The organism is Promicromonospora iranensis (assembly GCF_028994805.1).
GTDB lineage: Bacteria > Actinomycetota > Actinomycetes > Actinomycetales > Cellulomonadaceae > Promicromonospora > Promicromonospora iranensis.
On record NZ_JAJQQP010000015.1, the window covers coordinates 110,370 to 166,963 of the forward strand.

Genomic DNA, 56,594 nt, shown 5'->3' on the forward strand with positions numbered 1-56,594 from the left:
GACCCTGCGCGCCGTCGCCGCCGAGCTGGGCGCGACCACCGGACTGCTGACGCACTACTTCCCCACCAAGCAGGCTCTGGTGGCGTACGCCCTCGACCTGCTCGAGGAGCGCACCCTCTCGCGGCCCCGTCGGCAGTCGGGCGGCGGTCTGGCCGCCCTCAGGGACGCCATTCTGGACATCCTGCCGCTGACGTCCGAGGCCAGGGACAGCAACCGCATCTGGGTCTCGTCCTGGGACAACGCCCTCGCGGACCCGGCCCTCAGCGCCGACTACGCCCGCAAGTACGCCGAGGGACGGGACCGCATGCTCCAGCGGGTGATCGCCGCCCAGGAGGCGGGCGAGCTGCCACCTGGCGAGCCGACCGACCTCGCGGCCGGGGCGCAGGCGTTCGCTCTCGGACTCGTGGTCCAGGCCCTGTTCGACCCGGCGGCGTTCCCGCCTGGGCGGCAGACCGAGCTCCTGGACAACTACCTGGCCGGGCTGGCCGCCGGCCCATGCCCCATCTCCAGTCCCGACCCGCACGCCTGACCGGCATAGTGCTCGTGGTTATCGGTTTCCTGATCGGGATCCTCGCACTGACAGGCGGACTGACGTAGGAGCGCACCGCGAGCATGAGCCGCCTGCTCGCCACGACTCGCGCGAATCACCCCGCCTCATCCCCGGTTCACAGCCGCTCACCAGGTAGGGCGGATCCCTCCGACTTTAGAGCGTCCAGCAACGGCCTGTCCGGAGCAGCCCACGGACGGGGACGAGCTCGTCGGCGACGTGATCGAGCTCGACGTCCGACCCCGGCCCGAGTTCGCCGCCGGTCACATCGCCCGTACCCACTCGATCCCGATCGAACAGCTCGCCGAGAGCCTGAGGGCGCCCAACTCCCCATCGACTCGGCCGCGCATGTACTCCCGTGGGAGCACGCGTCACCTCCTGTGGGAGTACGCGGCGACCGGCGCCCGCCGTCATCGTGGTGGACACCAACCACTCATCGGAGGTCTCGTGTCCCGACATTCACATTCCACAGTTGTCGAGCGGCACTCTGCGGGAGCGATGTCATCCAACGCTGACGACGCAGCAGCCATGCTCGCCGGCGCCGTCAAGCACGACGGCTGGGACGAATCAGCCGTCGGCGCGCCCGACGCCGTCACCATCGCGTTCCCAGCGGGGAAGTTCACGGCCGTGGTGGGCCGTGTCAGACACCCCATCCACTCGACCTCATGACGCTCCTCTCGACCGCCACGCCGGCCCAGCGCGACTTGAAGCGGATTGCGAACCCGGGCGGGTACTTGCGGACCACGGTCGACAATCTTTAGTTCACTGCGCAACGCAATTGAAGGAGCACATACAGGCATGAAACCGATCGAACAAGACCCGCGGCGACCGCTGCTCGGGCGCCGCGGGTTCTTCGCTGGCGCGGCTGGGCTCGTCGCCGGCGCTGGACTGTCCGCGGCGGCACTCACGGGACGTGACGGCGGCAATGATGACCGGGGAACCTCGCCCACCAAGGAAGACATCGCGCTTCGCGACCAGGATCTGAAGTTCATCGGCACGGAGGAGACCTTCTCGACTCCCGAGCTGATGAAGCTGAACTCCATCAACCAGGATCACATCGACTTCCTTACGGAGATCGGTCTTGCGGATCTGGGCGATCGTCGTATCGGCGATATGAACGAGGGGGGACTCAATGTTCAGATCCTCTCCGCGCATACGCCGTCCGCGCAAAATGTCCCCGGGCAGAAGGGGATCGACCTCGCCCATCGTCTCAACCGGCAGCTTGTGGACGGGCCGATGGCCAGCTATCCCGGCCGCTTCCAGGCCTTCGCCACCTTGCCCTTGCAGAGCCCGGAGGCGGCGGCGGACGAACTGGAACGCTCGGTCCGAGAAGACGGCTTCTTAGGTGCACTGACCAACGGGCACATCACGAAGAAGTATCTCGATCATCCCGAGTTCGAGCCCGTTCTGGCGCGTGCCCAAGATCTCGATGTTCCGATCTACCTGCATCCCGGATACCCAAGTGACGAGGTTTTCGCGACCTACTACAGCACGACACGGTCGGAATACACGAGAGAGTTTCAGGACTACATCTTCAGCGGGTCTGGCTATGGCTGGCACCAGGAGGTGCTGACCCAGTGCGTCCGGATGATCACGTACGGGGTCTTCGACAGGTTCCCCAGGCTGAAGATCATCATCGGCCACATGGGTGAAGGTCTTCCGTTCTACTACGAGCGGATCGCCAACGACATGGGCGAGCCGACCGAAAACTCGCTCAAGAAGCCCTTTGAGCAGTACTTCCAGGACAACTTTTGGTTCACGACCAGCGCGTTCTTCCAGGATGAGCTGCTCCATCTCTTGCTGAAGTACATCAGTGTGGATCGAGTGATGTTCGCGACCGACTATCCCTTCGCAGGCATCAAAGAAGGGACCGACTGGTTCCGAGCAGTCGATCTTCCGCGTGAGGACAAGGAAAAGATCGCGTTCCGCAATGCCGAGAAACTGTTCGGCATAAAGGTCTGACGCATCGGCGCCGCACCGAGGTATCCCGCTGACCGAGTAGACCCTCGAACGCGCCGCCACCCGATGACGGGCATGTGCCCCAAGTCACGGTCGCAAGATCGAACCTTTGCCGGGCAGCGCGCCTCGGGACGGATGTGAACACCTCTACGACGGATCCGACCGAGCTCGCTGTGGGCCGCCTTTGCGATCAGCCGGTTCGGCACGGACGACGCGCACCTGACCGCGATGCTGGCCCAGACCCGGAGCAGAAGGAGTACCCCATGCCTCAGAAGGCGCCCGCCGCTGTCCGCGGCGCGTTCAGTTTCCTCGGCCGCGCCGCACCCGGTCCTGCCGCTGCCCTCGCCGCGCGTGCGTTCCTGCGCGTCGGCCGGCCCGCGCCGGTCCGCGTAGCCGACCGACCGACGCACGAGGAGGCACGTCGCGGCCACCTGTCGCACGAGAGCGTAGACGTCGCCACATACACCTGGGGCGATCCGCATGCCCCGGCTGCCTTGCTCGTGCACGGCTGGCAGAGCCGCGCGTCCGCCTTCGGGAGCCTCGTGTCCGCTCTCACCGACGCTGGTCTCCGCGCCGTCGCCTACGACGCGCCCGCTCACGGCGACTCCGGTGGGTACACCCGCACGGCGCTCGACGACGTCGCCATCGTCCGCCGCCTGACCGATGTCGAGGCCGAACCGTGGGCCGGCGTCGTCGGCCATTCCCTCGGCAGCCTCGCGGCAGGCGTTGCCGTCCGCGAGGGTGTACCCACCCAACGGCTGGCCGGGATCGCGAGCATCGCGTCGTTCCGTTTCACCGAGGACGTGTTCGTCGGGGCCATCGGGCTGCCGTGGTCACTGCGTGATCGGTTCTCGCAGGCAGTGGCGCACCAGCTCCGGGACAACCCGGAGGTCACGCCCGAGGTTGCCGACCGGTTCGACCTCGTGAAGCATCCGCTCCCGAAGCACGTCAGGACGCTCTGGCTGCACGACGACGGCGACCAGCAGATCCCGCAGACCCAGAGCAAGCTGTTGCTCGGGGCGCACCCGCACAGCGGTGAGCTCGTCACCACCACCGGTCTGGGGCACAACAGGATCCTGGGCGACACCGCGGCCCACACCCATGTCGTCGACCACCTCACGTAGGCCGAATCGTCGGCCACCCAGATCGACGGTTCGGTCGAGCGTGTACTCCCGTGCGAGTACACGTCGCCTCCCGTGGGTGGACGCGGCGGCCGGGCAGCCGCCGTCATCGTGGTGGACACCAGCCACTCATCGGAGGTCTCGTGTCCCTACATCCAGATTCCACAGTCGTCGATCGGCAGTCCGGGAGCGCGCTGTCATCCAATGCTGATGACGCTGCGGCCATGCTCGTCGGCGCAGTCAAGCGATACGGTTCCGGCGAGTCGGCCGTCGTCGCGCTCGACGACGTCACCATCGCGTTCCCGGCAGGGAAGTTCACGGCCGTGATGGGCCCGTCGGGTTCGGGAAAGTCGACGATGATGCACTGCGCCGCCGGGCTGGATCGACTGACGTCGGGCCGCGCGTTCGTCGGCAGCACCGATCTGTCGACCCTCGCCGACCGCGAACTGACGAGGCTGCGCCGAGAACGGATCGGGTTCGTGTTCCAGACGTTCAATCTCATCGCGACGCTCACGGCCGAGGAGAACATCTGCCTGCCGTTGACGTTGTCGGGCCGCCGGCCGAGTGATGGAGCGCTCGATCAGGTCGTGTCGCTGCTGCGTCTCGGTGATCGCCTGCATCATCGGCCGGCGGAGCTCTCCGGCGGCCAGCAACAGCGCGTCGCCGTCGCCCGGGCGCTCGCCGCCCGGCCGCAGGTGGTGTTCGCCGACGAGCCCACCGGCAACCTCGACACCCGGTCCGGACAAGAGATCCTCGGCTACCTGCGATCAGCGGTCGACGAGCATCAGCAGTCGATCGTCATGGTCACGCACGATCCCAACGCCGCTGCGTGGGCGGACCACGTCGTGTTCGTCGTGGACGGCAGAGTGCACGACGTGATGGATCGCCCGACGGCCGATGCGGTGCTCGACGTGGTGAAGGGCCTGGGGCGATGAGGCAGATGGTGCGCAGCGCGGTCCGGAGCCTGTTCGCGAGCCGGGGTCGGTTCCTGCTCACGGGCACGGCGATCGCATTGTCGGTGGCGTTCCTCACCGCGACACTGGTGCTGTCCGACTCGATGCGCGGCCGAGCCGCCAGTGATATCGCCGAAGCGCTGGCCGGAACGAACGCCGTGGTGCAGGGCGTCGAGCTCGGCGAGCCCGGCGGAGGACCGGGAGACCCTGCCAGGACGGTTCAGCGATCACTGGATCCCGACATCACCGAGCGCGTGGTTGCGGTCGATGGCGTCGACGAGGCCGTCTCGCAATGGGTCGGCTTCGCCAAACTGGTCGTCAATGGATCGTCGGTCGGAACCGGCACGGCGAGCGACGTCGGTCGCAACTGGATCGCCGACCCGGCGCTCAATCCGTTCCGGCTCGCGAGCGGGCAACCACCGACCGAGGTCGGAGAGATCCTGATCGATCGATCACTCGCCGACGACGCAGGCCTGGCTCCCGGTGACGTCGTACAGGTCCTGACCACGACGGGTATGCACGACGCGACCGTCACCGGTATCGCGACGTTCGCATCGGCGGACGCGGCACCGCTGCAGCGAACGGTGCTGTTCCCCGACGCAGCGGTGTCCACCTGGCTCGACACCGCGGCGCCGACCGAGGTGCTCGTCGACGTCGCGCAGGGTGCCGACCGCACCGAGGTGCTCAGCCGGCTGTCGGCGCTGTCCGATGCCGAGGTCGTCGCCGGACCCGACTACATCCGGACGATGCAGGACGCCGCGACGTCACCGCTGCAGTTCCTGAACGTGTTCCTCCTGGCCTTCGCCGTCGTCGCGATCCTGATCGGCGTGACGATCATCTTCAACACGTTCACGCTCACCGTCGCCCGCCGCCGGCGGGAGTCGGGACTGCTGCGTGCGGTCGGTGCGGAACGACGCCAGGTGCTCGGCGCAGTGGTGATCGAGGCGGCGTTCGTCGGAATGATCGCCACGCTCGCCGGCCTCGTCTGCGGAGTCGCTGGAGTGGGCGTGCTGCGCTGGGTCGTCGGACTGACCGGGGTCAGCCTGCTCACCGGGCCGTCGATCGTGACCCCGGTCTCGATCGCGATCGCCGCGACCGTCGGCATCGGCGCAACGATCCTCTCGGCGTGGATCCCGGCTCGCCGCGCGGCGGCGACACCACCGATCGAGGCGCTGCGCGAGAGCGCGGCGGAACCCCGGGCCGTGAGCCGAGCGCGGACTGCGAGCGGACTCGTGCTCGCCACGGCGGCGATCGCTGGAGGAGCCGTGGCTGTGGTGAGCTCGAACCCCGTGTGGCTCGCGCTCGCTGCTGCCATCGTCCCGGCGCTCGTGCTGTGCGGCCCGGCGATCGTGACCGCCGCGGCGCGGTGGAGCGCACCGGTGGCCCGCCGCACCGCCGGTGTGTCTGGCACGATCGCAGCGGGCAACCTGGCTGCGAGCCCACGTCGATCGGCATCGACGGCGCTCGCGCTCATGCTCGGCACCGCGATGGTGACGATGTTCGCGATCTTCGCGAGCTCTCTGACGAGCGGGGTCGGAACCGACGTCCGCGAGGGACTGGAAGCGGACCTGGTGGTCACGTCGGCGACCCCCGACGTCTCGACGATCGACCCAGCCCTGGCCGGCCGGATCGCAGCGCTGCCCGACGTCGACGCGGTCACCGCGCTGTCGGCCGCCGAAGGGATCGTGGCGGGGAAGGCCGAGGCGATCGGCGGCATCGACCCGACGGCTCTGCCCACCATGTTCGACCTCGACCCGATCGCCGGCGACCTCGCCGATCTGAGCTCGGGCGGCGTGGCCGTGGTCGGTGACGACCCGGCGCGGCTTGGCGGAACCCTGGAGATCGAGTTCGAACGATCGACCATCGAAGCGCCGATCGTTGCCGTGGTCGCAAGGAGCACCGGCGGTTTCGAAGCCCCGCTCTACTTCGTCGACGCGGCGACACTCGACGCCTCGGTCGGTCGTCAGCTCGATGCGCAGGTGTTCGTCGACCTCGCCGACGGAGCGGCGGCGGACGCAGAGCAAGACGTGAGTGCCCTGGTCCGAGATGCGCCTGGGGCGTTCCTGGCGACCCAGGAAGAACACGTCGCCAGCAGGGGGAGCGAGATCGCTGCGTTCGGGAACTTCATCGACGGGATGCTCATCCTGGCGAGCTTGATCGCGCTTCTTGGAGTCGCCAACACCACGGCGCTCGCGATCAATGAACGCACCGGAGAGATCGGGCTGCTGCGAGCGGTCGGGGCGTCTCGGCGGGCGCTGCGTCGCATCGTGCGGCTCGAGGTGGCACTCCTGTCGTTCGTGGCAGCATCGATCGGTATCGCCGTCGCAGCCGGTTTCGGCTGGGCGATGATCGATGTCACCGGAGGCGCGGAGATCCCGTCCGTCGTCATACCTTGGCCCCGCCTGGCAGTGACGCTCGTCGTTGCGGTCGCAGCGGGCGTGGCCGCTGCAGCGTGGCCCGCGTTCCGGGTCTCCCGGGTGCCTGTGCTCGAACTGGTGAGCAGGGACCGCTGATGCGCAGGTCTCTGCACCTGGGCCGCGGCGTCCCACGACCGGTCCTGGTGCAGAAACCTCCCGTCGGAGTACGCGCCCGCCATCGGCCTCGACGACGATGGTCCCGTGACACACACCCATCCCCGCACCTCTCGCGCCGATCTCGTAGCGATCGTCGCCGCACTGGCGGTGTCGATCGGCATGCTGGTCACCGATCCGGACGTCGTGGCCGGACGGCAGCTCCCGGGCATCGCGATCGCGGCCGTCGCCGCAGTGCTGTTCGTCGTCGCCGGCCGGTTCGGTCGGGCCACCGTCGTGGCGATCGGTGTGCTGGACGTCGTCACCTTCGCATCGACCTCCAGCCCGCTCGCGCTGCGGCCGCTGCTCGCCGTGGCGCTGTTCCGTCTCGTGCGCCGGAGCGACGACCGCTCTGTGGTCTGGTTCGGGTCGTTCATCGCGATCGTCGTCGCCGGCTTCGGGGCGCAGATGGATGGTGAGCAGTTCTGGTTCGAATGGGCCACCGACGCAGCCGTTCTCCTGCTCCCGATCGCCGCCGCCGACGCCCGTCGCTCTAACCTGCGGCGTCGAGCCGACGCTGTGGAACGCCAGGTCGCCGAGCGGCTCCAGGCGGAACGCCTTCGCATCGCGTACGACCTGCACGACATCGTCGCCCATTCGCTGTCGGCGATCACCGTCCAGTCCGGCATCGCCGCCCACGGGTTCGAGCGCGATCCCGCCGCTGCTCACACCGCGCTCGTCGAGATCAACGACGCAGGCAGACGATCACTCGACGAGCTGAGATCCCTCCTCGGGCTTCTCCGGTCCGACGAGTCGGTCCCGCTTCGCCCGGTATCGGCGGCCACCACCACCCTCAGCGACGTCGTCGTCGCCGCCAGGCACTCGAGGAAGGTCGAGGTGGTCGAGGACGGTCACTATCCCGCGGGCGTGGCGGAGAGCACCGTGGTGACGGTGCACCGCATCGTGCACGAATGCCTGGTCAACGTCGCCCGCCACGCCGGCGACGTCCCCGCGGTCGTCCGGCTCCGGCACACGGACGGCGGCGTGCACGTCACCGTGTCGAACGACGCCCCGGCCACCGCACGCGTGACGGCGCCGGGCACCGGCATCGGTCTGGTCGCGATCCGCGAGCGAGCGGAGCTCCTCGGTGGCACCGTCCACGCCGAACCCACCGACGACGGCGGGTTCACGGTGCGCGCATTCGTGCCCTACCAGCTACCCGACGGGTGGGAAGCATGACCGCTCGGCTCGACGCGCCTGCCATGGCGAGGCGCGACATCCGCGTGCTGCTCGTCGACGACCAGGAGTGGGTACGTCGCGGGTTCGCAGCACTGCTCGCCAACGAACCCGGCATCGAGGTCGTCGGTGAGGCCGGCGACGGCGCGCAGGCCATCGCCGAGACCTGGCGAACACGCCCCGACGTCGTGCTGATGGACATCCGCATGCCTCGCATGGACGGGCTCGACGCGACGCGAGCGATCTGCCGCGACGAACGGCTCAGTGCTACCAAGGTGCTCGTACTCACCACCTTCGCGCTCGATGAGTACGTCTACGAGGCGCTCAGAGTCGGTGCATCCGGTTTCCTGCTCAAGGACACCCCGCCGCGACTCCTGCTCGAGGCGATCGCTGCCGCCGACGACGGTGAAGTCCTCATCTCACCGGCGATGACCAAGCGGTTGGTCGCCGACCTCGTTCGCCGACCGATCAGCCGTCCGGGAGACTCGGGTCCCCTCGATGTCCTGAGCGAGCGGGAACGCGAAGTGCTCGCCGAGGTAGCACGTGGCAAGACCAACTCCGAGATCGGCGAGTCGCTCTACATGTCGCCGCTCACGGCGAAGACGCACGTCAGTCGCATCCTCGGCAAGCTGAACGCGCGCGACCGCGCCCAGCTCGTGATCATCGGATACGAGACCGGACTCGTCAGCCCCGGCGAGTGACCATCGCGAGCGTCGTGGCGGTCGACACTGTCGATGTCGGCGCCGGGATCGGCCACCCACCCTGACAGCTCAGCGCTACCTGTCCCCGGAGCTTGTCTCACTCGCCGTGCCGGCCCGGGGCAGGAGGCTGATCGCGGTCTCGGCGTCGCCTTCCCCCGTGGGGCCGCCAGCCGCTGGAGCGGCATCGACCTCACCCGTGCGCCGTCCCGGACGAGGATCGCCATGCGGACTGCCCACGTCTGTCTTGGCTGGGCCGTGACGGTCCTCACCCTTGCTCCTCGGCGGGCTCCTTGCTAGGTTTGTTATTGTTCAATCACTAACCTAGGAGCGACCATGAACGCCAACCCGGCCCGCGAGCTCACCCCCGCACAGCACGCCCTGGCAGAGCACCTGCGGCTGGTGTCCTCCGGCCAGATCGACGAGTGGATCGAGCTGTACGCCGCGGACGGCACGGTCGAGTTCCCCTTCGCTCCCGCCGGTGTGTCTACCCGGGTGCAGGGACGCGAGGCGCTGATCGCCCACATGCGCGGTTTCCCGCAGACCTTCGATGTGAAGTTCGTCGACGTGAAGTTCATCGAGACGACCGACCCCCGCACCGCGGTCGCCGAATACCGCTCGGAGGGAAGCGTCCTCAGCACCGGCAAGCCGTATGAGCAGACGGTCATCACGGTGATCCGCCTCGACGAGGCGGGCCTGGTCGAGCGGTTCGTCGACTACTGGAACCCTCTTGTGGTCATCGAGGCCATGACCCCCGACCAGGCGGCCAGTGGCCAAGACGTGTCGTGGCCCGCAGGGCGCTGATCCCGATTCGACAGGGTGAGAGGGGGCAAGACGGGTCGCCCACCCGTCTTGCCCCCTCGAACCCCGTCTCACCCCGCAATGAAAGACTGGCAGACATGCCCGCCCCCGGTTCTAGCGTGAAAAGCGATCAACGCCGTCGAGTCGTGCTGGACGCTGCCGTGGCCTGTTTCGCGCGCAAGGGTTACTACGGCACGACAACCAGTGAGATCGCCGAACGGGCCGGAATCTCTCAGCCCTACATCTACCGCCTCTTCGCCAGTAAGGAGGCGCTGTTCGCCGGTGCCGTCCGCCACGTGTCCGAGCTGCTCTCGGATGCTCTGACCGGAGCCGGCGCCGGCACCGATGAGGCCGGGCCGCCCCGGCAGGCGGAGGGGGTGATGCGTGCGATCCGGTCCGCCTACAGCACCCTGATCCAGGACCGGGACGTCATGCGGTTCCTCATGCAGGCCAGTTGCGCAGCTGATGAGCCGCTCGTGGCCGAGGCGGTGCGCACGTGCTATGCCCGGCAGGTCGAACTCGTCAGTGAGCTTCTGAACCACGACGACGCTGCGGTCCGGCACTGGTTCGGCGCCGGCATGCTCGAGAATGTCACGCTGACCCTCGGCCTGGCCGACGTCGACGAGCCCTGGGCACGGACCCTCAGCGGGCAACGGTCTCGATCGGACAGCGGTAACTTCGCTCACCAGGTTTCGCCCTAGGGCCTGTTTGGGATTGGGTCAGCGTCGGCTGACCCAATCCAGGACGTCGTCGGCGATGGTGTTCGGTGCGGCGGCGGTGGTCTTGGCGACCGAGAAGAACCAGTCGGCCTCGTCGACGGGCGGATGGACGACGATGAAGGTGTTGTCGCTGTCGTTCAGGTCGTCGATCAGACCGATCAGATCGGCGCGGGTCGGGTTCGGCAGGCGGGTGCCGGCGCCAGGCTACGAATCGTGCCGGACTCGGTCCCCCAGGCGGCCGCCGCGGTGCTCGAAACGGACCCACAGGTGCGCGAAGCCACCCTCAGGTTGCGCTCGGAGCGCGGCGCAGTCGTCCTGGTCGGTCACGTACGCGTCGCGCCACGCGCGGACCTGTCTGCCCTCGGGTCGCTTATCGACGAGACCGCTCACCAAGTCGGGCAAGTCCTGGGGCGAACCGTCACCGGACAGATCCGTCTGGCGGTAGCTCGTCGCGGGAGCGCCGAACGCATTGTCCGATGCCCCAGATCAGCAGTCAGGATGCTGGCGCACGTGGATCGCAGCTGCCAACTGCACGGTGGGTGGCGCATCTCGCTTCGTACTCGCACGGTCGCAGTCCTCCGTCATTGTCGGCGGGAGCTCGGCACAGCATTAGCTCGCCCCTGAGGGAAGGCCTCGCGAAGGACGCGCCTGTCGCCCCTGGGGCTCTCCCACGGCGAGTGCTTGGCCGATCGTAAGCCCGCCAGTCACGAGCCCGACGACGGTCACCGGCGCAACGGCGAAGCCCTTGCCCGGTTACTGATCGGGGCGGACGAACGCGCTCGGGCCGTCCTCGTCGACGCTCAGGGGCATGAGGAGTCCATTGGTCTCGATTCCGAGCTTCACCGGAGGCGTCTGCTGCGGTGCAGCATCATGGCGACAAGTCCGCAGCTCGCAGCGACCACGGCGAACGGCAGGGCTGCCGCGACGTCGAACAGGGCCGTGAACATGATCGGCCCCACCAACTCCGCAACGACGAACGAGTACTGGAAGACAGCGAGATATCTCCCTCGCGCCCCCCGCCCGAGCTCATCCACCAGCGCCGCGGACGACGGAGCGTGCAAGATCTCTGCGGTGCTCAGGAGAGCGACGCCGATCACGAGCACCACTGCGGCCGCGGTCAAGGGCAAAGTCACTGCGACAGCGACAGCAGCAAAAGCGCCGCACCACAGAAGCGCCGCGCGCTTCAAGAGCCGCACCTTCGAGAAGCGGGACGCAAGGCCGGCACCGCGCGACGACAGCACGGCGACGAGCAGCGCGTTGACCACCAGAAGCGCAGCGGTCAACCAGCCTGGCCCCTCCAGTCCCGTACGAACGACGGTGGGCAACGAAAGGCCGAAGAAGAGGGTCGACAGCGCGAGCACGCTGTTCAGCGCGAGGAACCGCAGGAACTCGCGGTCGCGGAGGATCGACACGTAGGTCCGTGTCTCTTCTCCGGTGAAACGGCCCGCTCGGGGACGCACCTTCACGACAGCGAGAATCAGGACCGCCGCGACGGCGGTGCACCCCGATGCCGCCCACGCGAGCGCCAGATAAGCACTCTCGACCTGGACCGAGATCACGACTCCGGTGACGAGCCCGCCCACGACGACTCCTACGGTCCGGACCGCGTTGAGGCGACCGAACCATTGCTCCATCGACAGGCCGGCCCCGGACTCCGCGTAGTCCGCGAGGAAGGTGAAGACCGACGACCAGAAGAGGCGCACGCCAACGGCCATCACCGATGACGCCAGCAAGACTTCGACCGGCTCACGGGCGACGACGAAGCCGGCGTACGCGACAGCCTGGATGCCCAGGCCGACAACGACGACAGGATGCGCGGTCCAGCGGTCGACCAGTGCCCCGGTCGCGATCGGTAGCGGAAGGCCGATCAGGACGCTCACGCTCATGATCGCACCCAGCACGGGGAGCGGGATGTCGGTCAGGACGGTGAAGTACACCAGCGACAGTGGCAGGAACAGGCCACCGGACAGTGAGGCGAGAGACAGAGACAGGGTGAGGCAGGCGTCAAGGCGCCCAGGTGCATGCTGAGGCACGGGGATTCACTTTCGATGGGAAACAGGCATGACTGAGACCCCGGCGAGCACCTGGCTCGACGGGTACTTCAGTTCTGTCTGACGTCCATAGGCGCCGACGGTAGCCCCAACCGATCGCGGGGGCCACACCTTTTCCACGATCGAATTCGCAGGTCAGCACCTGCTTCGGCGCAAGCCCTGTCAGACGCGGCCGTCACTCTTGGGCCCCGTCGACGGGCCGCCACTGACCGGCTCTGCACTGCGCTCTCGTGCGCGTCCTGACGGTGCGGGTGCACCTGGCCGGTACCAGAGGACCAATACCAGGGGGCACAGCATGGACGAGCAGGAGCCGCACAGCGCGGACCAGGACCTGACGCCAGCGCCAACGTAAGACCTGTCCGAGATCGCTGGCATGGCCACCGACGAGGGCACCGCGCGTATCGTCCTGGCCCCGGGTTGCGAGCCCAGCGACGAGCTCGCACCCCAGCTCGTGGTCACGCACGGCGACGTGTACCTGGTGCAGCAGATCTCCGACGGCGCACTACAAGGAGAGACCTCGCGGTTGGCCCGCTGGCGCCAGGACGTCACCGGTCGTCTGGGCCTTGCCGAAGTCAGCCGGGTCCTGCTGCGGACCCAGCAGCTCGGGCTCGGAACACTGGTACCGGGTGAGCACGGCTGGCCCACCCTCGCTGGAAACCCGGCAGCCCACCCGCTGGTGTTTGTGGACGCGTGGCGACTCGTCGTACCTGAATAGACACTCGCCGCGGGTGGCGGTGATCGGGGCACGTGTCCCCACGGACTGCGGCCGGGACGTCGCCCGCGCCCTGGCGATCGACCTCGCCGACCGGGGCGTCACTATCCTCGGGTCCGGCTGGCCGGGCATCGACGCACAGCCGTCCTGGGTGCAGCCGTGGCCGGTGGGCCGGCAACCGCAGTGCTACGTGCAGGGCTGGCCCGCCCCTACCCCAGCAGCAATGCCAACCTGTTCCGGGCAACTGTCTCCAACGGAGGTGTCCGGGCTCACCTATCCACGAGGCGATGAAGGACGCCGGCGCGCCCACTGGCGTGCCGGCGTCCTTCATGAGGGCCCCGCTGGGTTCGACCTGCCTCTGGTGCTCACCTGACGCCGCACGCTCGACGTCTGACCGACTTCGTGCGGCCCGTCACCCAGAGGCGAAGTACGCCCACGCCCGCAGGTCCGCTCTGGCGGTCTCGACCTGTTGGAGAATCGGTGCGAACTCTTCGTCGTCGAAATCCACGACTGACTCGAGATAGTCCGTACGCACCCGTTCAGCTTCTGCGATCCGCCACAGAATCTCCAGAAGCTGTCGCTGCTCGCCCGCCGACCGCTTCTCGGCTTGTGCGATCTGACGCAGAGCGTCTCTGTCCTCCCCGAGAAGGCGACTCCGAAGGACCTCCGGGGCAGTGAACTCCTCGATCTGCTGGACAGACTGCCGCGTCCTTCGGTCGCAGTAGATCGCGAGCGCCACAGTGGGAGCCAGGTAGGCCAATGTGGCACCCAACGGTGGTATCAAGCCGGCATCAGTACTCCCGCCAGAGAGCTCGCTGGCGGAGAACGCCACCGAGAGGAACACAACCGGCGACGCGCCCACGAGCGCATTCGCAAGGCGGGACCACCGATATCTGACACGAGCTGTCCGCTCGATCTCGTTGAAACCGGTCCGGATTCGCTCGACGACGAGCAGGTCTTGCCTCGGGTCGACGATGAATACGAATCGGTGGAGAGCAGCCCTGAGATCGCCCTCCATTTTCAGGATGCCCGGCTTCGCCATCACCCACGCCAGCGCAAGGAACCGTCCCGGGCGCGGAGCCCGCCACACATGCTGCACAGCCAGACCCTATCGGCCGGGGCGTCCAAGACTTGCCGTGATTCATCCGGAAAGTACTTGCAGGCGATGACGGCTGTGCCACGTTCAGCGCGTCGGGTCCCCGGCGCTGTCCGCGCCTCGCTCGGACCGTCACCGCCCTGTCACGACGAACTTCGTGATGGCCAGAACCTCCCGACGGCGCTCGAACTCCCCAGGCTCCTCGCGGTGGAGCCGTGTCAATTACCACGACGGCGGGCACTTCGCTGACCGGCCGACTTCCACGGCCTTCCTCATCCGTCCGTGCGATGTTCGATCGAGCTCGGCCCTTCCGGTGCCCTGTCCGCGAGCTCGTCGGCCTTGTCCAGGCGCGCGAGCCAGAACTCCCGGACGAGTCGGATGCTGGGCTTGGCGGCAAAGAAGAGCGAACCGATCAGGAAGCAGAACGTAGCCGCCACTTTCGTCTGCTCGGAGAAGAACAGGATGCTGCCGATGACGAAGAGCATTGCCGCGAGGAAGTCAGCGGTCGTATGCAGCACCTCGAACATGGCATAGCGGCGGGCTTGCTGCGACGTAACCTGACGGGCCCGAGGATCGAAAATTCGCACTACATCTCCCAGCTTGATCAGTTGTGCCCAGTCGTCCAGTCGTCCAGTCGTCCGGAGCGCGGTGAGCCAGCCGGAACCGTGCCAGGTGGTCTCCCGCCGTCCGGCTGGCCCCTCGGCGTGGTCCGATCCGACGCACGCACTCCCTGTCGGTGTCATGCGGAACCTTCAGCATGGAAGCAGCGGTGTCCGGTCGCACCGCGGGCTGTACCTAGGTGCGAGCCGCCGCGCGGCGATGCAGCATCGAAGGGCACCCGCAGTCCGCGCAGGAGGAGGCACCGATGGCAACGGCACCCAGCGCCCCGCCCGTAGAGCCTGGATCGTCGGCGGCGACCGCAACTGCGCCGGTGAGTTAGCGCGCGCCGCGAGCAGCGCGGCTCCCCGTGAACAGATCAGGGAGGACACCTGTGTCGATGAACGAGAAGGACGAGGACGCCACAAAGGACCGTGGAGAGGGCCGGTCGCACGACTCCGGGATGTATCTGCGGTTCGCTGCGATGCTCCTGACCGCAATGGTGGTCATGTACTTCGTCATGTTCGTGGGCTCCTGGGAATGGAGCCACGTACGTTTCAGCCAGAGCCGCGTCTTCATGGCACTGACCATGGGCGGCGCGATGGGCCTGGTGATGCTCGCGTGGATGCTCAATATGTACAAGAGCGCCAAGGCCAATGTCGCGGTGGTAGTGGCCAGCGTGCTGCTTCTGGGGGGCGGGGCGTTCCTGGACCGCAGCCAGGTCACGGTGGACGACTCCGCATTCATGAGCGCGATGATCCCGCACCACTCGCTCGCCATCACCCGCTCGGAGCGCGCACAGATCCAAGACGTCCGGGTCTGCGAGCTCGCCGTGGAGATCAGCGAGGCCCAGCGCCGCGAGATCCGCGAGATGGACTGGCTGATCGACGACATCGCCCGCAACGGGATCGCGGCCACGCCCGCCGAGGCGCAGTCCCGGCAGGTCCCGAGCTTCCAGGAGCCAGCCCAGCGGCAGTGCCCCGCGGGCTGACCGAGTCGATCGGCAACAAGGTTCCGATTCACTGACCGACGAGGGGGACGGCGCATGACGTTCGAGGAATGGGTCGGAGCGGTCGGTAGAGCGGTAGACGCCGCGGGCGTCGTGGCGGTTGTCCTGGGCGCCGTGGTGGCCACCGTGTTCGCCGTCACCCGGCTGGCGCGCAGACAAGGTGAGGTCTACGGGCGGTACCGGCGGTTTCTCGGCAGATCCATTCTGCTCGGGCTCGAACTGTTGGTCGCCGCGGACATCATCCGCACCGTGGCAGTGGCCCCGACGCTCGAGAGTGTCGGGGTCCTCGCCGGCATCGTCCTCATCCGCACCTTCCTCAGCTGGTCTCTCGAGCTGGAGATCACCGGCCGGTGGCCCTGGCAGAAGGAAGGCACACGACCGAGTGCATCCGGCAGCGGCAGTCCGGCCCAGTAGCACGCTGATACCCATCGGCCGGCGTGTGCAGGACCGACACAGGACCGGGGCGCGGCCGGGGTCGTCGTGGAAGCACAGGAGCCGGTTCCCTGGTGCGGCGGCGTGATGGTCAGGATCACGCCACCGCACCACGACGCTAGGGCAGCTACCGTTCACTCGCACGCACCCAGTGCGTTCCCGATATGTACTCGAACGCATGCGCGATCTGACCAAGATGCGCGTGCACGACCGCGCGGCCACGTTCATCGTGCACGCCGCGGGCGATTTCAGGACCGGGGCCGGCATGAGTGATGGTGACGGGCTCCTCGTAGACCAGTCCAAGCCCGCGAGGCGATGAACGACGCCATCGTGCCCACGGGCGAGCCTCGGTCCTCCCTGACGGCCCGGCAGGGTTTGATCTGCCCCTGACCTAGCCTTACCGATGATCATGACGGCGCTGGCGGCACCCGCCATCGTCGGCCTCCTCACCGCGCCAGTCACGGTGGCTCCCCGCCGGAGCTGCGGTGCTGCTCCTGGGCCTGACGGCAGTAGCCGTCGTCCGCCGTCGCGAGGACAAGGCTGACAGCGATCCGGCACCTGGGCGCCGCTCGTGCCCAGGTGCCGGAGATCCTCGGCGCCGGTTCAGCTGCCGGATCAGCTTCCGGCGGTCACCTTGCCCTCGTCGGCGGCGTCATGTTCGCGTACTCCTCGATCCGGTCGATGAGACCGTCTTTGAAACCGAAGTACATCGCCACGGGCAGCTCGGTGCCGGACCCGTCGGGCATGTTGATGTGCAGCACGTGCTGCTGGAGCACCTCGTCGGGCTTCTGGAACTGTCGGGTGATCTCGTACCGCAACGCCACGACACCCCCGCCGCTCGACATCTGCTCGAGCTGCTCGAGGTTCTCCTCGATCGTCTGCTCGCCCTTGCCGTCGTTGTGCCAGACGGTGGCCGTGTCCGCGCACATCGCACGCATGCTCGCGAAGTCGAACTTCTCCAGGTGCCGCAGGTACTGGACCGCCTTCTCCGTCAGCTCGGGTTCCATGATTCCGTCCTGTCCTTTCTTGTCGGGCTCTGTCACCGTGCTCCCGTTCCTCTCGTCGAGAACGAGTGCACGTTCTCCGGCGTCGACGACGACCGGAAGATGGTTCGCTTCAAGCGGGATCGGGCACGGAAACGCCGTGGAGAACACGTGGTGGGGCAGGATCACCTGGTTGAAGTCGACCCGGAGGGTGCTGCCCTCGTCCGGGGGCAGGATCAGCCACCGACCGATCTCGGGTGTGTCGGTGCCGCTGCTGGGATCGGTGAAGACCGCCAGCCGCAGGCCGGGGACGGATTCCAGCACCACCAGGGTGTGCTCCTGGCCGCCGAGCTCGACGACCAGGTCGCCCGGGGCGGAGACCATCTCCTTGCTCCGCGGGCTGGTCAGTCGCCCCACTTCGACGGTACGGCCGGGCACCGACCGGTACTCGGCCTCGACGACCCAGCTCGGATCGTAGGGATAGCTCGCGATCTCGCGCAGCCCCGTGAGAACCGGTGCCGAAGGGTCCCAGACGACCATCCCGTAGGTTCCGCCCCGTCCCTGGACGAAACACACCCGCCCGTCAGCGAGCTCCACCTGGCTGCCGGACTCCACTTCCACCGCACCGGTCACCGGTCGCCCGCCGATCGACACGCCGTCCGCGGCGGTGACGGTGAGGGTCAGGACCCCCGATGCACTCACTTCCCAGCGACCCGGCAGCCCCGGCACCCCCGGTTCGGGATGCGAGACCATGGCCAGCTGGACGGTGCCCGCCTTGCCGCCCGGGCCGGCGACCTCCTCCCAACGGTTGTTCCGCCAGGTCGCGTACTCGACCGGCACACCCGGGTGGCCAGAGTCCTCAGCAGACATAGATCCTCCTGTTCCTGTTGACGCCCGGACCGAGCGCCCTCCAGGTGGCCACACTGGGACGGCGGCGCAGAACCTGGCAAACATTGTTGCCGTTCTGGCAAACTGGCCGCCATGAGCAACGAGAAGGGCGAGGGCCTCGACGCCGTCGGACCCCGGCTGCGCAACCTTCGCCACGAACGTGAGACCACGCTGGCCGAGCTGTCGGCCGCTACCGGCATCTCCATCAGCACACTGTCCCGGCTGGAGTCCGGCTCCCGGCGACCGACGCTGGAACAGCTGCTGCCTCTGGCCAGAGCGCACGGCGTCACGCTCGACGAGCTGGTCGACGCCCCCGCCACCGGCGACCCACGTGTCCACCTGCGCCCCATCCACTGCAAGGGAGGGCAGACGGTCCTGCCGTTGACCCGGCGCCCCGGCGGCATCCAGGCCTACAAGTTCATCCTTCCCGGAAGCCGCGGCTCGGATCAGCCCACTCCCAAGACCCACGAGGGGTACGAGTGGGCCTACGTCCTCAACGGGCAGCTACGACTCGTGCTCGGGGACCACGACCTGGTCCTCGCGCCCGGCGAAGCCGCCGAGTTCGACACCCGCACGCCCCACTGGTTCGGCGCCGCGACCAGCCAGCCCGTGGAATACCTCTGCCTCATCGGACGGCAGGGCGAGCGCGCACACATCCGCGCCCGCACCGCGCCCAGGAAATGAACGAGCCCGCCGTCCGGGCCACCACAGCCGTCGTCCCGTGACGCTTGCCGACGTGGCAAAGACGTTTGGTGTTCTCCCACGCGGCGAGCCAGTCTCGTGCCTCGACCCGGTGTGTCCGCCAAACCGGGTCAAGACCTGACGCGCGTTGTCCGTACTTGCCAGTGGGGGCGTTCTCCGTACGGTGGAGCCAGGTCCCGAGTCCAGGCCACGGCCCGCAGGCGCGTGGTGGAGACCATCGATTGGCACCGGAGGACCTACGGGTGACTGCGGCGTCGAGCGACGGCACCTGCAGCGCCTTGGTGGTCCTACGGATCTGGGCCCATGTGCCGCGCTGTGCCCACCCGCCGGTCCGCCACCCGCAGCACCGCCGACCCACGAGAGGACAACCGGATGCCCGAACTTGAGCGCCACCACCAGTTGGCAGGCAGCCGCCCGACGATGGAGGACGCACGCGTCACGGTGGTCGTCGTCAGCCGCAACCGCCGCGAGGAGCTGCTTCGCAGCCTCGGCCATCACCGGTCCCCCGTGGTCCTGGTCGACAACGGATCGACCGACGGGACTCCCGACGCGGTCCGGCGCACCCACCCTCACGTGGAGGTGGTCGAGCTGGGCCAGAACCGCGCGGCGGCCGGACGAACAACCGGTGCATTGCGCGCCCGCACCCCGTTCGTCGCCTTCGCCGACGACGACTCGTGGTGGGCGCCCGGGGCCCTCCGCGCGACGGCGGACGCGCTTGAGGCCGCGCCGCGCGTCGCCCTCGCGAACGTGGACACGTTCGTGGGAGACGAGGAGCTCCCCGACCCTTTCTCCGCCGTGCTCTCCGCGTCCCCGCTGCCACATCGGCAAGGCATGCTGCCCGGCCCGCGCATCCTCGGGTTCATGGCGTGCGCCGCGATGGTGCGTCGGTCCGCCTTCCTCGCGGCGGGCGGGTTCGACGACGTCATCCGGTTCCCCGGCGAGGAGGAACGCCTGGCGTGGGACCTCACCGCCCGCGGCTGGGCGCTGGTGTACCTGGCCGGCCCCGCCGTCCACCACCACCCGTCTCGGCAGCGCGGCGCCCCCGAGCGGCGTGAGCGAGGCCTGGCGCGGTCACGGGTGCTCACCGCGGCGATGCGGCTGCCGTGGAACGCCGTGGCCGAGCGCGTCACGGCGGAGTTACGGGCGGGAGCTCCAGGGCGCCTCGGCGTGCTCGACGCCGTCGCCCGGCTGCCGCAGGCCCTCCGGCACCGGCGGCTGCTCCCGCCTGAGGTGCTGGCTGACATCGAGATGCTCGACCGCGTGACCACCGATGGCGTGAGGGAGCCGACGGTCCCCTGACCAGCAGGAGCCACCGCCCGTTCCCAGCTTGCCCCGTCGTCCCCGGAGGATCCCCATGGCTCGGCAACCCGACGCCCGCATCGGCGTCGTCGTCATCACCCACAACCGGCGCGACGAGGTACTGGGCGCACTCGCCCGGCTCCGCGAGCTGCCCGAGCAGCCTCGCGTCATCGTCGTCGACAACGCCTCCCACGACGGGACCGCGGACGCCATCCGCTCCCAGCACCCGTGGGCAGAGCTCGTCGCCAGCCCCACGAACCTCGGTGCCGTCGGCCGCAACGTCGGCGTCGACCGTCTCGACACGCCCTACGTCGCGTTCTGCGACGACGACACCTGGTGGGAGCCCGGCTCCCTGCGGGAGGCGGCCAACGTGCTTGAGGCGCACCCGCGCGTCGCCGTGCTGACCGGGCGCATCATCGTGGAGCCACACGGACAGGAAGACCCGATCGTCACCGAGCTACGCCAGTCGCCAGTACCCACAGCGGCAGACCTGCCCGGCCCCGCGCTGGGAAGCTTCCTCGCCGGCGCCTCCGTGGTCCGCCGGGACGCATTTCGCGCCATCGGAGGGTTCCACCCCCGGCTCTGGCTCGGCGGCGAGGAGGAACTACTCGCCACCGACCTCGCCACGGCCGGCTGGGAGCTGTGCTTCCTCGAGGCCATCGCCATCCACCACCACCCGTCCAAGGCCCGGGACCCGCACCGCCGACGCCGGGACGGCATCCGCAACACGCTGTGGTTCATCTGGCTGCGGCGTCCCCTACCCGCCGCACTGCGCCGGACACGGGACGTCCTGCGATCCCTGCCCCGCGACCGCGTCTCCGCGGCCGGCCTCTGGCACGCGCTCCGCGGCGCACCATGGGTCCTGCAGGAACGAACGCCGCTGCCCCCGCACGCCGAGGCGAGACTCCTCGCGCTCGAGGAGGCCCAGCAGTCGTCTACGGCCCGCAACTATGTCAGCTGAGCCCGCGACCCACCGTACGCAGGGAAGACACGTCCTAGCCGGCCGGCAACGGTGAGCTCACCGCGCAGCGGGCCGTACGCCTGGGGGCGGAAGCCCATGGTCACCTCGAGGCGATCGGTGTCTTCAGCGGCGAGCTCCAGCACGAGCCCGCCCGCCGCGAGCCTCTGCTCCATCGGCCCCCCTCAGCTGGCCTGCCTCCGCGCTTGCCAGTGGGCGCGTTGTTCTTACGGTGGAAGAGGGTCCAGAAAGAGGCCGACGCCCACGTCGAGGAGACATCGTGCGCGAGGACGAGGCCACGGCGCGGTTCCTTGAACAGAAATTGCCGAGCACGATCAGCGCGGTACCGGCGGCCGCTAATTAGCACGGGAGGCAACATGGCTGATTCCAAGAGCAAGACCACGACGGACCATGACGAGATCCGCTCCTGGGTGGAGCAGAACGACGGTACGCCGGCGAGCGTGCGCGGCACGGACGACGGCGGCGAGGCCGGTGTGCTGCGCATTGACTTCCCAGGTGGCGCGGGCGAGGACCAGCTCGAACCGATCAGTTGGGAGACCTGGTTCCAAAAGTTCGACGACGCCGGGTTGGCGTTCCTGTACCAGGCAGAGCGCTCGGGCGGTGGCGGCAGCACCTTCTTCAAGCTCGTGCGCAGATGAATTTGTAGGCTCTTGAAGGAACCGGCTCCCGTCCGACGCACACCAGGTCGACAACTATCTGGTCGGCTACGCCACCCGGCCACGGGCAGCAGAGTCCAGCTGTCAGATCCCGCACCACTCGCTCGCCATCACCCGCTCCGAGCGTGCGCATCCGCGAGCTGACCGAGGCGACCGGCAACAAGGTTCCGATTCGCTGACCGACGAGGGAGCGGCGCATGACGTTTGAGGAATGGGTCGGAGCGGTCGGTAGGGCGGTAGACGCCGCGGGCGTCGTGGCAGTTGTCCTGGGCGCCGTGATGGCCACCGTGTTCGCCGTCACCCGGCTGGCGCGCAGACAAGGTGAGGTCTACGGGCGGTACCGGCGGTTTCTCGGCAGATCCATTCTGCTCGGGCTCGAACTGTTGGTCGCCGCGGACATCATCCGCACCGTGGCAGTGGCCCCGACGCTCGAGAGTGTCGGGGTCCTCGCCGGCATCGTCCTGATCCGCACCTTCCTCAGCTGGTCTCTCGAGCTGGAGATCACCGGCCGGTGGCCCTGGCAGAAGGAAGGTGCACGACCGAGTGCATCCGGCAGCGGCAGTCCGGCCCGGTAGCACTCGTGGCACTGATCACCAACGGACCTGTCACCGCGCTCGTCGCCGGGGCAGGAATCGCGCTCATCGGGCAGTGACCGCACTCATTGCACCCAGCGGTCGTTCTACGGACGAGAGCACGACGGAACCGAGACCGCGATGTCTCCGGTATGGAGCAGATCGCCTCGCCGTCGCCGGTCCGGCGGAGCCACCGGTAGCCGTACCCTGCGAGGGGGGACCCGACCATCGGCCTTCACGGCCGCGTGGTCCTGGTCAGCCGGCAGGAGGAATGCACCGCGGCCTCACTCCTCGGGATGGGCGTGGTCGCCTGTCCTCGGGTTCAAGGACTCCGGGTCGGCGTCCGCATCAGGCTCGTCACCGACGGTCTGCGTGGCAGCGGTGTCGCCCATGCCCGCGGCCGCTCCCGTGCGCGGGTTGAGCTGGTCCGGGTCCGCGTCGGGGTCCTCAGCAGGGTCGTATCCAGGCTGATCGGTCATCGTCGTCTCCTGTCCGGTGAACGTGGTCGGTACTGGACCACTGACCTCCTCTGCACCGTGCCACGGGACCGGGCCGCTCGCATGCACGCGCAACGGACCTGGCAGAGGGCCGGTGGGCCACGTGTTACCGCAGCGCAACAGCTGCGTCTACGGGCTTCTCACCACACCGATGCACGCAGCCCCTGTGCGCCATCACCACCTCGCCCGGGCCGCGGGCAGCCTGATCGCCGTTTTGGGTGCGAGTGACCGGCACCCCTCCTACCGTGATCGTACCTAGGCCGCAGACGTGAGGAGCCAAGATTGCGCTCGACCCGCGAGGTACTGGAAGACCATCTGGAATGCCGGCGTGCTCTCGACCTGGAGAGTGACCTGCGCCGGAACTATGCGCACGAGGTGGTGCTGCTCTCGTGGGGTGAGGGCGTCCACCGCGGCCACGGCGGGGTGCGGCTTCTTGCGGATGTGCTTCGGACCTACCTGCCCGAGGGCAAGTACCGGTACGACGACCTGATCGTGGGCGACGCCTATGGGCTGCTGCGCTGGTCGGGAACCGGGCCTGACGGCGAAGAGCTGCGGGGCGTCGACTCGTTCGTCGTCGGCCAAGGTCAGATCACTGCACAGACGATCAGCTACGTCACCGACTGAGAGCCGGCGTCCGGCGGCGTGCTCCTCGGCGACGGAGAGCTAGACCCGCACTTCTAGTCCCGGGTCCACTGCTCGCTCGGGCAGCGCCACCCGCCCGGAACCTCACCGGGCAGCCTCGCCCTTGGCCGTACGCGAGGTCGGTGAGATCGTGCTTCGTCCGGGCGCACGAGCTCCCGGCAGCTCGTCGAGGTGAAGAACGCGTCGTGGTCCGCGCCGCGGCGCCGCTCACGTAGCGGGTCACGTCACGCCGCGAAGTCCGGCGGCCCCACCACGACCGGATCGCTGGTCAGCCGGCGCCGCACCTCGCGGCCCCTCCAGCGCAGCACCACCGTCCGGCCTTCGACCGCCTCCGGCGCCAGGGAACGGGGCCGCACCACGGCCCGCACGAGGTCGCCGTCGGCCCAGTCGAGGTCCACGACGAGACCTGGCCGCGCGACCAGACCGTGGGCGGAGCCCGACGCGAGCTCGGTCGGCAGGGCCGGGAGGAGCTCGACGTACCCACGGTGGCTCTGCAGCAGGCACTCGGCGAGCGCCGCCGCGTACCCGAGGTTGCCGTCGATCTGGAACGGCGGGTGCGCCGCGAACAGGTTGCGGTACAGGCCACCGGCCCACTGCCCGCGCACGCCGGTCGCGTCGCGGAACACGAGGTCGAGCAGGTCGGAGACGCGGTCGGGGCGGTGCAGGCGCGCCCAGAGCGCGACCTTCCACGCCAGCGACCAGCCGGACGAGTCGTCGCCGCGCCGCTCCAGGGACGCGGCCATCGCGGCCTCCTCGGTCGCCGTCAGCGCCTCGTCACCGGGGAAGAGGGGGTAGAGGTGGCTCACGTGCCGGTGGTGGGGATCGCTCTCGGGCTCCTCCTGGCCCCACTCCTGGACCCTGCCGTCCGTCGCCACCAGGACGCCGGGCAGGTTCGGGAGCACGACGGCGGCACGGCCGGCGAGATCGGCCGCGTCCGCGCCGACCCGCGGCGCGAGCTCGACGACGGAGCGCAGCACGTCGCGCACCAGGGCCCGGTCCATGGCGCTCGACCAGCTCACGGCGACGGCGCGGCCCTGCGCGTCGACGAACGTGTTCTCCGGGGAGGTGGACGGTGCGGTGCCCCACGAACCGTCCGGCAGGCGCACGAGCCACGAGAGGGCGAACTCCGCGGCGTCGCGCAGCACCGGCCACACGACGTCGCGCACGTGGTCGTCGTCGACCGAGCCGAAGCGGACGCGCTCGACCAGGTGCCGGACGAGCCACAGGCCACCCATCGGCCAGAACGCCCAGGCCGGGTCGCCGTGGCCCGCACCGACGGACGAGGCGAAGGCCCAGGCGTCGCTGTTGTGGTGCGCCGCCCAGCCCTCGGCGCCCAGCCGGCGCGCGGTGGCCCGGCCGCTGGACGCGAGCGCCACCACCAGGTCCTCCAGCGGCTGGACCGTCTCGGGCAGCCCGAGCACCTCGGCGGGCCAGTAGTTCATCTCGGTGTTGATGTTGAGCGTGTAGCTGGAGCTCCAGGGCGGTTGCATGTCGAGGTTCCACAGGCCCTGCAGGGTCGCGGGCAGCCGGCAGCCCCGCGAGGACGACATGAGCAGGTAGCGGGCGTGGTCCAGCAGGGCGCCGGCCAGTCCGGGGTCGGCCTCCAGGACCCGCCCCGGGGCGGTGCGCGCGCTGGCGAGGCGCTCCTCGAGCGTCCGAGCCGGTTCCCGGCCGCCGACGTCGCCCCGGTCGCCGACGTCGCCCCGGCCGTCCCGGGCGTCCGGGCCAGGTTCTCCCACCTTGACGCCGCACCGGTCGAACAGGCCCGTGTGCTCGGCCTCGTGCCGGCGCAGCACTTCCGCGGGGTCCTCGGCGAGCACCCGCCCGACCCGGGTGCGGGCCCGGTCGGCCAGCTCCCCGGCCGCACCGCGGGGCGCGGAGCCCGGCCCGTCGTACGTCGTCTCGACGGCGAGCGCGAGCACCCACCGGTCGCCGTGCCGGCGCCAGCCGACGACGACGCACGCCTCGACCGCGCCGGGGCCCCAGGTCGCGGCGGGGAAGTCGGGCTCGTGACCGGGCGCGACGTCGGAGGGCGCGCGGAGCCAGACCTCGATCCCCTCCGGGCGGAGCTCCCGGTGCAGCTCGTGCAGCGGCGAGGTGAGGCGCACCTCGACCGGCTCCGGCGACGCGCGGTCGACCACGTGCAGCAGCACGTCGTCGACGGCGGAGACCACCGTGCGCGCCCGCCCTCCCATCCGGCTCCCGGCGTGGGTCCAGGTGTGGGTCCCGGTGCGCAGGTCGAGCGAGCGGCGGCCCGGACCGCCGTCGGGTGACACGACCTCCAGCGTGCCGAGGGGCAGGAACGCCTGGGCGTACGGCGCCTGGAGCGCCTGCAGCGGCTCGGTGGCCTCGTGCCCGCGCCCCGACGTCGCCGCGTCGCGCGCTCGGGCCAGGAGCTGCCGCGCTTCCCGGTCGGTGCCGCCGGGTGACTCCGCGTCGCCGTCGGGCGGTCCGGACCACACGCCCTCGTGGTTGAGGTCGATGCGCGCCGCCGAGCCGCCCCAGCACATCGCGCCCAGCCGTCCGTTGCCGAGCGGCAGCGCGTGCAGCCACTCCGCCGCCGGACCCGGGTATTCGAGTGTCGTCATCGCGTCGTCACCCACGCACGCTGCCCGCGCTCAGGCCGGCGCGCCAGAAGCGCTGCAGAGCCAGGAACACGATGGCGATCGGGACCACCGAGACCAGTGACCCCACCACGGTGAGGATCTGCAGGCTCGGGATGGTGATGGACGCCTGGTTCCACCCGGTCAGGCCCACCGTCAGCGGCATGAGCTCAGCGTCCGTGAGCACGAGGAGGGGCAGCAGGTAGTTGTTCCAGCTGCCGAGGAACGCGAACAGCAGGATCGTCACCAACCCGCTCGACATCAGCCGCAGGCCGATGCCGGCAAAGGTCCGGAACTCCCCCGACCCGTCCAGGCGGGCGGCCTCGAGCAGCTCGGTCGGGATGGCGTTCTGCGCGAAGATCCAGGCCAGCAGTACGCCGAACGGGTACGACAGGCCGGGCAGCAGGAGACCCCAGTACGTGTTGTTGAGGCCGAGGTTCACCAGCAGCACGTAGGTCGGCTGGGCGAGGACCGTGCCCGGAACGAGCAGGCTGCCCAGGACGATCCCGATCAGCAGCGCACGACCACGGAACCGGTAGACGGCGAGCGCGTACCCGGTCGCCGCGCACAGCAGCGTGGTCAGGACCGACCCGATCACCGAGTAGACGACCGAGTTCAGTGCCCAGCGCCAGAAGATCCCGCCGTCGTACGTCGACAGGTCGCGTACGTTCTCCCACAGGTGCCAGTCGGCCAGGGCGAACCCTGGCGTGCTGAACAGATCCGACGCGGACTTGGTCGAGGCGATGACGAGCCACAGGACCGGCGCCAGGAAGTACAGCGAGGCGAGAGCGACGACGGCGGTGGCGGCGACCATCCACCCGCGACTGACGCGCTCGCCGCCGGACACGACCGTCCGGGAGACCCGGCGCGACCGCACCGGCGGCGTCGTACCGGCAGGAGGGCGGTCCTGCAGCGCCGCGGTCATCGTGCGCCTCCTCGCGAGGACGAGTTGGTGAACCGGACGAGCACCAGGGACACCACGAGCGTCACCAGGCCGAGGATCACGGCCATGGCGGAGCCGAGATGGGGGTCGCGTCCGAGCGTCGAGACGGCGTAGATGGCCATGTTGGGCGTCCAGTCGCTGGAGATGTTGGGGGTGATGGACTGCAGGACCTGCGGCTCGTTGAAGAGCTGCAGCGTGCCGATCACCGTCGACAGGGTCGTGAGGAGCACCGCCGGCGCGATCATGGGCAGCTTGAGGTTCAGTGCGATCCGCAGCTCCCCCGCGCCGTCCAGCCGGGCGGCCTCGAAGGTGTCCCGCGGGAGCGACTGCAGCGCGGAGAAGAGGATGATCATGTTGATCCCGGCGTTCGACCAGATGCTGACGTTGGCCACGGACCACAGCACCGTCCCGGGGGCGAGCAGGTCGGCGTCGATGCCGATCGCCCGCAGGCCCTGCACGAGCGGGCTGACCGACGGCTGATAGAAGAAGCCCCACAGGAGCGCCGCGATGACACCGGGCACCGCGTAGGGCAGGAACACCGCGAACTGGAAGAAGCGGCGGGCACGGACCAGCGCGGAGTCGAACAGGAGCGCCATCACCGCGGCGATCACCATCATCACGGGCACCTGGACCAGCCCGTAGAGCGCGACCCGCCCGAAGCTGACCAGGAAGTCGGCGTCGGCGAGAGCGCGCGTGTAGTTGCGCAGGCCGACGAACACCGTCTCCGCACCGCCGAAGCCCAGCCCCGAGCTCTGGCTGGAGTACAGGCCGTTGACGAGCGCGATCACGATCGGCGCCAGCATGAACGTCAGGAAGACCAGGACGAACGGAGTGACGAACGCGTAGGGAATCCACCGTCCGCCGCCGAGCACACGGCGGCGGACGGCGGACGGCGGTGTCTGTACAGCCATCAGGTCACTCGTTCACGGTGAGGCCGCGCGCCTCGAGGTCGTCCACGGTGGCGGCCTGGGCGTTGTCCAGTGCCTCGGCGAAGGTCTGCGACCCACCGACCACCTCGGCGAACTCGTCCAGCACCGCGGTCTGCGCCGTGCCCCAGTTGGGCCCCTCGGTCCACGTCGCAGGGGTGTTGCCGGCCGACTCGATGAACACCTCGTTGATGGCCTGGCCGCCGAAGAACTCCTGCTCCTCCACCAGCGCCGGCGAGTCCAGCCCGTTGACCGTCGACGGGAACAGGCCGCCCTCGGTGATGAGCGCCTCCTGGGTCTCGTCCGAGCCGTTCAGCCAGGACGCGAACTCCGCGGCCGCCGCCGCGCTCTCTGCGCCGTCGAGCACGACCACGGCCGCTCCGCCGGAGTCGCCCTGGTTGTCCGAGCCCGCGTTCGTCGGCATGGCTGCCACACGCCACCGGCCGGACGTGTCAGCGGCGTTCTCGGCCAGCGCCGTGGGGAACCAGGCGGCGTAGCTGATGGTGGCGATGTCACCGGCGTTCACGCGGGCCCAGTACTCCGGCGTCCACATGAGCTCGGTGGTCACGAGGCCCTCGTCGAGCAGCGTCTGCCACCGTTCGGCGACCAGCATGCTGGCCTCGTCGTTGACCCCGACGGTCCACGCGTCGCCGTCGATGCCGTACCAGCTGCCCTCGGCCTGCTGGACCTCCTGCACCCACTGGCCGATCTCCCCCGGCGAGAGGTTCGCGATGTAGACGTCGGGGTCCGCGGCCTGGAGGGCGCGCGCCGCCTCGAGGTACTCGTCCCAGGTCGTGGGGACGGGGATGCCGTGCTCCTCCAGGATGTCGGTGCGGTACATCATCCCGCTCGGCCCGATCCCCTGCGGGACCCCGTACACCCGGCCGTCGAACGACACCGACGCCCAGGACTGCGCCGTGTAGTTGGACTCGTGCTCGGCGACGTGCTCGGTGATGTCCTGCACGCGTCCGTTGATCACGTAGTCCGGCAGGTCGTGCGTGCTGAGCTGGACGAGGTCGGGCCCGGTGCCGGCGTCGACCGCCGCTTCGACCTTCTGCCCGTCGTCTCCAGTCATCCGATGAAAGGACACCTGAATGTCGGGATTCTCCGTGTTCCAGGTCTCCACCAGATCCTCCAGGCCCGGCACCCAGCCCCAGAAGTCGATCTCGACCGGCCCCTCAGCCGGCGCACCGCCTGCCGCCGTCTCGCCACCGCCCCCGGAGCTGCAGGCCGTGAGGCCCGCAATGGCAACAAACCCGGTGGTGAGGAGCGCGGTCCACCGCCGCACACGGTGTCTCGAGAGCACCTTTGCATCCACAAGATCGTCCTTCCGTCGGGGTGGCCCTCGTCGGCCATCGTCCGGAGTTTGTCGCACCGCGCAACATACTGTCAATACAAAGGTAGGATGACTGCTCTGATTCGCCCGCTGGCTCACGCCACCGGCACGGCGCTCAGACGAGGTGCCGGACAGCCGTGATGGCGGCGCCCCAGGCATAGTCCGTGAACGCGAACGGGTGGACGTCGACGGGCGGGGCGATCGCCGAAGGGTCGAGCATCCGGCCCAGTGCCTCGTCGAGCTCGGCACGTGCGTACTCACCGACGATCCTCGCCTCGCCCGTGACGATCACCTTGTCCGGGTCGACCAGGTTGACGAGGTTGGCGACCAGCACACCCAGTGCCGTGCCGGCGGCCCGCAGCGCCTCGTCCGCCGCAGTCTCGCCCGCCCGCGCCGCAGCGACCACGTCGTCGAAGGTGGCGGCCCCGGCGTTGGCGAGCATCGCCGGGACGGTGACGTAGGCGGAGGCACACCCCACGTGGCCCCGGTAGCAGCGCGGACCGTCGCCGGTCACGATCAGGTGGCTCACCTTGCCCGTGCGGCCGTGCGCCCCCCGCACGAGCCGACCGTCGACGACGAGGCCCGCGCCGATACCGGCACCGACCCCGAACACGGCCAGCGACCCGGTCCCCCGCCCGGCACCGAACCAGTAGTGGGCGACGGTGAGCGCCTGCACGTCGTTGCTGATCGCCGTGGGCAGGCCGGTGGCGGCCACCACGGCCGCCTCCAGCGGTACCCGGTCCCAGCCGAGGAAGTCGGACCCGATCACCCAGGCCGACCGGTCCACGACCTGGACGTCGCCGGCCAGGCACACACCCACCGCCGACACCCGGGGGAACGCCGCACGGGCGCGCTCGACCGCCGCTGCCATCGTGGCGACCACGTCATCGATCTCGCGCGACCCGAGCGGGACCTCCTCGGTGGTGAGCACCCGGGCCTGCAGATCGGTCACGGCCACATACAGGGCCGCGCCCGTGAGCTTCATCCCGACGAAGTGCGCGCCGTCGGACCGCAGCGCGACGACGTCGGAGGGTCGGCCGGGCCCGCTGGCCACGGCCGGACCGGCCTCCTCGAGCAGGCCGGCCGCGGTGAGGTCGCGGGTCAGGCGCGAGAGCGTCGCACGCGACAGCCCGGTACGGCGGGTGAGCTGGGAGCGCGACCTCGGACCGTTGACGAGGACGTCGAGCAGGACCGTGCGCTGCGCCGACGTCAGTGGCGGCCAGGCCCACGGGGTACGCGACTCGATCATGCCGTGAGCCTAGGGCCGCCCGCGGGGCACGAGCAGTCCGGCCGGGACGCGGGCGTCGTGGAGCGTCAGCTGCGCCGGATCAGGTCCAGCCGGGTCAGACGCCGACCCTGCACCGCGGCGACGACCAGGTCGAGCCCGTCGACAGGGACGGTGTCCCCGACCTCGGCGATCCGACCCAGGCGGCTGACGACGTAGCCCGCCACGGTCTCGTACGGACCGTCGGCCAGCGCGACCCCGGTCTGCTCGGCGAACTCTTCGATGGTGATGCCGGCTTCCACGGACCTGGTCCCGTCGGCGGACAGCGGTTGCGCGACCTCGAGCATGTCGTGCTCGTCGCGGATGTCACCGACCATCTCCTCCACGAGGTCCTCGAGCGTGACGATCCCGTAGGTGCCGCCGTACTCGTCGACCACCACGGCCAGGTGGCGCCGTTCCCGGCGCATCTGTGACAGCGCAGGGATCAGGTGCGTGGTGGTCGGCAGGTAGAGCATGGTGCGCGTCAGCTCGCGCACCGGCGTGGTGCCCGAGACCCCGAACAGGTCCCGGACGTGCAGGACGCCGATCACGTCGTCGAAGTCCGTGCCGGTGACCGGGTAGCGCGAGTACGGGCTGGCCTGGACGAGCTCGAGCACCTCGGACACCGGCAGGTCGCCGTCGACGAAGGTCACCTCGCCGCGGGGGCGCATCACCTCGCTGACCGACCGGTCGGCGGCATCGAAGACGTCGCGCAAGATGCGGCGCTCCTCCTCGGGCAGCCCTTCGTGGGCCACCACGACGTCCCGCAGCTCGTCCTCGGACATCTCCTCGGAAGTGGCCCGCGGGTCTCCGCCGAGCAGGCGCACCACCGCGTTGGTGGACACCGACAGCAGCCACACCACCGGGCGCATCAAGGTCGCGAACCGGTCCAGCGGAGGCCCGACGGCCAGCGCGACGCTCTGGGAGCGCTGGAGCGCGAACCGCTTGGGGACCAGCTCACCGAGCACGAGCGAGAGGTAGGCGATGACCAGCGTCAGCATGATCAGCGAGAGGGTCTGCGCGATGTCGTCGGGCATCCCGGTGGCCGCGAGGACGGGTGCGAAGTCCGGGGCCAGCGTCGACGCACCGTAGGCCGCGGAGAAGAACCCCGCGACCGTCACGCCGATCTGGACGGCGGCGAGGAACCGGTTGGGGTCCCTGGCGACCGCGGCCACCCGGGCGCCGCGCCCGCCCCTGGCCTCCAGGCGGCTGATCTGGCTCCCGCGCAGCGAGACCAGGGCGAGCTCCGTGCCGGCGAAGACGCCACCGATCAGGATGAACAGCAGCACGAGCGCGATGTTGACCCACGTGTCCTGGTCCATCAGACGCCCACCTCCCACATCCGGATCGGGCGGTGGGCGCGGGGACTGTGTGCGTCATCCATGGCGACGAGTACATGATCCGAGGACTCGTGTGTCAAGCCGGGCCCCGCCGGCCGACGGCCGGCCCACCTCGATCGACCGTGCCGCGACGCTATAACGGATTGAAGCGCTTGCATCCGTGATAAGAACGGTGAACTCGGAGCGCACGAGACCGGACACGCCCGCTACCCGCGCAGCCCCGCACCGATCGACTGAGGACCGTCCCAGCTCCAGTACGGCATCGGCAGGTCTGCCGGGACGGCATCGGGCGTCTGGTGGTCGCGGTTCACGTGCTCCGTCGCCCACACGAACCAGTCGGTGAGGGCGGCACGCAGCCGTTCGTCGTCGGGCAGCCCTGCCTCGTCCATCGCCAGGACGAAGCAGCCGACGGCACGCGCGTCCATCTCGTCGTGCGGCCCGTTCCCGGAGTGGGCCCGGACGACACCCGTGTGGTCGCCCATGGGCGACCCTCCCCCGGTGTACGCGGGCGGGCCGTCCGCGAGCGCCATGACGGCGGGCATCCCGCCCATCGCGTCGTAGATGGTCCGGCTTCCGCCTGCCTCATCCGTCATGGGTTCACGCTACTGCCACGGACGGCGACGACATCACCCCCACGGACGGCGGTCGGCGGACCAGGCCTGTCGTTCCTCGCTGCGCGGGTCCTCCACCTCGGCCCACTCGGCGTCGATGTGCATGGTGGACCGGCGCCGGTCGTCGTACCGGGCCCACCCCGGGTCACCGGTGCGGGCGAACCGCACCCAGGCCTCGTGCATCCGCGTGGCGAGCCCGGTCGGGGGCCGCCGGGGGCCGAGCAGCGCGTTCGGCCCGTTCAGGACCGGCAGGCCGGTCGTGTCGAAGACGAAGGGCAGCTCGACCGCGTGCGTGGCGCCCAGCTGTCCGTCGAGCGCCTCGGAACGCCACGCGAACTCGTAGGCGAACGTGGACGACGGCGCACGGGAGGCGTGCGCCTCGGCGAGCGCCCAGCTGCCGGCGCCGAACAGGGCGTCACCCATGATCGCGGACCGCAGCTCACCGGAGGTCGCCCGCGGCCTGGAGGCGCGATAGGTCTCGACGAGGTCCAGCGGGCTCGGGTGGGGCGCGGTCGCGGCTCGCGTGACGTCCGCCGCGTCCGAGGCGGCGAACGCGTCGACCGGGACCAGGTAGAGGTGCCCTTCCTCCGTGGTGGTCCCGACGAGCAGGTCCACGTCCGCAGAAGCGCCCGAGGCGACCGACACGGCAGGCTGCTCGTCGAGGACCAGGCTGAACGGGCTCAGCCCGATGAGCGGGTCGTAGTGGGTCTCGGTCCGCAGCAGCCGGCTGCTCGCCGAGGCGGCCAGGAGCGCCGTGCTGACCGGCGATCTCGCCTGGGTGGAGCACCTGGCGCAGGCGGTGCGCGCCCGGACCGAGGATGCCTCGCTCATCGCCGCCGCCACCGTCCAGGTGAGCCGGCTCACGGTGCTCACCGCCCGCCACACCACCGCGTTCGCCCGGCTGATGCGGGCGGCCGCCCCGTTCGCGACGACACAGCCCGACAGCGCGCTGGACATCCTCGCGGACGCCGCCGTGGCGCAGTTCTACTCAGGACGAGAGTCCGAGCGGCACGCGATCTACGAGGCCAGGGCGCCGCTCGCCGAAGCACTGGAGACCTTCCGACGCCTGGGCGCCGCGCCGTGGATCGAGCGAGCACGCACGGAATCGCGTGCCGCAGGCGTCGACGTCGGCACGTCGGCCGGCGATGCTCTCGCCGACCTGTCGCCGCAGCAGCAGCAGATCATCAGGCTCGCCGCCCGCGGTCTCACCAACCGCGAGATCGGCGAGCGGCTCTTCATCTCCCCGCGCACCGTGGGCTCTCATCTGTACCGCAGCTTTCCCCGCCTGGGCGTCACGGCACGGTCGCAGCTCCGAGACGTCGTGGAGGGCACTACGTGAGGTCGAGGGCGAAGCACCTGGCCATCGGCTCACCGACGTAGGGCCCGTAGCCGTCGGTGCGGTGATAGCCCTCGCGCGCGTAGAACCGGATGGCGTCGGGCTGCTCCGTACCGGTCGAGAGCACCAGGGTCTCGACCCCGAGCCGCCGGGCGTGGTCCTCCAGCGCGCGCAGGATGCCGGTCGCCGCCCCGGTCCCGCGGGCGTGCGGGCTCACGTACATCCGCTTGACCTCCCCGGTGCCGTCGTCCAGGACCCGCAGGGCGCCACAGCCGATCGCCACCCCGTCCGGGTCGCGGGCGACCAGGAACGTACTCACCGTCTCGGCGGTGGGCGCCTCGACCTCCTGGTCAGGGATGTTGTAGCGGGCGGCCAGCTCCGACCGCATGTCGTCGCGCAGGCGGACGCCGTCCGCGCCGTCCCACGCCTCTTCTGCAATGGTCACAGCCATGATGCTCCGATCGGTGTGCTGAGGAAGGTGTGCTGAGGAACCCGGACACTACGCTCCCACCGTGAGACGTCACTGTGAGACACAGGTGAACGAGCTCGCGTGGTCGACGTCGCCGGATCCGTTGTACTTCGGCCAGCTGGGAAACAGGCACAGCGGTCTGGTCCGGCCGGGAACGCCGGCGTCATCGGTCAGGACGACGTCGTTCGCCGGATCAGCTCCCTGCTCCACCCAGTTCTCGATCACGGCCAGCTGATCCCACTCCGGCTGGAAGACGGACGACGGTCCGTGCTGGGCACCGGGGATCTCGTAGTACCGGACGAACGAGTCCACGCGCGAGGGGCCCATCGCCGCCTGCATGCGGGAGTAGTAGTGCCTGCTCGTCCTGGCCGCGGGCTCGGCGCTCCCCGTCCAGAGGAGAAGCTTTCCTCCACCGTTCAGGAAAGGAGACAGGTCGGTGGTGTTCGAGAAGAGTGCCGAATGGGCCTCGAGGTAGGAAGCCATGCCACTTCCGCTCGTCACGTCCATCGTCAGGGTGTTGAACTCCGGATCCCCGACGACCATGTGGCGGACCACCCCGTCGGCGAGTGACGCCCCCGAGGACATCTGCGGCGTCAGCGGGAAAGCGGGGGGCGTCGAGCCGTACACGCCGACCTGGGTCAGCAGCTCCTTGTGCACAGCATCGGGAACGCCCCCACCGTGGTCGGCGAGGTAGACCGGATAGCCGGGGAGACTCGACTCGCCCGTGCCGATCACGTAGGACAAGGAGGTCGGATCGTTGATCCGCTTCAGGGCGGCGAGCTGGACGTCGGACAAGCAGGCGTCGCTCGTGTCCCCTCCGTGCGGACACCTCAGGGTGGCTGGGTCGAGACGAGCTTCGCAGGCGCGGGTGTTGCTGATCACGCCGTCCTCCGCGCCGTCGAGCGCGTCACACGCTGCCAGCACGCCGGTGTACAGCGTGTGTCGCTCGGCCTCGTTCAGCCAGGCCCCGGGAGTGGCCACCGCCTGAGCCGCGGCGAGCCCGCCGAGCGCCACCGCGGTGACATTCCAGCCCGCCGCGCCCGCGACCACGCCGTCCCAGTCGGCCGGCCAGCGCTGGGCCACGGCCAGCGCCTCGCCGCCGCCCTTCGAGTAGCCGATGAAGTAGGACGTGCCGGGCGCACGGCCGTAGTGGGACCTGACCAGCCGCACCGCGACATCACGGGTCTTCTTCAGAGCATCGCCGGCGTAGTTCTTGAGAGCCTCGTCGTTGGAGCCGAAGGCGGCGGGGTGCTCTCCCTCCTCGTTCTGGTGCCCGGAGTCGCTCGCGAAGACCGCGTAGCCCCGGCTGAGCGGAAGTGGCTGCTTCTGGGAGCCCCAGAGGTTGGACGCATTCGTGAGCGGAGGGACGACGCCGTTCAGGCCGGCACCGCCCAGCATCACGGCCTTGCCGTTCCATCTCTTCGGAAGCGCCAGCTGAAAGGTGATGTCCGGCGCGGTCGGATCAACCGGCCTGATGATCCCGGAGACCAGACAGTGCCTGCCGTACGCCTGGTCCCCGGAGCCACCAGCGCGCGCGGCGCGCGCCGAGGACACGGAGGCACCGCGGGTGGGCAGGCCGATCGCGCTCGCTGCGATCTCGACGCCGGCCAGGTCGGAGCACGACGTCCCGGCGGCCGCATCTCGTGGGCGACCGGAGCCGTAGGCGGTGGTCACCGACATCGCGAGTGCCGTGACGAGGAGCACCACGACCGAGGAGAGCGTCAGCCTGTTGCGTCGAAGAGAGACGGGCATGCGTGCGTCCTGTTCAGCCGTGGTCGACCACCGGTCCTCGGCCGCCTCCGCTCGGTGACGACCACCGGTCGCACACGCGGGATTGGCAGAGTCTGACTACCTGGCAGGCTATGCCAGGTCGGACATGACGGTCAAGCAATCGCTCACCTGCGGGTGGCCTCGAGGCGCGGGTGGAACAGCCTGTCAGCGGCGGACGGCCGCGAGCATCTCTTCGCACAGGCCGAACGGGTCCACCGTGCCGCCCTGGCGCACCCAGAGCTCCGACGCGGCGTCGACGCACGCGAACACCGTGGCGATGATGCCCACCGCACGCACATCGGGCACTGGACCTGACTCGACGCCCATCCGGGCCTCGACGACGGGCACCAGTGCTGCCTGCCACCTCAGTCGCTTCTCGTAGTACCGCGACCGCAACGGCGGGTTGTCGAAGATCAGCGTGGTGATCTCCAGCACCCGTTCCGGCGTGTGGTTCGCCGACGAGATGGCGGCGAACCCGGCGAGCAGCGCGTCCCAGGTCGACATCTCAGCAGGCTGGGCCTTGACGGTGCTGACCAGCAGTTGCCCGAGGCCGTCCTGGTCGCCGCAGACCAGATCCTCCTTGGTGCCGAAGTAGCGAAAGAGGGAACGCTGTGACACACCGGCTTGCTGGGCGACCTGGGCGACGGTCACCGCTTCGTAGCCGTGCTCGGCGAACAGCGCCAGTGCGGTGTCGACGATCTCCGCCACGGCGGCCTGCCTCGACCGGTCCCACAGGCTGGTCGACTGGCGCGATGTGTCCATTGCTCTCCATCGCTGTCGGCGGCAGCCCTGACTGGCTCGCCGGAGTCAGCTACATGATCTCTGGATCGACGATCGAAGTCGAACGCGTGGCCGCCGCGGCCCGGGAGATCGCGTCGAGCAGCCGGACCGTCTCCACGGCCTCGTCGATCCCGACGGGAACCAGCGGAGACGTCTCCAGGGCAGACGTCTCCAGGGCCGAGACGATCTGCGTCCACTGGGCCAGGTGTCCCGCGTGCCCGATCGCGAGCGGGTCGGCCGCGCCGCTGGTGATGCCGCCTGCTTCCGGTGGCGGCACCCCCGGGACGTCCCACCGCCGCACCTCGCCCTGGCCGAGCTCGACCGAGCCCCGGGAGCCGAACAGCGAGATCGTCGCCGGGAACCCGGGCGGCGTCGCGGTCGTGGTGGTGACCACGCCCAGCGCACCGGACACGAACCGGAGCGTCGCCACCGTCGTGTCCTCGGCGTCGATCGGGTGAGCGAGCGTCGCGGACTGGGCCGTCACCGACTCGACCGGGCCGCACAGCCAGCGCAGCAGGTCGACGTTGTGCACGCCCTGGTTCATGAGCGAACCGCCGCCCTGCGCCTGCGTGGAGCGCCAGCCCGCCGCGCGGTAGTAGTCGTCGTCGCGGAACCAGTGGACGTTCGTCATCGCGAGCCGCAGCTCGCCCAGCGCTCCGTCGTTGAGGGCCTTCTTGAGCGCGACGTGCTCGGCCTCCAGACGCCGCTGGGAGATCACCGAGACCATCAGCCCACGCTCGCGGGCGGAACGCGCGACGCGCAGCGCGTCGTCGACCTCCAGTGCGAGCGGCTTCTCGACGACGACGTGGCGCCCCGCCTCCAGAGCCGCGAGCGCCAGCGCCGCGTGCGTGCCGCTCGGGGTGCAGATCGCCACGACGTCGACGTCGGGGTGGGCGATGACGTCGTGCGGCTCCAGGCGCTCCGCGGGCCGGGCCGCGGGGCCCGGCGCGGTCGCGGGCCCCCTGCCGCTGAACGCGACCAGCCGGGCCCGGCCCTCGAGCTCGCGGAGCGCCCGGGCGTGCATGATGCCGATGCCACCCATCCCGACGATGCCCACGCCGAAGCCGTGCGTGCTCACGGGGTCGGTCACTCGGCCACGTGGCTCGCGCCGAGCAGGTCGCGCAGGCGCTCGGCCGCCGCGGTGAAGCGGGGGTCGGCGAGCGTCGCGCCGTACTCGCGACGGTCCGGCAGCCCCGGTTCGAGCATCTCGATGATCCGGCCGGGGCGCGGGCTCATGACGACGATCCGGCTGCCCAGGTACACCGCCTCGGGCACGGAGTGCGTGACGAGCACGACCGTCGTCCCGGTCTCCCGCCAGATCCGGTTCATCTCGATGTTCATCTGCTCGCGGGTGAGCGCGTCGAGCGCCCCGAACGGCTCGTCCATAAGGAGCACCCGCGGCTCGTGCAGGAGCGCGCGGCACAGCGCGACCCGCTGCTGCATGCCGCCGGACAGCTCGTGCGGGAGCGCCTTCTCGAACCCGGTGAGCCCGGTCAGCGCGATGAGATGGTCGGCGCGCTCCTCCGCGCGCCGCCGGTCCATCCCGCGCATCTCGGCCTGGAGCAGGATGTTCTTGCGCACGCCCCGCCACTCGAGCAGGGCCGAGCGCTGGAACGCGAACCCGATCTCGCGCTGCGGCGTGGTGACCCGCTCCCCGTAGAGGTGGACGTCGCCCTCGGTGATGCGGGTCAGTCCCGCGACGATCTTCAGCAGCGTCGACTTGCCGCAGCCGGAGGGCCCCGCGATGGTGACGAACTCGCCGGGGCGCACCGTGAGCGACACGTCGTCGAGCGCGACGGTCTCCGAGCGCTTCGACGTGAAGCGCTTGGTGAGGTGCGAGACCTCGATGATCGGCTCGGTGCCGTCGGCCCGGGCAGCCGCTGCGGCGTCGGTCGTGGCGGTCACAGGTCCTCCCCGAAGGTCGCGTCCCAGTACGTGTCCGGCGTCGCCGGGCCCTCGAAGTCCGTGTTCTCGGACAGGAAGGTCAGTGTGTCGGTCCACTGCTCCTCGGAGTTGACGCCGGGTGCGGGGGCGGTCTCGAGGTCGAGGAGCTCGATCGTCGCCTCGAGCTGCGCCGCCAGCACGCTCTCGTCCGGCGCCTGCTCCGCGCCCGCCGCCATGGCGGCGACGGCGGCCTCGGGATCCTCCGACGCGGCGAGGAACGACTCCGACGTCGCCCGCACCATCGCCTGGACGAGCTCCGGGTCGCTCTCGATCGTCGCCTCGTTCGCCACCAGGCCCGTGCCGAGCAGGTTCATGCCGAAGTCCGAGAACGGCAGCGCGGACACCTCCTTGCCGGTCTGGTTCTCGATGGTGGGCGCCTGGTCGTGATGGAAGCCCTGGATCGCGTCGACCTTGCCCTCGATCAGCGCCGCGATCTTGCCCGCGGCGTCGACGTTGACCACCGTCACGTCCGCGGGGTCCACGCCGTTGAGCTCGAGCCACGCCGGGAACGTGCCGTACATGGCGTCGCCGGGGGTGCCGCCGACCGTCTTGCCCACGAGGTCGGCGGGCTCGGTGATGCCCTGGTCGTCGAAGAACTCGACCGAGCTGGGGCCGGTCTGCAGGAAGACGCCGACGCTGCGCACGGGCATGCCCGAGCTGATCCCGTTCGCCAGGGGCGGTGTGTCCGCCCACCCGAAGTCGGTGTTGCGCTGCGCCACCTGCTGGACGGTGTTGCCGGAGCCGTTGCCCGGCTGGATCGTGAGGTCGATGCCCGCGTCCTCGAAGATCCCCTGCTCCACGCCGTGGTAGAACGGCGCGTGCTCGCCGTACGGGACCCAGTTGAGGGTCACGGTGACCTCTCTCAGGCCGCCGTCCGAACCGCCCGGGGAGTCCCCGCCGGTCTGCCCGCAGGCCGAGACCATGAACACTGCGACGCCGGTCACTGCCAGCGACTTTCCGAACGTGCCACCACGCATGGGTAGAGCCCTTCTGCTCGTTCCACCGTCTCGGACGGGGAGGACGCGGGAGTCGTGCCTGTCGGCCCGGAGGGGCCTGTCGGTCCTGCGGGTCACAGCGCCGCGAGGGCGACGTTCCCGCGCCGCGAGGCGTGCCACGGGATGAGGAGGCGTTCGAGCACCTCGACCAGGACGAAGAGGACCACGCCGATGAGTGACATGAGGATCAGGTCGGCGAACAGCAGCGGCGCGTCGAGGTTGCCGCTGGCGAGCAGCAGCACGTACCCGAGCCCACGGTCGGCGCCCACGAACTCGCCGACGACGGCGCCCACGACCGCCAGGGTGACCGCGACCTTCAGGCCGGACATGAGCTGCGGGAGCGCGCCGGGGAAGCGGATCTTGCGGAACGTCTTCCACCGGGAGGCGCCCATGGTCGCGGACATCTCCAGCAGCTCGGGGTCGACGGAGCGCAGCCCTGCGACGGCGGAGATCACGACCGGGAAGAAGGCGATGAGCACGGCCAGGACGATCTTCGGCGTCATCCCGAACCCGAACCAGACCACGAGGATCGGTGCGATCGCGATCTTGGGGATGACCTGGGCGAAGAGGATGAGCGGGTAGAGAGACTTCTCCGCCGTCCTGGAGTAGACGAGGAGCACCGCCGTCGCCACGCCGATCACGGCCGCGAGCACGAACCCGACGATCGTCTCCAGGGTGGTCACCCACGTGTGCTCGAGCAGTATCGCCCAGTCGGCGACCATCGTCTCCGCGACCGCGCCCGGCGAGGGCACCAGGTAGGCGGGGACCAGTTCTCGCCAGGCCACGAACCACCACGCCACGAACAGGGCGAGCAGCACCGCGACCGGGCGCCACGACTCCGACAGCAACGTCAGCGCGCGGCTGCCGAGCGACGGCTCGTCAGCCGAAGCCGGCGATGCCGGCCGGGACCGGTGCGACGACGGCGGCGTGGCGCGTGTCTCCTGGGTGGTCACCATGGCGTGTTCCTCCATAGTTCGCTCTTTCCGTTTCGTCCCACGGGTCGACGTCGACGTCCGTGGGACAGCGGGTCAGGGCGCACCGGACGTCGTCGTCCGGTGCGCCGGTCGGTAGAGCAGGTCAGCAGCCCTGGCCAGCGGAGCTGCACGTCACCAGGGACACTAGGAGCCGCGCCCGGGCCGGACAACGAGTTGCCACTTGTTGCCCCGCCGTCGCGCGCACCCGGCGGCGTGCGGTTGCCATCGCCGCTCCGGTCAGCCGTCGTGCGGTTCCGTGGCCGCGTCGAGGTCGACGGCGACCGAGCGGAAGCCCGCCGAGCGCACGGCACGAAGGACCTCCCCGCGCAGGGGCTCCGCCGCCAGGCTCGTGAGGTCGTGGTGCGGCGCCTCGAGGCGGGCCAGATCGCCGTGGTGCCGCACGCGGATCTCCTCGAGCCCGAGGCGTCGGAGCTCGCTCTCCGCTGCCTCGACCTGGACCACCTCGTCGGCCACGGGGTCGGCTGGTGCGTCGAGCGGGTCGGTAGGCAGGGTCATGCAGTCATTCGAGAGGCGCCGCACCAGGGCAGTCAAGGTGTTGCCACCTCTTGCCGGGCAGGTAAGGACGTGCCGCGCCGGGTCCGGACCACGGCACATGGTTGCCGCCGGCCGGCACTCGCCGTACGCTCCCCGCGCATGGGCGAAACTGGCGAAACCGGGAACTCTCGCACCAGACCGACCATCTACGACGTCGCCAAGGCTGCCGGCGTCGCGCCCTCGACGGTCTCCCGGGCGTTCTCCAGGCCCGGACGGGTCAATGCCGAGACGGCGGAACGCATCCGCCACGTCGCCCACGAGCTCGGCTACCGGATGAACCCCATCGCCCGCGGCCTGCCGGACGGCAGGACGGCGCTGCTGGCGATCGTCGTGGCCGACCTGACGAACCCGTTCTTCTTCGAGATCATCCGCAGCGCCGAGAAGACCGCCATCGACTCCGGATACACGCTGCTCGTGGTGGACGCGCACGAGTCGGGCGAGGCGGAGCGCCAGGCCCTGGAACGGACGCTGCCCCTGGTGGAGGGGGTCGTCCTCGCCACCTCCCGGCTCTCGGACTCGGCGATCCGGGCCGTGGCCAAGCAGCGCCCGACGGTCGTGATGAACCGTGTCGTCACGGACGTCGCGAGCGTCATCACCGACAACGCCGAGGGGATGCGGCGCGCCGTCGAGCACCTGGCGGGCCTCGGGCACGTCCGGATCACGTACCTGGCCGGCCCCGAGGCGTCCTGGGCCGACGGCATGCGCTGGCGCGCCTTCCGCAGGACGACCCAGGAGCTCGGCCTGAAGGCGCGGCGCCTCGGCCCGTTCGCACCGACGCTCGCCGGCGGGCTCTCGGCCGCCCAGGCGCTGACCACGCACTCCGCGACCGCGACCGTCGCCTACAACGACCTCCTCGCGATCGGCGCGATGCGCGGGCTCACCCGGCTTGGCGTCGAGATCCCCCGTGAGCTGAGCGTCATCGGCTTCGACAACATCTTCGGCTCCGACTTCTGCACCCCGCCGCTGACGACCGTCGCCGCTCCCCTGCGCCACTTCGGGGCGTTCGCCGTCCAGCGCCTCCTGAACCAGCTGCGCAACCCGTCGCCCGGTCTGTCGCTGCCTGCCCTGCTCCCGGCGAAGCTCGTCGAGCGGGGCTCGACCGCACGCCACGCCTGACGTTCGCGGACGACAGGCCGGACCGTCGCGGACGACGGAGCGCACGCACGCCGTCCGCCGTCCCACAGGGGCAACAAGTGGCAACTCGTTGTCCGGCATCACCCCGGCCCGCATAGTGACGGAGCGTGCCCACGTCCCCGGCGTCCGGGCACAACCCCACACAGGCAAGGTCTCGCAGGCAAGGTCTCAACGGAGAGGCAGGCCCATGGAACGCAGATCGACCCACCGCACGCTCGCCGCGATGCTCGGCGTGCTCGTGCTGCCGCTCACGGTGCTGTCGGCGCAGGCCGACACCCCGGGCACGACGGATACCCAGGGCCTGGCGCACGCGGCCGCCGACCCCACGCGACCGCAGGAACCGGGTGTCACGCTCCGGGTGTTCGACGTCCAGGTCCCGCTGGACGACTACTGCACCCTCAAGCCCGGCCAGACCCCGAACATCGACAAGCTGATGCCGACGATCGACTGGCGCACGGCCGAGGACTTCGGTCTCGCCGACCGGTTCGTCACCGAGGTCACCGGCTACCTGGACGTCCCCTCCACCGGCACCTACGACTTCCGGATCACCAGCGACGACGGCGCGCGGCTGCTGCTCGACGACACCCTCGTCGTCGACCACCCGGGCAAGCACGGAGCCACCCCGAAGGACGGGTCGGCCGCGCTGGAGGCCGGGTACCACTCCCTGCGCATCGACCACTTCGACGGCGACTTCGGCCAGCAGCTCACGCTGGAGTGGCGCCCGCCGGGCGCCGCGGACTTCGCCCTGGTGCCGGGCTCGGTGCTGAGCACCGACGCCGACGTCACGCGCGTCACCTCGCCGGGCCGCAAGTCCTGCGAGGGAGTCACCGAGGCACCGGGCGACGGCCTGCCGCTCACCGAGGTGCACCCCGACTACACGCTGACCAACCTGCGCCCGGACGGGTTCGAGCCGCAGGTCACCGGCATGGACTGGCTGCCCGACGGCCGCATGGCCATCGCCACCTGGGGCGGCGACCGCGAGACGGTGCTCGGCGAGGTGTACCTGGTCGACCACGTCACGGGTGACAGCGGCGCCGAGGAGGTGACGTACACGAGGATCGCCGAGGAGCTCCAGGAACCGATGGGGCTGACGGTCGTCGACGGCAGCATCTACGTCTCCGAGAAGCACCGGCTGACCGAGCTCGTCGACACCGACGGCGACGAGGTCACCGACGAGTACCGCGAGGTCGCGACCTGGCCGTTCGGCGGCAACTACCACGAGTTCGCGTTCGGCCTGCTGTACGAGGACGGCTACTTCTACGCCACCACGGGCATCGCGATGGTCCCCGGCGGCGCCACCCGGGACCCGCAGCTCGTCGAGAACCGGGGCTCGGTGATGAAGATCCACGAGGACACCGGCGAGGTCGAGTACCTCGCGGGCGGCCTGCGGACCCCGAACGGCCTCGGCTTCGGGGCCGACGGCGGCATGTACGTCACCGACAACCAGGGCATGCACGTGCCGACGTCGAAGCTCGTGCGCGTCGAGGAGGGTGCGTTCTACAACCACTACACGAACCCGGACGGCCCCTACGACGACCAGCCGGTGACCGAGCCGGTCGTGTGGATGCCGCACGGCGAGATCTCGAACTCGCCGAGCAACCCCGTCGTCCTGACCGAGGGCGTGTTCGCCGGGCAGATGGCGATCGGCGACGTGACCTACGGCGGCCTGCAGCGCGTGTACCTGGAGGAGGTCGCCGGCCAGGAGCAGGGCGCCGTCTTCCGCATGACACAGGGTCTGGAGTCCGGCGTCAGCAGGACGAGCGTGGGCCCGGACGGCTCGGTCTACGTCGGCGGGATCGGCTGGTCGGGCAACTGGGGCCAGGCGGGCAAGCTCGGCTACGGCCTCCAGAAGCTCACCTTCGACGAGAGCCGCGCGTTCGACATGGTCGAGATGCGCGCCGTCGACGGCGGGTTCGAGATCGAGTACACGCAGCCCCTGTCGGACGAGACCGCGCAGGACCTCGCGGAGAAGTACGAGACCGCCCAGTGGCGCTACGTGTCGACGCCGCAGTACGGCGGGCCCAAGATCGACGAGGAGGACCTCGACGTCACGTCCGCCACGCTGTCCGACGACCGCAGGACGGTCACCCTCATGATCGACGGGCTGCGGCCCGGTCACGTGGTCAACGTGCACTCGCCGCGCCCGTTCGCGTCCGCGAGCGGCGAGGAGCTGTGGAGCACCGAGGCCTGGTACACGCTCCACCGCCTGCCCGACGGCTCCGCCCCACCGCCGGTCTACGAGGCCGAGGCCGCCGACCTGTCCGGCGGCGCACGGTGGAACACCAACCACGCCGGGTACTCGGGCGCCGGGTTCGTCGACCGCAACTGGGAGCCGGGCTCGCGCACCACCTTCGCGGTCGAGACCGACGAGGCGGGCCCGCACGACCTGGCGCTGCGCTACGCGAACGGCCAGAACTCCGACCCCAGCCCGACACCACGGTCGATGAGCCTGTACGTCAACGGTGAGAAGCAGCGGCAGGTCTGGCTCGACAGCACCGTGAGCTGGTCGAGCTGGGCCACCCAGGTCGAGACCGTCGAGCTGGAGCAGGGCGCGAACACGATCGCCTACGCGTACGACGCCGACGACGTGGGGCACGTCAACCTCGACAGCCTCACCGTCACGCCTACCGACCGCATCCCGCTGTTCGACGGCGGCGACCTCGACGCCTGGGAGAAGGTGAGCGGCGGGCCCGCGACATGGCCCGTCGAGGACGGGTCGATGGAGTCCCTCGGCGGCGACATCCGGACGAAGGAGAAGTTCGGCGACTTCCGGATGCACGCCGAGTGGTACCAGCCGGAGCACGCCGACGACGTCACGGGCCAGTCGCGCGGCAACAGCGGCGTCTACGTCCAGGAGCGCTACGAGGTCCAGGTGCTCGAGTCCTTCGGCATCGACCCCCCGGCGACGAACGACGCCGGATCGATCTACCTGAAGAAGGCCCCGGACGTGAACGCGGCGACCCCGATGGGCACGTGGCAGACGTACGACATCGTGTTCCGCGCCGCCCGGTTCGACGCCGGCGGGAACAAGACCGAGGACGCACGTCTCTCCCTCTGGTGGAACGGGCAGCTCGTGCACGACGACGTGCCGATCGACGGCAAGACCGGCAACGGCCGGGCGGAAGAACCGACGCCCGGGCACATCCGCCTCCAGGACCACGGGGACCCCGGCCTGAACCCGCGGTTCCGCAACGTCTGGATCGAACGCCTGCCCGAGCAGGAGAACACCCGGCAGGGCCTGACGTCGGAGGTCTCCGCGCAGCTCGCCCCGTCGAGGGTCGCGGCGGGCAGTGCGGCACTGGCCCTGGTGAAGGTGCCCCGTACGCAGGGCCACCCGCAGCCGACGGGGACCGTCCGGGTCACCGTCGGGGACACATCGGTCAGGGCCACGCTCGGCCGCGGCCCCGCCCGCCTCCCGCTCCCGACGTCAGGACTGGAGGCGGGAGTACACCCGGTGTCCGTGGAATACCTCGGCGACACGGTCTACCGGCGGAGCACGACGACGGTCGACCTGACCGTCCACTGATCTGGTCCCCCGACTCCCTCGACGGAGAGGTTCATCCGATGGAACGCACCACCAGCGCCTCGACCCGCAGCACTGGCCGCAGCACCGCCCGCGGCATGAGGCCATGGCTCGCCGCCGCCGCGGCCGCCGCGCTGTCCCTGCCGCTCCTGGCCGTATCCGTGGCGGGCGGGACGGGCGCGGCCGCCGACACCGGCGCGACCGCCGGAACCAGCGCGTGCGCCTACGGCTACACCAGCCAGGCCACGGTCTGGTTCGGCGCAGACGTCGACTCCGGTGTGCCGAACCGCGAGACCCGTGACGGCTGCACCGTCATGGACGAGATCATGGCCGACGCGCCGTTCGCGACGCACGGCAGGTTCGTCCGGACGGTCGACTCCGTGACCAGGGACCTCGTGCGCGAGCAGGTCCTGACCAGCGGCGAGCGCCGGGACATCATCCATGCCGCCGCAGCCTCCCGGGTGGGCCGGCCCCATCCCGTCACGGGCACCCGGTCGGTCGACCTGTCCGCGATCGGTCTGGTGGGCTACACGGTCCGCGCGACCATGCCGACCGACGCTCCTGGGACGCTCGCGGCGCTCGCCGCGTGCGGCTTCCAGAACATCGAGCCGTCGGGCGGCGCCGGCAGCTTCTACGGCTACTCCGCCGCCGAGCTGGCGCCGCTCACCGAGGAGGTGGGGATGGCCGTGCCCTCGCTCGGCGTGAGCCTGTCGAACCTCCAGAACGACCTCGACCTGGTGATCTCCGAGGCGCACGCGATCGGGGCGCGGTACGTACGCATCTCGGGGTCCTCCTCGTGGACCCTCGCGGACTACTCGCGGACGGCCTCGCTCCTCAACGAGGTGGGCGAGCGGCTCCGCGCCGAGGGCATCACCGTCGCGTACCACAACCACGGGTGGGAGTTCGAGACCGCCGAGGACGGGGTCACGGGCTACGACGTCCTGGTCCGCGAGACCGACCCGGAGCTCGTCACCATGGAGCTCGACGTGTACTGGGCCGCCAGCGTCGGCGTCCCGGCCACCGACCTGTTCCAGCGGTACCCGGGCCGGTTCGAGCTGCTGCACCTGAAGGACCTGGCGGCGGACGGCTCCTTCGCCGACGTCGGCGAGGGCACCATCGACTTCGCCGAGATCTTCGCCGCCGCACCGCTCGCCGGCGTCCGCTACGGCTTCACCGAGCACGACCAGCCCTCCCCGGACGGCGTGACCTCCGCGTGCACCAGCATCGGCAACCTCGCCGCGCTGCGCTACTGAGCCACTGCCCTTCCGAGCCCGTTCGCCGCCCCGTCTCCTGCGGGGCGCGGACGCGGCTGCCCGAAACCATCCGACCCAGCACGAGGGAGTGTTGATGTCCGCACTGCACCGCCGGGCCCTGGGTGCGACGACCGGTCTGGTCGTCGCGCTCGGTGCCCTGGTCCCCGCCACGACCGCCGCCACCGCCCACGACGTCCCGGCCGGCTCCGGCCACGCCGAGACCACCGAGTTCGACAAGGTCCCGCTCGTCACCGAGGGTCTCGCCGACCCGTTCGAGCTCGACGTGGCCGAGGACGGCCGCGTCGTCTACATCCAGCGCACCGGCCAGGTGGTCGTGCTGGAGCAGGACACGCTCCGCCAGACCACGGCCCTGGACCTCGACTACTCCCTCGACCTGCTCTCGCAGTCCGACGGCCTCCTGGGCCTGACCCTGGACGACGACTTCACCGAGAACGGGTGGCTGTACCTGCTCTGGAGCGACCCCGACGTCGCGAGGATGAACCTCTCGCGGTTCACGATGGGCGCGGACAGCACCATCGACCCGGCGTCAGAGAAGCGCCTGCTGGACTTCACCATCTGGCGCGGCGAGGGCCGCGCCAACTCCCACATGGCCGGCTCGCTCGCGACGGGTCCCGACGGCGACCTCTACGTGGCCACCGGTGACAACGCCGACCCGTTCGACCAGCAGGGCTACACCCCGATCGACGAGCGTCCCGGCCGCCGCGCCTGGGACGCGCAGGCGACGTCCGCCAACACGAACGACCTGCGCGGGAAGATCCTGCGGATCACCCCCGAGGACGACGGCACCTACTCCGTCCCGGAAGGCAACCTGTTCGCGCCGGGCACGGAGGGGACCCGTCCGGAGATCTTCGGGATGGGCTTCCGCAACCCGTTCCGGATCACCGTCGACCCCGCCACGGGTGCGGTGCTCGTCGGGGACTACGGGCCCGACGCCCGCGTGGCCGACCCGCTGCGCGGCCCCGAGGGTCAGGTCGAGTTCATCCGGATGACCGAGCCGGGCAACCACGGCTGGCCCTACTGCCACGCCGACAACCAGGCGTACATCGACTACGACTTCGCGACCGGGGCCTCCGGTCAGGCGTTCAACTGCGCGAACCCCGTCAACGACTCCCCCCACAACACCGGCCTGCGCGAGCTCCCGCCGTCGCAGGAGCCGCTCGTCTGGTACGGCTACGGTCCGTCCGAGAAGTTCCCGGAGCTCGGCTCGGGCGGAGCCGCACCGATGGGTGGCCCGGTCTACCGCTACGACCCGGAGCTCGACGTCAAGACGAAGTTCCCCGAGAGCTTCGACGGGCACTGGTTCGTCTCCGAGTACGCCCGCAACTTCTACAAGGTGCTCTCGCTGGACGAGGCCACCGGCGAGCTGCTCTCGATCGACCCGTTCCTCGAGGGCGAGACGTTCGTCGCACCGTTCGAGGCGGAGTTCGGCCCCGACGGCTCCCTCTACATCATCGACTTCGGCCTCGGCCGGGGCGCCGGCCGAGGCAGCACCAACACCGACGCCGGCATCTACCGCATCGACTACGCGGCCGACGGCCGACGGCCGATCTCGCGGTTCACCGCCGACGTGGACTCCGGGCCGGACCCGCTGACCGTCGCCTTCACCGGCGACACCAGCGAGAGCCCCGACGGGCTCGACATCACCTACGCGTGGGACTTCGAGAACGACGGCGTCGTCGACTCCACGGAGGCCGACCCCATGCACACCTACACCGACCGCGGCCAGTTCAGCGCCCGCCTGACCGTCACGGACAGCGACGGGTTCACCGGCGTCTCGGTGCAGAAGATCACGGTCGGCAACACCCGGCCGGACGTCTCCTTCGGGGCGCCCTTCCACGGCGGCTTCGCCGAGCTCGGCGACACCGTCGCGTACTCCGTCGACGTGGCCGACGCCGAGGACGGCTCCACCGAGGCGGGCACGATCGACTGCGAGCAGGTCACGGTGAACACCCAGCTCGGTCACGACACCCACGCCCACCCGCTGGACAACTACACCGGGTGCTCCGGGTCGGTCTTCCTCGACCCGGCGGACCACGGCGTCGGGCAGAACGTCTACCCCGTGCTCGGGGCGGGCTACGAGGACCTCGGCGCCGACGGCGTCCCGGCCCTCGCCGGACAGGACATCCTCCACCTGCAGGTGCGCGACAAGGAGGCCGAGTTCTACGCCGACAGCTCCGGCGTCACCGTGGCCGACGACGCCGATGCCCGCGGCGGCCGCCTCGTCACCGACGTCGACCACGGCGACTGGATCGCGTTCGACCCGGTCGACCTCCGGGGCATCGACGGGCTGACGGTCGGCGCCGTCCGCGGTGCGGCCGACGCCACCGTCACTGTGCGCGCCGGCAGCCCGACCGGTCGCATGCTCGGCCAGACCAAGGTCCGCGCGGCGACCGGTGCCGGGCAGGTCGTCTCGCCCACCATCGACATCGAGGACGAGCAGGGTGCCACCACCCTGTACCTCGCTGTCACGAGCAAGCGTGCGCCGGCCGGCGGTGCCGACCTCGGTCTCGACTGGCTCGTCTTCCACGGGCGCGGCGTCGCCGACGCCACCGCCCCGGTCGTGACCGCCGAGGCGGACCGCACAGGCGGAACGGCGGGACTCTCGGTCGACCTGTCGGGCTCGGCTCTCGCGCCCGAGGGGCGCGAGATCGCCTCCTACCAGTGGGACCTCGGTGACGGGACGACGGCGGACGGGCCGACCGTCACGCACGTCTACGAGGAGCCGGGCCGGTATACCGCACGGCTGATCGCCACGGACAGCGAGGGCACCCGCGACTGGACGACGGTCGAGATCACGGTGGCCGACACCAGGGGCTGAGCCGCGGCGACGGGAGAAGACAGGGAGGACAGGACGGGCCCGGACGATCTCACGGTCGTCCGGGCCGTCGTCCGACCGTGTCAGTCCTTGGTGCGGCGCTCCGCGAGGACGTCCTCAAGGACGTCGGGGAAGTTGGTGATCACTCCGTCGACACCCCGGTCGAGAACCCTGTTCATGTCGCCGGCCGTGTTGACGGTGTACGTGTGCACCTCCATACCGAGCTCGTGCACCGTCTCGACGTAGGCGGCGTCGAACGTGGTGTAGCCCGGGTTGATCTGGTCGGCCCACGTCGACAGCTCGGGAAGGAGCGCCTCGCTGGGCCGGCCCAGCAGGCCGACGGGGACGGACGGCTGCACCTCGTTGTACCGCTCCATCGACGCCCAGTCGAAGCTCTGCACGACCAGCCGCTCCGCCCGGACCGCCGACGTGACGTAGCCGGGGTAGCTCGCGAACTCCTCGGCGACCTGCCGCTCGATCCCCGGGTAGAGCGCCGGTGACTTCAGCTCCATCAGGATGCCCGCGCGGGTCGGCCGGACCAGCTCGATCATCTGCGCCATCGTCGGCACCGGCTCACCCGCGAACTCCTCGGAGAACCAGGAGCCCGCGTCGAGCTGCTGGATCTCCTCGTAGGTGAAGTCGCTGACGCGCCAGGGCGCCCGGTCCGGAAAGACCTGCTCGACGTCGGTGGTGCGGGACAGCGTCGTGTCGTGCATGAGCACCAGGACGCCGTCCTTGGACCGCTGCACGTCCGACTCGACCAGGTCGGAGCCCATCGTGACGCCCAGGGCGAAGGCGGCCAGCGTGTTCTCCGGCGCGTGGCCCATGGCCCCGCGGTGAGCGGTGTTGACGACGTCGACGTGCTCGGGCGGACCGGCCGCCACAGCCGGCGCGGCAGGTAGCACGGCGGAGGCACCGGCGACGGTGACGGCGAGCAGGGCGGACAGGCGTGGGGTCAAGCGCATGATCGATCTCCCGAGGGGCCGAACGGACAGGGCAGGAGGTGACGTTGCCGAGCCCACACGACCCGGGGATGGCCCGGGGGTGACTCAGCCGGAAACCTGTCCGGAACATCGTGCCGGGTTCTGAGTTCTCCACCAGACCGTGAATTTGTGTTGCTCCTCGGCCCAGTTCCCTCAAGAGTGTCGGGATGCTGATCAGAAAAGAGCGTCCGTCCGACGTCCCGGCGGTCCGGGCAGAGCTGTCGCTGGTCGCCGAGTCCGGATCCGGCGCGGAGGTTGTCGGTCACGTGATCGCCGCCCACGGACGGCTCTGACGGTGCGCCCACCCCGAGTGTTCCATCTTGCCGTTCCTGAGCCTGTGTCTCTGGTACGCACCGTGCTCCTGGCGGCAGGTGTGCTCCTGGCCGGCACGCTCCTTCTCGTCTGGACGATCCTCGAACCACGCGGGAACATCCTCGACGACCTCCCCGGGTACGTCGCCGGCGCCCTGCTGTCTCTCGCCGGCGTCGCCGCACTGGTCGGCGCCGTCGTCCAGGCGGTCCGCCGCCGTCGTCAACCAGCACCCGAGCCCGCGCTCGTGCTCGACGACAGCGGCTTCTCCGCCTGGGGCGGGCTCCGGGTCCGCTGGGCAGACGTCATCTCCTGGGAGGTCTATCGCCACCACGGCCTCTACGAGCTGACCGCGGAGGAACGCGACCCGGACGAACCCGACGACACCCACGAAGAGGTCGACGAGCTGCTCGTCCTCGTCACCGTGCGGCACCCCGACGCGATCCTCCGGAGGCTCGATCCGGAGGCGCGCGAGGCCTACCTGGACGTCGAGATGAACGACGAGCACGGCCGGCGGGTCGAGCCGCGGTCACCGATCCGCTTCGGCATCGACGACCTCGACGCCCCGGCGGACGAGGTGATCGCCGAGCTCGAACGCTTCAGCAGGATGCCGCCGACGTCCCGCCCTGCCCGGCCCGGGCCGGGCCAGAGTGACACCGGCGTGCGCTAGGTTGCGGTGTCCTACCTGCCCCTATGTCGATGGAGCACGATGCGCCGCCTGATCACCACGTCCTTGGTCCTGCTGCTCGCGAGCGGGTGCGCAAGCACCTCGGACAGCGCGTCACCGGCCGTGCCGACGGCTCAGGCCTCCGGACCGACCTCCGCGGCGCCTCGGACGTCCGAGCCGGCCTCCGCCGCGCCGTCGGAGGCGGCACGGCTGGGTGCCAAGGAGGCCGCCGCCCAGTACCTGGAGGCCGTCCGCCCGTACAACGAGGCGCTCGAGGAGCTGGAGACAGCGATCAACACGGGACAGCCCGTCGAGATCCAGCGGGAGCGAGCGGCAGCGACCTTGACCGCATTGCGGGCGGAGATCAAGACGCTGCGCGGAGCGCGGTGGCCGGCGAAGGTCGAGCCGCACGCCCTGAGCCTGGCCGACGCGGGTGAGGGGGCGGTCCCGTCGTGGAAGGCGGCTACCGCCGCGACGACGGCAGAGGACATGGTGACCGCGGTGCTGGCCGCACTGGAACATGACGACCAGGCCGCCGCGGACGCGATCCGCCGGCTGCTGTCCCTCGACCAGTACGACGAGGGCGACTACTCCTCGTAGGTCGGGCCCGGACGATCTCACGGTGGTCCGGGCCGTCGTCCGACCCCCAGCCGGTTGCGCGCGGGAGCGTAGTGGTCCAGGACGGTCTCCAGAACTCCTTCGCCGTGGGCGGCGGCGTGGAGGCCGGTGCGGAGCGCACCCACCTCGGCCGCGGGCACGGTGCCGGTGATCGTGGCGAGGTCTCCGGTGACCTGTGGCGGGCCGGGTACGGCGCCGTGTCGGCCGAGGAGGCCGAGCACCGCCGAGAGGGTCCCGGCCGGGGCCTCGAGCTCGAAGCGATCGGTGGGCTCGCACACCAGCGTGCCCGCACGCCGGATCGCCTCGCGGACGACGAGCTCGGTGGTGCGCTTCACGGCGACCGCGCGCGGACCCGCCGGCGGATAGTCGCTCTCGACGACGGTGACGCGCAGATCGGTCACCGGCCAGCCGTGCGGGCCGACGGCGAGAGGCGTGGCCAGGTACTCGTGGACCGCGGTGCGGTAGTCCTCGACATTGCCGTAGACGTGCATCGGCACGGTGATGTGAGGTGCGGCGACGACCAGCTCGACCCCGCTGCCGGGAGCGGCCGGCTCGATGGTGACGCCGAGGCTGTAGTGGTGCTGGTGCCCGGGATCGCCCATGCGGAGCACGGCGGAGGCCGTACCGGCGAGGCGTTCGACGCACACCATGGTCGTCTCCTGGAACTCGACCCGGATGCCGTACTCGGCGGCGAGCGTGTCGGTCAGGACCTCTTGCTGCACCGCGCCGTAGAGCCGGATGCGCGCCGCGCCGGCGTCGGGGCGCACCGCGATGAGCGGGTCGAGGTCGGCGAGGTCGGCGAGCGCCCGGTGGAGGTCGGCCTGCTGCGCCGGGTCGGTGGCGACCACCCGCGTCTCCAGGCCCGGCTCGGGCAGAGCCGAGGTGGCCGCGGCCTGCTCGGTGCCGATCCAGTCACCGATGCGGGCGGTGTCGAGCCCGCGCACGCGGGCGATCTGTCCTGCGCTCGTGACGTCGCTCGCCGCGGTGCCCCCGGGCGCGAAGACCTCGATGCCGGTCACGGTCGCGGTCCGGCCGCCACCGAGGAGGGTCCGGTCGCGGACACGCAGGGTCCCTCCGCGCATCCGGACGGTGCAGACCCGCTGCCCGGCCGCCGAGCGCTCGATCTTGAAGACCTGCGCGACGCCGGGGCCGTCGTCACCCACGGTGGCGGGGACGATCTCGGTGACCGTCACGATCAGCTGGGCGACGCCCTCCCCCGTCCGCGCCGAACCGAACAGCACCGGATGAACCGCCCCGGACCTCGTCAGTGCCGACAGCGACGACCGCAGCCGCTGCTGCTCGAGCTGCTGCGCGGGGTCGATCCATGCCTCGAGGAGCGTGTCGTCATGATCGGCGAGCCGTGCGGTCACGTGCTCGGCCCAGGCGGGGTCGTCCCAGTCACCGGGCTCCGCCTTCGCAGCGGGCGTCCCGGGGTGGTGCACCCGCGCGAGGGGCACGAGCGCGGGCGTCAGCCGCCGGGCGATCGCGGTGAGGACGCGGTCGGGGTCGGCACCCGCCCGGTCGATCTTGTTGACGAAGAAGACCGTCGGAACGCCGAGGCGCCGCAGGGCCCGGAACAGCACGATGGTCTGGGCCTGCACGCCCTCGACGGCTGAGACGGCGAGGACCGCGGCGTCGAGCACCGCCAGCGAGCGGTCGACCTCGGCGATGAAATCGGGGTGCCCCGGGGTGTCGACCACGTTGACGGCCACCCCGTCCACGACGAACGTCGCGACGGCGGCGCGGATCGTGATCCCCCGCTGCCGTTCCTGCGACGTCGTGTCGGTCTGGGTCGTGCCGTCGTCGACGCGGCCGAGGCGGTCGATGGCGCCGCCGCGCAGCAGCAGCGCCTCGGTCAGGCTGGTCTTGCCGGCGTCAACATGGGCGACGACCCCGAGATTGACGCAGCGCCGCAGCGCTCCGGCGGGGGCATCAGGTCGTGCATGGGCGGTCTCGTGCGATGGGTTCATGGCTCCTCATGTGCTGGCTGGTCCTGGGCTCGCACATGAGTTCGCGCATGGTCGGTTCCTTCGCACTCGGCGGATGACGCAACGTCCTGACCCGCTGATGCTCGGCCCCCGGGCCGGGGCCGGTCAACGGATTTGTCTGCTGCCCGCCGGGCCGGCCGTCGTCACACCTGCACGTGCGCGACAAGGAGGCCAAGTGGGGCGGCTCGCCGGATGCGAGTGGGACCGGCCCGACCGCAAGGTGGTCTTCCTGGTCACGCTGAAGAACGGAGAAATGCCATGACGCAATCGACGTCCGCTACGCACACCCGGGCGCCCCACCAATGGCTCGCCCTGACGATCGGCGTGGTCTATCTCCTGGTGGGAATCGCGGGATTCTTCGTCACCGGGTTCGACGGGTTCGCCGAGCACGACCATGACCAGACGCTGCTCGGGTTCGCGGTCAACCCGCTGCACAACATCGTGCACCTTCTGATCGGGCTCCTCGGCGTGATCATGTGGTCGTCGCCGGGGCGGGCACGGACGTTCGGCTGGCTGCTGGTGATCGGGTATGGCGCGGCGTTCGTCTACGGCCTGATCGCGGTGAACAACCCGGACATCAACTTTCTCAACATCAATGCGGCGGACAACTGGCTGCACATCCTGAGCGTCGTGGCCGGCCTGGCCATCGCGTTGTGGCCCCGTCGGAACTCCGGCACCACCTCGACCGGACCGCGGGCAGCCTGATCCGCGCAGGGTGCGAGTGACCGGCACGCGCCCTGACGTCGTCGTGCGGCGGCGTGATCTTGACCGTCACGTCGCCGCACCACATGCCCTGACCCCCTCGGCCTGGACAGCGACCTGGCTCGCAACTATGCGCCTGACGTGGTGCTGCTCTCCTGGGGCGAGGGCGTCCACCACGACGATGACGGGGTACGTCTACCGGCGGGCGTCCTACGGACCTACCTGCCCGAGGGGAAGTACCGGTACGACGACCTGGTCGTGGCAGACGCCTATGAGCTGCTGCGCTGGTCGGGCACAGGGCCCGGCGGTGAGGAGCTGCGCGCGACTCGTTCGTCGTCCGACAAGGGCTCATCGTGGCCCGGACGATCAGCTACGTCACCGACTGAGGCCCTCAGCCCTGGGCCCACTGCTCGGACTGGGTCAGGCGGAACAGGTACACCAACGACGGGATCACGATGACCCCGGCGAGCGCGGCGACCAGCAGGAGTGCCCGCAGCGTGGCGGGGGCTCCCGCCGCGTCCGCGATGGTGACCTCATCGACGAGCAGCCACGGGTACTGGGCGGCACCCCATCCGACGACGACCGAGGCGACGGCGATGACGGCACTGACCCGCGCGGCGGCGACCCTCCGCCTCAGAAGAAGCACGAGGGCTGCCATCCCGCCGAGGATCGAGCTGACGATCAGTGGAGCCGCCCGCCCGGTCAGGCCTTCGGCCAGCGTGGGCGCGTCGCGGGCGATGGGAACGAGCGAGCCGAGCACGAGCGCCCCGGCGACCGCTCCGACCAGCAGAGTGCGCCGACGGAGCTGGGCAGCGAGCGATCGGTGGCCTGCACGGGTCGCGTCGGCGGTGAGGAACGAGCCCGCCAGGAACGTACAGCAGGCGACCGTGATGACACCGACCAGGAGCGACGTGGGGTTCAACCAGGACGACCAGCGGTCGCCCTGGCCGTCGGCCGGCACCCGTCCCGAGGCGACGGCGCCTGCGACCGTGCCGAGAAAGAACGGTGCGATGAGCGACGAGCCGGCGAACAGCGATCCGTAGACCCTGGCCTGCGAGAGCGTCGGGGAAAACTTG

55 protein-coding genes (2 of these 55 cut by a window edge) are annotated in these 56,594 nt (G+C 70.2%); 30 read left to right on the plus strand and 25 right to left on the minus strand.

What is annotated here, in order from left to right; all coding sequences use genetic code 11:
* The 10 genes from LUM46_RS22920 to LUM46_RS22965 form a co-directional block, all read left to right on the plus strand.
* On the plus strand, positions 1-529 hold the 3' portion of the coding sequence (locus tag LUM46_RS22920) for a TetR/AcrR family transcriptional regulator (protein ID WP_274997351.1). The gene continues 92 nt to the left of window position 1, outside the view; 529 of the gene's 621 nt are visible here — the last part of the coding sequence; its start codon lies beyond the left edge, outside the window; its stop codon occupies positions 527-529.
* Between the two features lie 516 nt (positions 530-1,045).
* A complete protein-coding gene (locus tag LUM46_RS22925; RefSeq protein ID WP_274997352.1) occupies positions 1,046-1,216 on the plus strand; it encodes a hypothetical protein in 171 nt (56 codons plus the stop codon).
* 129 nt (positions 1,217-1,345) lie between these two features.
* On the plus strand, positions 1,346-2,509 hold the full coding sequence (locus tag LUM46_RS22930; RefSeq protein ID WP_274997354.1) for an amidohydrolase family protein: 1,164 nt from the start codon (positions 1,346-1,348) through the stop codon (positions 2,507-2,509).
* A 260-nt stretch (positions 2,510-2,769) separates the two neighbouring features.
* On the plus strand, positions 2,770-3,630 hold the full coding sequence (locus LUM46_RS22935) for an alpha/beta hydrolase (protein ID WP_274997355.1): 861 nt from the start codon (positions 2,770-2,772) through the stop codon (positions 3,628-3,630).
* Positions 3,631-3,851: 221 nt separating this feature from the next.
* Entirely contained in the window at positions 3,852-4,562 is a 711-nt protein-coding gene (locus tag LUM46_RS22940) for an ABC transporter ATP-binding protein (RefSeq protein ID WP_274997357.1), read from the plus strand.
* 5 nt (positions 4,563-4,567) lie between these two features.
* Positions 4,568-7,093 carry an FtsX-like permease family protein gene (locus tag LUM46_RS22945; protein ID WP_274997358.1) on the plus strand — a complete coding sequence of 842 codons (2,526 nt, stop codon included), beginning with the start codon at positions 4,568-4,570 and terminating at the stop codon, positions 7,091-7,093.
* Between the two features lie 105 nt (positions 7,094-7,198).
* Positions 7,199-8,329 (plus strand): sensor histidine kinase, encoded by a 1,131-nt coding sequence (locus tag LUM46_RS22950; RefSeq protein WP_274997359.1) that lies wholly within the window; start codon positions 7,199-7,201, stop codon positions 8,327-8,329.
* Positions 8,326-9,027: a response regulator gene (locus LUM46_RS22955; protein WP_274997360.1), complete on the plus strand. Its 702-nt coding sequence runs from the start codon at positions 8,326-8,328 to the stop codon at positions 9,025-9,027. Before LUM46_RS22950 ends, LUM46_RS22955 begins: the two co-directional genes overlap by 4 nt.
* A 333-nt stretch (positions 9,028-9,360) precedes the next feature.
* Positions 9,361-9,828, plus strand: coding sequence for a nuclear transport factor 2 family protein (locus LUM46_RS22960; RefSeq protein ID WP_274997361.1), 468 nt, complete (start codon positions 9,361-9,363; stop codon positions 9,826-9,828).
* Positions 9,829-9,923: 95 nt separating this feature from the next.
* Positions 9,924-10,526: a TetR/AcrR family transcriptional regulator gene (locus tag LUM46_RS22965; RefSeq protein ID WP_274997363.1), complete on the plus strand. Its 603-nt coding sequence runs from the start codon at positions 9,924-9,926 to the stop codon at positions 10,524-10,526.
* A gap of 857 nt (positions 10,527-11,383) precedes the next feature.
* Here LUM46_RS22965 and LUM46_RS22970 read toward each other — a convergent pair.
* Positions 11,384-12,577 (minus strand): MFS transporter, encoded by a 1,194-nt coding sequence (locus LUM46_RS22970; RefSeq protein WP_338109907.1) that lies wholly within the window; start codon positions 12,575-12,577, stop codon positions 11,384-11,386.
* Positions 12,578-12,968: 391 nt separating this feature from the next.
* On the opposite strand from LUM46_RS22970, the gene LUM46_RS22975 reads away from it, so the two are divergent.
* Together LUM46_RS22975 and LUM46_RS26750 are read left to right on the plus strand one after the other, a co-directional pair.
* Complete coding sequence (locus LUM46_RS22975) at positions 12,969-13,310, plus strand: hypothetical protein (RefSeq protein ID WP_274997365.1); 342 nt, start codon at positions 12,969-12,971, stop codon at positions 13,308-13,310.
* Positions 13,222-13,680, plus strand: coding sequence for a DNA-processing protein DprA (locus tag LUM46_RS26750; protein WP_374726979.1), 459 nt, complete (start codon positions 13,222-13,224; stop codon positions 13,678-13,680). Before LUM46_RS22975 ends, LUM46_RS26750 begins: the two co-directional genes overlap by 89 nt.
* Before the next feature lie 39 nt (positions 13,681-13,719).
* Here LUM46_RS26750 and LUM46_RS22980 read toward each other — a convergent pair whose 3' ends face one another.
* Positions 13,720-14,352, minus strand: a complete 633-nt coding sequence (locus LUM46_RS22980) for a hypothetical protein (protein ID WP_274997366.1) — start codon at positions 14,350-14,352, stop codon at positions 13,720-13,722.
* Between the two features lie 323 nt (positions 14,353-14,675).
* Positions 14,676-15,146 carry a YrhK family protein gene (locus LUM46_RS22985; RefSeq protein WP_274997367.1) on the minus strand — a complete coding sequence of 157 codons (471 nt, stop codon included), beginning with the start codon at positions 15,144-15,146 and terminating at the stop codon, positions 14,676-14,678.
* 254 nt (positions 15,147-15,400) lie between these two features.
* Here LUM46_RS22985 and LUM46_RS22990 point away from each other — a divergent pair, with 254 nt between their 5' ends.
* From LUM46_RS22990 to LUM46_RS23000, 3 genes are all read left to right on the plus strand, one after another.
* Positions 15,401-15,991 carry a DUF305 domain-containing protein gene (locus tag LUM46_RS22990; protein ID WP_274997368.1) on the plus strand — a complete coding sequence of 197 codons (591 nt, stop codon included), beginning with the start codon at positions 15,401-15,403 and terminating at the stop codon, positions 15,989-15,991.
* Positions 15,992-16,045: 54 nt separating this feature from the next.
* The gene (locus tag LUM46_RS22995) at positions 16,046-16,423 is read left to right on the plus strand and encodes a DUF1622 domain-containing protein (RefSeq protein WP_274997370.1); all 378 of its coding nucleotides are present in this window, start codon (positions 16,046-16,048) and stop codon (positions 16,421-16,423) included.
* 196 nt (positions 16,424-16,619) lie between these two features.
* Entirely contained in the window at positions 16,620-16,760 is a 141-nt protein-coding gene (locus tag LUM46_RS23000; RefSeq protein ID WP_274997371.1) for a S24/S26 family peptidase, read from the plus strand.
* A gap of 310 nt (positions 16,761-17,070) precedes the next feature.
* Here LUM46_RS23000 and LUM46_RS23005 read toward each other — a convergent pair whose 3' ends face one another.
* Positions 17,071-18,294 carry a DUF1684 domain-containing protein gene (locus LUM46_RS23005; protein ID WP_274997373.1) on the minus strand — a complete coding sequence of 408 codons (1,224 nt, stop codon included), beginning with the start codon at positions 18,292-18,294 and terminating at the stop codon, positions 17,071-17,073.
* Between the two features lie 111 nt (positions 18,295-18,405).
* Between LUM46_RS23005 and LUM46_RS23010 the strand changes: the two genes are divergently transcribed.
* The 3 genes from LUM46_RS23010 to LUM46_RS23020 all read left to right on the plus strand — a co-directional run bounded on the left by LUM46_RS23010 (position 18,406) and on the right by LUM46_RS23020 (position 21,274).
* The gene (locus LUM46_RS23010) at positions 18,406-18,996 is read left to right on the plus strand and encodes a helix-turn-helix domain-containing protein (protein ID WP_274997375.1); all 591 of its coding nucleotides are present in this window, start codon (positions 18,406-18,408) and stop codon (positions 18,994-18,996) included.
* 390 nt (positions 18,997-19,386) lie between these two features.
* Positions 19,387-20,313, plus strand: coding sequence for a glycosyltransferase family 2 protein (locus LUM46_RS23015; RefSeq protein WP_274997376.1), 927 nt, complete (start codon positions 19,387-19,389; stop codon positions 20,311-20,313).
* 55 nt (positions 20,314-20,368) lie between these two features.
* Positions 20,369-21,274 carry a glycosyltransferase family 2 protein gene (locus LUM46_RS23020; RefSeq protein ID WP_274997378.1) on the plus strand — a complete coding sequence of 302 codons (906 nt, stop codon included), beginning with the start codon at positions 20,369-20,371 and terminating at the stop codon, positions 21,272-21,274.
* Here LUM46_RS23020 and LUM46_RS23025 read toward each other — a convergent pair.
* Positions 21,262-21,447 (minus strand): hypothetical protein, encoded by a 186-nt coding sequence (locus LUM46_RS23025; protein WP_274997380.1) that lies wholly within the window; start codon positions 21,445-21,447, stop codon positions 21,262-21,264. The genes LUM46_RS23020 and LUM46_RS23025 overlap by 13 nt on opposite strands.
* Before the next feature lie 201 nt (positions 21,448-21,648).
* Here LUM46_RS23025 and LUM46_RS23030 point away from each other — a divergent pair, with 201 nt between their 5' ends.
* Positions 21,649-21,930: a hypothetical protein gene (locus LUM46_RS23030; RefSeq protein ID WP_274997381.1), complete on the plus strand. Its 282-nt coding sequence runs from the start codon at positions 21,649-21,651 to the stop codon at positions 21,928-21,930.
* A gap of 215 nt (positions 21,931-22,145) precedes the next feature.
* Complete coding sequence (locus tag LUM46_RS23035) at positions 22,146-22,523, plus strand: DUF1622 domain-containing protein (RefSeq protein WP_274997383.1); 378 nt, start codon at positions 22,146-22,148, stop codon at positions 22,521-22,523.
* Between the two features lie 281 nt (positions 22,524-22,804).
* Here the strand turns inward: LUM46_RS23035 and LUM46_RS23040 are convergent, their stop codons facing one another.
* Positions 22,805-22,999 (minus strand): hypothetical protein, encoded by a 195-nt coding sequence (locus LUM46_RS23040; RefSeq protein ID WP_274997385.1) that lies wholly within the window; start codon positions 22,997-22,999, stop codon positions 22,805-22,807.
* 300 nt (positions 23,000-23,299) lie between these two features.
* On the opposite strand from LUM46_RS23040, the gene LUM46_RS23045 reads away from it, so the two are divergent.
* Positions 23,300-23,641, plus strand: a complete 342-nt coding sequence (locus LUM46_RS23045) for a nuclear transport factor 2 family protein (RefSeq protein ID WP_274997386.1) — start codon at positions 23,300-23,302, stop codon at positions 23,639-23,641.
* Between the two features lie 242 nt (positions 23,642-23,883).
* Here LUM46_RS23045 and LUM46_RS23050 read toward each other — a convergent pair whose 3' ends face one another.
* The 8 genes from LUM46_RS23050 to LUM46_RS23085 all read right to left on the minus strand — a co-directional run bounded on the left by LUM46_RS23050 (position 23,884) and on the right by LUM46_RS23085 (position 33,513).
* Entirely contained in the window at positions 23,884-26,247 is a 2,364-nt protein-coding gene (locus tag LUM46_RS23050; RefSeq protein ID WP_274997387.1) for a glycosyl hydrolase family 95 catalytic domain-containing protein, read from the minus strand.
* Between the two features lie 7 nt (positions 26,248-26,254).
* Entirely contained in the window at positions 26,255-27,187 is a 933-nt protein-coding gene (locus LUM46_RS23055; protein WP_274997389.1) for a carbohydrate ABC transporter permease, read from the minus strand.
* Positions 27,184-28,116 (minus strand): carbohydrate ABC transporter permease, encoded by a 933-nt coding sequence (locus LUM46_RS23060; protein ID WP_274997390.1) that lies wholly within the window; start codon positions 28,114-28,116, stop codon positions 27,184-27,186. Before LUM46_RS23060 ends, LUM46_RS23055 begins: the two co-directional genes overlap by 4 nt.
* A 4-nt stretch (positions 28,117-28,120) precedes the next feature.
* A complete protein-coding gene (locus LUM46_RS23065; protein WP_274997391.1) occupies positions 28,121-29,437 on the minus strand; it encodes an ABC transporter substrate-binding protein in 1,317 nt (438 codons plus the stop codon).
* Between the two features lie 145 nt (positions 29,438-29,582).
* The gene (locus LUM46_RS23070) at positions 29,583-30,716 is read right to left on the minus strand and encodes an ROK family transcriptional regulator (RefSeq protein ID WP_274997393.1); all 1,134 of its coding nucleotides are present in this window, start codon (positions 30,714-30,716) and stop codon (positions 29,583-29,585) included.
* A 65-nt stretch (positions 30,717-30,781) separates the two neighbouring features.
* Positions 30,782-32,053: a hemolysin family protein gene (locus tag LUM46_RS23075; RefSeq protein ID WP_274997394.1), complete on the minus strand. Its 1,272-nt coding sequence runs from the start codon at positions 32,051-32,053 to the stop codon at positions 30,782-30,784.
* 224 nt (positions 32,054-32,277) lie between these two features.
* Positions 32,278-32,664, minus strand: coding sequence for a globin family protein (locus LUM46_RS23080; protein WP_274997395.1), 387 nt, complete (start codon positions 32,662-32,664; stop codon positions 32,278-32,280).
* Between the two features lie 33 nt (positions 32,665-32,697).
* Positions 32,698-33,513, minus strand: coding sequence for a carboxylesterase family protein (locus LUM46_RS23085; RefSeq protein WP_274997396.1), 816 nt, complete (start codon positions 33,511-33,513; stop codon positions 32,698-32,700).
* Between LUM46_RS23085 and LUM46_RS23090 the strand changes: the two genes are divergently transcribed.
* Positions 33,482-34,021 carry a response regulator transcription factor gene (locus tag LUM46_RS23090; protein ID WP_274997397.1) on the plus strand — a complete coding sequence of 180 codons (540 nt, stop codon included), beginning with the start codon at positions 33,482-33,484 and terminating at the stop codon, positions 34,019-34,021. The two genes, LUM46_RS23085 and LUM46_RS23090, sit on opposite strands and share 32 nt — an antisense overlap.
* Here the strand turns inward: LUM46_RS23090 and LUM46_RS23095 are convergent.
* The 8 genes from LUM46_RS23095 to LUM46_RS23130 form a co-directional block, all read right to left on the minus strand.
* The gene (locus LUM46_RS23095; protein WP_274997399.1) at positions 34,014-34,469 is read right to left on the minus strand and encodes a GNAT family N-acetyltransferase; all 456 of its coding nucleotides are present in this window, start codon (positions 34,467-34,469) and stop codon (positions 34,014-34,016) included. The genes LUM46_RS23090 and LUM46_RS23095 overlap by 8 nt on opposite strands.
* 69 nt (positions 34,470-34,538) lie before the next feature.
* Entirely contained in the window at positions 34,539-36,239 is a 1,701-nt protein-coding gene (locus tag LUM46_RS23100) for a tannase/feruloyl esterase family alpha/beta hydrolase (protein WP_274997400.1), read from the minus strand.
* Between the two features lie 183 nt (positions 36,240-36,422).
* Complete coding sequence (locus tag LUM46_RS23105) at positions 36,423-37,019, minus strand: TetR/AcrR family transcriptional regulator (RefSeq protein WP_274997401.1); 597 nt, start codon at positions 37,017-37,019, stop codon at positions 36,423-36,425.
* A 49-nt stretch (positions 37,020-37,068) separates the two neighbouring features.
* Entirely contained in the window at positions 37,069-38,127 is a 1,059-nt protein-coding gene (locus tag LUM46_RS23110; protein ID WP_274997403.1) for a Gfo/Idh/MocA family protein, read from the minus strand.
* Positions 38,124-38,942, minus strand: coding sequence for an ABC transporter ATP-binding protein (locus LUM46_RS23115; protein ID WP_274997404.1), 819 nt, complete (start codon positions 38,940-38,942; stop codon positions 38,124-38,126). Before LUM46_RS23115 ends, LUM46_RS23110 begins: the two co-directional genes overlap by 4 nt.
* Positions 38,939-39,925 carry an ABC transporter substrate-binding protein gene (locus LUM46_RS23120; RefSeq protein ID WP_274997406.1) on the minus strand — a complete coding sequence of 329 codons (987 nt, stop codon included), beginning with the start codon at positions 39,923-39,925 and terminating at the stop codon, positions 38,939-38,941. Before LUM46_RS23120 ends, LUM46_RS23115 begins: the two co-directional genes overlap by 4 nt.
* Positions 39,926-40,050: 125 nt before the next feature.
* On the minus strand, positions 40,051-40,932 hold the full coding sequence (locus LUM46_RS23125; protein WP_274997407.1) for an ABC transporter permease: 882 nt from the start codon (positions 40,930-40,932) through the stop codon (positions 40,051-40,053).
* 255 nt (positions 40,933-41,187) lie between these two features.
* Complete coding sequence (locus LUM46_RS23130; protein ID WP_274997408.1) at positions 41,188-41,466, minus strand: adenine nucleotide alpha-hydrolase family protein; 279 nt, start codon at positions 41,464-41,466, stop codon at positions 41,188-41,190.
* Positions 41,467-41,604: 138 nt separating this feature from the next.
* Between LUM46_RS23130 and LUM46_RS23135 the strand changes: the two genes are divergently transcribed.
* The 4 genes from LUM46_RS23135 (at position 41,605) to LUM46_RS23150 (ending at position 50,254) form a co-directional block, all read left to right on the plus strand.
* Entirely contained in the window at positions 41,605-42,621 is a 1,017-nt protein-coding gene (locus tag LUM46_RS23135; RefSeq protein WP_274997410.1) for a LacI family DNA-binding transcriptional regulator, read from the plus strand.
* Between the two features lie 205 nt (positions 42,622-42,826).
* Complete coding sequence (locus tag LUM46_RS23140; RefSeq protein WP_274997411.1) at positions 42,827-46,165, plus strand: 3-keto-alpha-glucoside-1,2-lyase-like domain-containing protein; 3,339 nt, start codon at positions 42,827-42,829, stop codon at positions 46,163-46,165.
* A gap of 38 nt (positions 46,166-46,203) precedes the next feature.
* Complete coding sequence (locus tag LUM46_RS23145) at positions 46,204-47,415, plus strand: sugar phosphate isomerase/epimerase family protein (RefSeq protein WP_274997413.1); 1,212 nt, start codon at positions 46,204-46,206, stop codon at positions 47,413-47,415.
* 94 nt (positions 47,416-47,509) lie between these two features.
* Positions 47,510-50,254: a PKD domain-containing protein gene (locus tag LUM46_RS23150; RefSeq protein WP_274997414.1), complete on the plus strand. Its 2,745-nt coding sequence runs from the start codon at positions 47,510-47,512 to the stop codon at positions 50,252-50,254.
* Positions 50,255-50,334: 80 nt separating this feature from the next.
* Here LUM46_RS23150 and LUM46_RS23155 read toward each other — a convergent pair whose 3' ends face one another.
* A complete protein-coding gene (locus LUM46_RS23155) occupies positions 50,335-51,216 on the minus strand; it encodes a glycerophosphodiester phosphodiesterase (RefSeq protein ID WP_274997415.1) in 882 nt (293 codons plus the stop codon).
* A gap of 185 nt (positions 51,217-51,401) precedes the next feature.
* Between LUM46_RS23155 and LUM46_RS23160 the strand changes: the two genes are divergently transcribed.
* Genes LUM46_RS23160 through LUM46_RS23170 form a run of 3 tightly spaced genes read left to right on the plus strand, consistent with a single transcriptional unit; the run spans position 51,402 to position 52,810 of the window.
* On the plus strand, positions 51,402-51,527 hold the full coding sequence (locus LUM46_RS23160; RefSeq protein WP_274997416.1) for a hypothetical protein: 126 nt from the start codon (positions 51,402-51,404) through the stop codon (positions 51,525-51,527).
* Between the two features lie 44 nt (positions 51,528-51,571).
* Positions 51,572-52,213, plus strand: coding sequence for a hypothetical protein (locus LUM46_RS23165; RefSeq protein WP_274997417.1), 642 nt, complete (start codon positions 51,572-51,574; stop codon positions 52,211-52,213).
* Between the two features lie 39 nt (positions 52,214-52,252).
* Positions 52,253-52,810 (plus strand): hypothetical protein, encoded by a 558-nt coding sequence (locus tag LUM46_RS23170; protein WP_274997419.1) that lies wholly within the window; start codon positions 52,253-52,255, stop codon positions 52,808-52,810.
* A gap of 17 nt (positions 52,811-52,827) precedes the next feature.
* Here the strand turns inward: LUM46_RS23170 and LUM46_RS23175 are convergent, their stop codons facing one another.
* A complete protein-coding gene (locus tag LUM46_RS23175) occupies positions 52,828-54,798 on the minus strand; it encodes an elongation factor G (RefSeq protein ID WP_274997420.1) in 1,971 nt (656 codons plus the stop codon).
* A gap of 276 nt (positions 54,799-55,074) precedes the next feature.
* On the opposite strand from LUM46_RS23175, the gene LUM46_RS23180 reads away from it, so the two are divergent.
* Positions 55,075-55,521 (plus strand): DUF4383 domain-containing protein, encoded by a 447-nt coding sequence (locus LUM46_RS23180; RefSeq protein WP_274997421.1) that lies wholly within the window; start codon positions 55,075-55,077, stop codon positions 55,519-55,521.
* 388 nt (positions 55,522-55,909) lie between these two features.
* Here the strand turns inward: LUM46_RS23180 and LUM46_RS23185 are convergent, their stop codons facing one another.
* Positions 55,910-56,594, minus strand: the 3' portion of a protein-coding gene (locus LUM46_RS23185) for a cytochrome d ubiquinol oxidase subunit II (protein ID WP_274997422.1). The gene runs 317 nt beyond the window's last position; the window shows 685 of its 1,002 coding nt (coding positions 318-1,002); its start codon lies off the right edge, out of view — the gene reads right to left on this strand; the stop codon is at positions 55,910-55,912.

Coding starts and splice junctions, on each gene's coding strand:
- LUM46_RS22925 (WP_274997352.1), top strand. CDS start 1,046: ATGTCATCCAACGCTGACGACGCAGCAGCCATGCTCGCCGGCGCCGTC.
- LUM46_RS22930 (WP_274997354.1), top strand. CDS start 1,346: ATGAAACCGATCGAACAAGACCCGCGGCGACCGCTGCTCGGGCGCCGC.
- LUM46_RS22935 (WP_274997355.1), top strand. CDS start 2,770: ATGCCTCAGAAGGCGCCCGCCGCTGTCCGCGGCGCGTTCAGTTTCCTC.
- LUM46_RS22940 (WP_274997357.1), top strand. CDS start 3,852: ATGCTCGTCGGCGCAGTCAAGCGATACGGTTCCGGCGAGTCGGCCGTC.
- LUM46_RS22945 (WP_274997358.1), top strand. CDS start 4,568: ATGGTGCGCAGCGCGGTCCGGAGCCTGTTCGCGAGCCGGGGTCGGTTC.
- LUM46_RS22955 (WP_274997360.1), top strand. CDS start 8,326: ATGACCGCTCGGCTCGACGCGCCTGCCATGGCGAGGCGCGACATCCGC.
- LUM46_RS22960 (WP_274997361.1), top strand. CDS start 9,361: ATGAACGCCAACCCGGCCCGCGAGCTCACCCCCGCACAGCACGCCCTG.
- LUM46_RS22965 (WP_274997363.1), top strand. CDS start 9,924: ATGCCCGCCCCCGGTTCTAGCGTGAAAAGCGATCAACGCCGTCGAGTC.
- LUM46_RS22975 (WP_274997365.1), top strand. CDS start 12,969: ATGGCCACCGACGAGGGCACCGCGCGTATCGTCCTGGCCCCGGGTTGC.
- LUM46_RS22985 (WP_274997367.1), bottom strand. CDS start 15,146: ATGACACCGACAGGGAGTGCGTGCGTCGGATCGGACCACGCCGAGGGG.
- LUM46_RS22990 (WP_274997368.1), top strand. CDS start 15,401: ATGAACGAGAAGGACGAGGACGCCACAAAGGACCGTGGAGAGGGCCGG.
- LUM46_RS22995 (WP_274997370.1), top strand. CDS start 16,046: ATGACGTTCGAGGAATGGGTCGGAGCGGTCGGTAGAGCGGTAGACGCC.
- LUM46_RS23000 (WP_274997371.1), top strand. CDS start 16,620: ATGCGCGATCTGACCAAGATGCGCGTGCACGACCGCGCGGCCACGTTC.
- LUM46_RS23005 (WP_274997373.1), bottom strand. CDS start 18,294: ATGTCTGCTGAGGACTCTGGCCACCCGGGTGTGCCGGTCGAGTACGCG.
- LUM46_RS23010 (WP_274997375.1), top strand. CDS start 18,406: ATGAGCAACGAGAAGGGCGAGGGCCTCGACGCCGTCGGACCCCGGCTG.
- LUM46_RS23015 (WP_274997376.1), top strand. CDS start 19,387: ATGCCCGAACTTGAGCGCCACCACCAGTTGGCAGGCAGCCGCCCGACG.
- LUM46_RS23020 (WP_274997378.1), top strand. CDS start 20,369: ATGGCTCGGCAACCCGACGCCCGCATCGGCGTCGTCGTCATCACCCAC.
- LUM46_RS23025 (WP_274997380.1), bottom strand. CDS start 21,447: ATGGAGCAGAGGCTCGCGGCGGGCGGGCTCGTGCTGGAGCTCGCCGCT.
- LUM46_RS23030 (WP_274997381.1), top strand. CDS start 21,649: ATGGCTGATTCCAAGAGCAAGACCACGACGGACCATGACGAGATCCGC.
- LUM46_RS23035 (WP_274997383.1), top strand. CDS start 22,146: ATGACGTTTGAGGAATGGGTCGGAGCGGTCGGTAGGGCGGTAGACGCC.
- LUM46_RS23040 (WP_274997385.1), bottom strand. CDS start 22,999: ATGACCGATCAGCCTGGATACGACCCTGCTGAGGACCCCGACGCGGAC.
- LUM46_RS23050 (WP_274997387.1), bottom strand. CDS start 26,247: ATGACGACACTCGAATACCCGGGTCCGGCGGCGGAGTGGCTGCACGCG.
- LUM46_RS23055 (WP_274997389.1), bottom strand. CDS start 27,187: ATGACCGCGGCGCTGCAGGACCGCCCTCCTGCCGGTACGACGCCGCCG.
- LUM46_RS23060 (WP_274997390.1), bottom strand. CDS start 28,116: ATGGCTGTACAGACACCGCCGTCCGCCGTCCGCCGCCGTGTGCTCGGC.
- LUM46_RS23070 (WP_274997393.1), bottom strand. CDS start 30,716: ATGATCGAGTCGCGTACCCCGTGGGCCTGGCCGCCACTGACGTCGGCG.
- LUM46_RS23075 (WP_274997394.1), bottom strand. CDS start 32,053: ATGGACCAGGACACGTGGGTCAACATCGCGCTCGTGCTGCTGTTCATC.
- LUM46_RS23080 (WP_274997395.1), bottom strand. CDS start 32,664: ATGACGGATGAGGCAGGCGGAAGCCGGACCATCTACGACGCGATGGGC.
- LUM46_RS23085 (WP_274997396.1), bottom strand. CDS start 33,513: ATGAGCGAGGCATCCTCGGTCCGGGCGCGCACCGCCTGCGCCAGGTGC.
- LUM46_RS23095 (WP_274997399.1), bottom strand. CDS start 34,469: ATGGCTGTGACCATTGCAGAAGAGGCGTGGGACGGCGCGGACGGCGTC.
- LUM46_RS23100 (WP_274997400.1), bottom strand. CDS start 36,239: ATGCCCGTCTCTCTTCGACGCAACAGGCTGACGCTCTCCTCGGTCGTG.
- LUM46_RS23105 (WP_274997401.1), bottom strand. CDS start 37,019: ATGGACACATCGCGCCAGTCGACCAGCCTGTGGGACCGGTCGAGGCAG.
- LUM46_RS23125 (WP_274997407.1), bottom strand. CDS start 40,932: ATGGTGACCACCCAGGAGACACGCGCCACGCCGCCGTCGTCGCACCGG.
- LUM46_RS23130 (WP_274997408.1), bottom strand. CDS start 41,466: ATGACCCTGCCTACCGACCCGCTCGACGCACCAGCCGACCCCGTGGCC.
- LUM46_RS23135 (WP_274997410.1), top strand. CDS start 41,605: ATGGGCGAAACTGGCGAAACCGGGAACTCTCGCACCAGACCGACCATC.
- LUM46_RS23140 (WP_274997411.1), top strand. CDS start 42,827: ATGGAACGCAGATCGACCCACCGCACGCTCGCCGCGATGCTCGGCGTG.
- LUM46_RS23145 (WP_274997413.1), top strand. CDS start 46,204: ATGGAACGCACCACCAGCGCCTCGACCCGCAGCACTGGCCGCAGCACC.
- LUM46_RS23150 (WP_274997414.1), top strand. CDS start 47,510: ATGTCCGCACTGCACCGCCGGGCCCTGGGTGCGACGACCGGTCTGGTC.
- LUM46_RS23155 (WP_274997415.1), bottom strand. CDS start 51,216: ATGCGCTTGACCCCACGCCTGTCCGCCCTGCTCGCCGTCACCGTCGCC.
- LUM46_RS23160 (WP_274997416.1), top strand. CDS start 51,402: ATGCTGATCAGAAAAGAGCGTCCGTCCGACGTCCCGGCGGTCCGGGCA.
- LUM46_RS23170 (WP_274997419.1), top strand. CDS start 52,253: ATGCGCCGCCTGATCACCACGTCCTTGGTCCTGCTGCTCGCGAGCGGG.
- LUM46_RS23175 (WP_274997420.1), bottom strand. CDS start 54,798: ATGAACCCATCGCACGAGACCGCCCATGCACGACCTGATGCCCCCGCC.
- LUM46_RS23180 (WP_274997421.1), top strand. CDS start 55,075: ATGACGCAATCGACGTCCGCTACGCACACCCGGGCGCCCCACCAATGG.